Here is a 57,671-nt window from a genome sequence, read left to right as displayed (position 1 = left end):
ATAGTACAGATTGTAGTATTGAAAAAAGCGAAATAAATAGATTGAGTTAATCGAAAAAAACGATAATAACAAAACTCTTAACTCGATCACTGGAACGGCGGTAGATACAAATACAATTATGAATAAATGGCCCAGTTTGAAGCAGTTACACTATTTAGTCACACTGCATGAAACAAGACATTTTAGTGACGCTGCAGAGCGTTGTTTTGTCAGTCAGTCGACTTTAAGTAAGGGTATTCAAAACTTAGAGGAATTGATTGGTTGTCCCTTATATGAAAAGAAAGATAAAAAAAGTCCACTGGTTTTTACCCAAACAGGAGAAATGGTAGTAAAGCAGGGGCGAGAGCTGTTAGCAAAAGGGCAAGATTTGGTCGAGCTTGGACGTATGTGCCAAGGCGACGATATGCAAGGCCAGCTAAAAGTAGGATGTATACCAACAATTGCTCCGTTTTTACTGTGTGATTTGGTACAAGAGGTGAACTACCGTTTTCCACAACTGAATCTTTTATTAAGAGAAGACACGACGACAAACTTACTTCAAGCGCTCAGACATGGTGAGCTGGATGTGCTTATTTTAGCGTTACCAGTCGAAATTGATGGGATGGAAAGCCGAGTAGTGGGTAAGGATCCGTTTCGAATGGTTATAAGCGCTAATCAAGCCCAATCGGTCCCTGTGCCGATTCGTTACGCGGATTTACCTGACGAATCCGTCTTTCTACTAGAGAAAGAACATTGCTTAACGGAACATGCGGTATCAGCGTGTAAATTAACAGACAAAGAAAAAATCAATCCGTTTACGGCAACCAGCCTCCATACACTGGTGCAAATGGTTGCGAATGGTTTGGGAACAACGTTCATTCCTCAAATGGCTATCGACCATGGCTTGCTGCATAACCAGAATTTAGTCGTGATCGATCCTCCCGGTAAACAAGCTTATCGCGAAATAGGCTTAGTTTGGCGTCCGAGCTCGTCAAGAACGAAAACATTTAATCAACTTGCAGAAGTCGTTTCAGAGCTGCTTTAGCTATTAGTATTAGCCCTTACTTCTCCATTATTTATCTAAAAGCGCACTGGAAACAGTGCGCTTTCTAGTATTTTATTCTGTTGGTAAACTTTGACTTGTAAAATTTTACAGCTCTTCTTTGATGAAGCTTTCATAAAATAGTGAAATTTCACAATGTTAATTTTACACAAAGCCCTGCATACCTTGTTTGATCCCTGTTTAAATACATCTCTTCAGCCCTTGTGAATACAAGGTGTTTGTTTACCAGTCTATATTCATACGCTTGTTTGAAATGATAAAACGACTTTAAATTTAATGTAATTTTATTACGTAATAACTTACAAAATAAGGCGCTTGATAGATGGTTTTTACCTTGCGGAATAAAACTTTGAATTTTCTGTTTTGTTTATATTGGGGGTTTCACTAAACCCCTTGTTGATATAGCTTATTTAAAGGCCGATACGACTTATGTCTAGATTGAAAATACACGTAGCATTACGCAATCTATCGGCATGGCTAGACGAGTTGAACACAAAGTTAAAGGATGTAATTTGTTGTTCATAACTTACAAATGTAGCTTTACGCTGACTGCCCAAGATTGATAAAGCACGTTAAGGATGAATGATTATGCTTGCTCAGACAGAACAAAAAACACAACAACTAAAGCAAACCCAAGGCATGCTTGAGGTGAATGGAGTCGTTGCTCCAGAACATCAAGCAATTTTCCCTGTTGAAGCCCAAACCTTTTTATCTCTACTGTGTGAAAAATTTGCCGGACGTGTTGAACAGTTGCTGGAAGCAAGAGAAGAGAAGCAAGCACGTATTGATGCTGGTGAGCTACCAGGTTTTCTACCAGAGACACAAGACATCCGTGAAGGAAGTTGGAAGATCCTAGGAATCCCACAAGATCTGCAAGATCGCCGTGTGGAGATTACCGGACCAACTGACCGCAAGATGGTGATTAACGCACTGAATGCGAATGTAAAAGTGTTCATGGCAGACTTCGAAGATTCAATGTCTCCTGCATGGAGTAAAGTGCTGGATGGTCAAATTAACTTGCGCGATGCTGTTAATGGCACCATCAGTTACACCAATCCTGGCAATGGCAAACATTATCAGCTGGAAGATGACCCAGCGGTGTTGATCTGCCGTGTTCGCGGCCTTCATTTAAAAGAAAAACACGTTACGTGGCACGGTCAGATCATTCCAGGTGCGCTATTCGATTTCGCTCTGTATTTCTATAACAACTACAAAGCGCTACTTCAAAAAGGCAGCGGCCCTTATTTCTACCTTCCAAAACTGCAATCGCATCACGAAGCGAAGTGGTGGAGCGAAGTGTTCCATTTCACGGAAGACTATTTCGGTTTGGATACAGGCACCATCAAAGCGACTGTGCTGATTGAAACCTTACCAGCGGTATTCGAAATGGACGAGATTCTGTTCTCGCTTAAAGAACACATCGTTGGTTTGAACTGTGGTCGCTGGGATTACATCTTTAGCTATATCAAAACATTGAAAAAACACTCAGACCGAGTACTGCCAGATCGCCAAGTGGTAACGATGGACAAGCCATTCTTAAACGCTTACTCGCGATTATTGGTACGTACTTGCCATAAACGAGGTGCTTTCGCGATGGGAGGAATGGCCGCATTTATCCCAGCTAAAGACCCGAAAGAGAATCAAAAAGTATTAGACAAGATCCAGACTGACAAATCGTTAGAAGCTAACAACGGCCACGACGGTACTTGGGTGGCTCATCCAGGTTTGGCTGACACTGCTATGGAAGTCTTTAGTGCTGTGCTGGGTGAACGCACCAACCAGTTGGATGTGAGCCGTGCAGAGGATGCGCCTATTACTGCAGCCGAACTGCTTGAGCCTTGTGAAGGCGAGCGCACTGAAGGCGGAATGCGCCACAATATTCGCGTTGCGCTGCAATACATCGAAGCTTGGATTTCTGGCAATGGTTGTGTGCCGATTTACGGACTGATGGAAGACGCTGCAACGGCAGAAATCTCACGCGCCTCTATCTGGCAATGGATTCAACACGGCAAGTCGCTAGACAACGGATTAAAGGTCACTAAAGAGCTGTTCGAGCTCTATCTCAAAGAGGAGATTGAAGTCGTGAAGCAAGAAATTGGCGAGCAGCGCTACCATGCAGGTCGATTTGAAGAAGCAGCAGACTTAATGGCAAGGCTCACGACGAGCGATGAACTGACCAACTTTTTGACAGTTCCTGGTTATGACTACCTAGATTAATAAAGAATAACTGTAACACCAATAACGTGAAGGATTTTCAAGGCAGATAGGGAAGTACTGCCTGAGAACGGAAACTCAACGCACACGCATAAAGTGCAAATTATAAAGAGGGATAGACCAATGACTAACTTAACTCGCCGCCAACAAATTGAAGCTCTGGAAAAAGACTGGGCAACTAACCCACGCTGGAAAAATGTGAAGCGTACTTACACTGCCGAAGAAGTGGTGGAACTGCGTGGCTCTATGGTGCCTGCAAACACAATTGCACAACGTGGTGCAGACAAACTTTGGTCACTGGTCAACGGTAGTGCGAAAAAAGGTTACGTAAACTGTCTTGGTGCGCTAACGGGTGGTCAAGCGGTTCAACAAGCTAAAGCAGGTATTGAAGCGATTTATCTGTCAGGCTGGCAGGTAGCGGCGGATAACAACACCGCTTCGACGATGTATCCAGACCAATCTCTTTACCCAGTAGATTCTGTACCGTCAGTAGTAAAGCGTATCAACAACTCATTCCGTCGTGCAGACCAAATTCAGTGGGCTGCTGGTAAGACGCCTGAAGATGAAGGTGGTATTGATTACTTCCTACCTATCGTAGCGGATGCGGAAGCGGGCTTTGGTGGTGTGCTTAACGCTTACGAACTAATGAAATCGATGATCGAAGCCGGTGCCGCGGGCGTTCACTTTGAAGACCAGTTAGCATCGGTGAAAAAGTGTGGCCATATGGGTGGTAAGGTATTAGTTCCTACGCAAGAAGCGGTACAAAAGCTCGTTGCAGCTCGTTTGGCTGCTGACGTAGCGGGTACAACAACATTAGTTATTGCTCGTACTGATGCGAATGCGGCGGATCTCATTACTTCAGATTGCGACCCATATGATAAAGACTTCATCGAAGGTGAGCGTACTCAAGAAGGTTTCTACCGCGTTCGCGCGGGTATCGACCAAGCTATCTCTCGCGGCCTGGCTTACGCACCATATGCAGACTTGATTTGGTGTGAAACGGCTACGCCATGTTTGGAAGAAGCACGTAAGTTTGCAGAAGCAATTCACGCTGAATACCCAGATCAATTGTTGGCGTACAACTGCTCGCCTTCATTCAACTGGGAGAAAAACCTAGATGCAGAAACCATTGCTAAGTTCCAACAAGAGCTTGCAGACATGGGCTACAAGTACCAATTCATCACGCTAGCAGGCATTCACAACATGTGGTTCAACATGTTTGAACTGGCGCACGCTTACGCTCAAGGTGAAGGTATGCGTCATTATGTTGAGAAAGTTCAGCGTCCTGAATTCCAAGCAGCTGAAAAAGGCTATACGTTTGTTGCGCACCAACAAGAAGTAGGTACAGGTTACTTCGATAGAATGACCAATACTATCCAAGGTGGTAACTCTTCAGTGACAGCATTGACAGGTTCGACCGAAGAAGACCAATTCTAATTGGCAGAGAAACACTTCCTTAATCAGCGTCAGTAATGGCATTTTGAGCGGCAACCCTGCCGCTCTTTTTTCGTTTAACCGGTGTAAAAACGAAACTTACAACAAAGAGAATACGCTTGCGTACTACTCTTCCTGCTCGATTTCTTCAGGTTCCACTTCTTCTTGCAGTTCCAATAAGTTAATCGCAATGGTCACAAAGTCACTGTCAGTAATGATGCCGACCAATCGACCTTTGGTGACAACAGGTAGACAGCCAACTTTATGCTTTTGCATATAGATAGCGCTCTCTTTGAGCCCCGCGATAGGCTCTGCCGTCATGATATTGGTGTGCATCATTTCGTAGAGCGGTGTGTCTAAAGTAAAAGATTGTTCAGCCTCATCTGGGTGCAAGCTCGATTCTTGAGCAGCAAGAATGTCGCGTTGAGTCACCAAGCCTTGTAAGTGGTTATTGGCATCAACAACCGGAATGTGTCGAATATCAAGCGCATCCATCATGCTTTTTGCATCACGCAAGGTGTGCGTGCGCAGTAAGGTATGAGGATTACGAGTCATCATGTCTTCAACCTTGATCATAGAGACCTCCAGCGGCATTGTCCTTCTCTTAAATATAGAGAATATTTTTCTGTATATCTGGGAGCTAACTCGTTTTTCATCAATTAAATAGCACAATGCTGATGGTCTGCGTAATCTGTGTTTTATTGGTGTTTTTATTAATTTGAATAAGTCGGTTTGTGTGCGAGTCAGTTGGCATTTTTAGTTGATATTGAATGTGTTCTCAAGGTAATCCAATGAATTGAATCGCACATTTTTATTCGCTGGATTTTCCAAGATTCTTCTCTCGAAGAAGATACGTCCAGGCTTACCAAATTGAAGACAGCAACCTAGATGAAACGAACAACCTGTAACAAACTTATTGCGCTGGCAGTGGCGGCATTCAGTGTGCCATCAACACAGGCGATTGTGTTAGGAGATGAACAAACCGATCCTGTTGACCGTGTTACTTTGCGAGCAAGTAATATGGCAGAGTTTCCGCTGTGTGGTGGAACGATGCTGACAGAGCAATGGGTACTGACTGCGGCGCACTGTGTGGTGATGGGACAAGGAACCAATGAAGCAACCTACTATGTGACCCCGCCGGGTGAGCTGTCGGTGAATGCGAATGTGTATGAACTTAATTCTGCAGGGCTTGATAACTTCTATCCGGTGTCTCACGTTGTGGTTCATCCGGATTACACTCGGATTTCAAAAGCTGAGACCGACAGTAATGGCAACGTGAAACCTATCCAAACCGGTTTAGATTCAGACATCGCGTTGCTGTATCTCACGCGCCCAGTGGCAAACGCGAACTTTGCTGACCTAGCGAGTAAAGTTGACATGGAGAGTATCGAAGCACGTTTGGTGGCGGATTGGAACGATAATTACCTGACCAATCAACGTGTCGAAAATGTGCAAGTGTTTGGATGGGGGGCTACTCAGCCGGATGCTTCTGAACCTTCTAATACGCTCAAAACCACCATTAGCACATTTTTACCCATCGACAAATGTTATGAGCGTTTAGAAATTGGCAGCAGTTTTCCGGGGATCATTGATTCAAGAGACAACCAAACCAAAATTTGTACGCTACCAACACAAAACCATGTATTGGAGCCAGATAGCCATACTCAATATGGCAACTCTGCATGTAAAGGTGACAGTGGTGGCCCGTTGGTCGATGTGGCGACCGGCAAACAAATTGGTATTGTTAGTGGCGGCCCCCTTATTCTACCAACGTGTGGCTCTTTGACGATCCCAAGTTTCTACACCAAGGTGAGCCACTATTACGACTGGGTACAGTCTTACATCACTGCCGATGCGCCACCAAGTCGTTACATCATTGCGCCGAATTTTATCAAAAGTGCTAACAATGAAAGTGGTGACAATAAAGAGTGTCACGATGGCATTGCGACCAATAACTGTGATTTCAAAGGCTCAGATGATGAAGGTGGCAGTCTAGGGTTTTGGTTATTGGGTTTATTCGTGCCGTTATTCTTGTGGCGAAAGCGTGAGGTTTGATAGGGCGATTGGAATGCCAAACTAATAAGCAGCGGTATACGCTGCTTTGCTTTTTTCATGTTTTCTCTTTTGGGCTCAAATTAAAAATAGTGCCAAGTAATCGAGGCTTTTCACGTTTTATTACACTCTTCACCATGGCTTTTACTGCTATATTCTGGTGATTTGCTTGCTATTGCAGCATGTAAACATATACTAGTCTGCTGCGAAAAACTCGTCGCAATTTTATCGTCGCCTAGACGTGATTTGACCAATAGATAAGACAAGTAACATGCAAGTATCAGATTTCCATTTCGACCTTCCAGATGAACTCATCGCTCGCTACCCTCAACCAGAGCGTACCGCTAGCCGACTGCTGCAAATGGACGGCAATACCGGAGAGCTCATTGATGGCACATTTATTGATGTATTGGGCCAAGTTCAACCCGGTGACTTAGTGGTGTTTAATAATACTCGTGTTATTCCTGCTCGTCTTTTTGGCCGCAAGGAGTCGGGCGGTAAATTAGAAGTGCTAGTGGAGCGCATGTTGGATGAGAAAAGCATCCTCGCGCACGTTCGTTGCTCTAAATCACCAAAACCAGGTACAACCATTATTGTTGGCGAGAATGATGAATATTCAGCAGAAATGGTTGCACGCCATGATGCTTTATTTGAACTGAAATTTAGTTCTGATAAGACGGTACTAGAAATTCTGGAAGAAATCGGCCATATGCCGCTTCCTCCTTACATCGACCGTCCAGACGAAGATGCAGATAAAGAGCGTTACCAAACGGTATATAATCAAAAGCCAGGTGCGGTTGCGGCACCGACAGCGGGCCTTCACTTTGATGATGTTCTCTTGGAGAAAATCAAAGCGAAAGGTGCAGAGTTTGCTTACGTTACTTTGCACGTTGGGGCGGGTACATTCCAGCCAGTAAAAGTGGAAAATATCAACGATCACCACATGCATGCCGAGTACGTAGAAGTACCGCAAGAAGTCGTCGAAGCAATTAAAGCGACGAAAGCGCGTGGCGGACGAATTATTGCTGTTGGTACAACATCTGTGCGTTCACTTGAAAGTGCAGCGCAAGACGCATTGCAAAAAGGGACTGAGCTGGCCCCATTCTTTGGCGATACAGAAATCTTTATTTTCCCTGGTTACGAATATCAGTTGGTGGATTGCTTGATCACAAACTTCCACTTGCCTGAATCAACACTGATCATGTTGGTGAGTGCATTTGCTGGATACGAGAACACCATGAATGCTTACAAACATGCGGTGGAAAACAAATACCGTTTCTTCTCGTATGGCGATTCAATGTTCATCAAGAAGAAAACGGCGTAGTTAAAAATAGATTTACGAGTGCTAGCAGTAAGCTAGGAAATAAAGCATCCATTGCTTTGTCTCTCGCAAGGAAAAGCGACCGCTCCTTAAAGTAGGGTAGAGCCCTAAACACTCAGTCAGACTGTTTCTCTGACACCCGGAGGCATCGTGAAATTAAAATTCGATCTTAAGAAGAAAAACGGCAATGCACGTCGTGGTCAACTGACTTTCGAACGCGGCACTGTTCAAACTCCTGCGTTCATGCCAGTAGGTACTTACGGTACCGTTAAAGGTATGACACCAGAAGAAGTAAAAGGTACTGGTGCAGAAATTTTGCTAGGTAATACGTTCCACCTGTGGCTACGTCCTGGTCAAGAAGTGATGAAAATGCACGGTGACCTGCACGATTTTATGAACTGGCACGGTCCTATTCTTACTGATTCAGGCGGCTTCCAAGTATTCAGCCTTGGTAAGATGCGTACGATCACTGAAGAGGGTGTTCACTTTCGTAACCCAGTAAACGGTGACAAGATTTTCATGGACGCAGAAAAGTCGATGGAAATTCAAAAAGACCTGGGCTCTGACATCGTTATGATTTTTGACGAGTGTACGCCTTACCCAGCGACACACGATGAAGCGAAGAAATCGATGGAAATGTCATTACGCTGGGCACAGCGTTCACGTGACCACTTCGAGAAGCTAGAAAACCCGAACAACCTATTTGGTATTGTCCAAGGTGGTGTTTACGAAGATTTACGTGATGTGTCGGTAAAAGGTCTAACGGAAATCGGTTTTGACGGTTACGCGGTTGGTGGTTTGGCAGTAGGTGAGCCTAAAGAAGACATGCACCGTATTCTTGAGCATACTTGTCCTCAACTTCCTGAAGACAAACCTCGCTACTTGATGGGCGTAGGTAAGCCAGAAGACTTGGTTGAAGGTGTTCGTCGTGGTATCGACATGTTTGACTGTGTAATGCCAACGCGTAACGCACGTAATGGTCACTTATTTGTGACTGGTGGTGTGATCAAGATCCGTAATGCGAAACATAAAACGGATACAACACCATTGGATCCGCATTGTGACTGTTACACTTGTCAAAACTACAGCAAGTCGTACCTTCACCATTTAGAGCGTTGTAATGAAATCTTAGGCGCTCGCTTGAATACAATCCATAACCTGCGTTACTACCAGCGTCTGATGGAAAGCATTCGTAAAGCAATTGATGAAGATCGCTTCGATGAATTTGTTACTGAGTTCTATGAGCGTCGTGGCCGTGAAGTGCCACCACTAGCAAAAGAGCAGTAATTGAAAAACTAAAAGAATTAAAGCCTTTGGCATGTCGCCAGAGGCTTTTGCTAATAAAGTAGGCTAACGCACGTTATTTTTGAGAGAGCGATCTCTATTAGTTACTCTCAGACTTGAATCTAAAATGCGAAAGCCCAATTTGTTTGATTATCAATAAAATATAATGAGGATGTTTTAATGTTTATTTCTCAGGCTCACGCAGCAGCAGAAGGCGCGCCAGCAGGCGGTGGTTTTGAAATGCTAATCATGCTTGGCATGTTCGCAGTGATCTTTTACTTCATGATTTACCGCCCACAAGCGAAACGCGTAAAAGAACACAAAAACCTAATGGCTTCTATGGGCAAAGGCGACGAAGTTTTAACTAGCGGTGGCCTAGTGGGTAAAATCACTAAGATTGCTGAAGACAATGACTACATTTCAATTGAGCTTAACGCGAACAATGAAGTAGTAATCAAGAAAGACTTCATCACTGCAGTGCTACCAAAAGGTACGCTTAAGTCTCTATAAAACAGCTAAAGGATCCTCGCTGTGCTAAACCGTTATCCATTATGGAAGTACTTGATGGTGCTTTTTGCCATCATCACCGCTGCGTTATACGCACTTCCAAATATCTACGGTGAAGATCCGGCTATTCAAGTTACAGGGGCGCGTGGCGCCTCTGTAGATATGTCAACGCTGGATGCTGTCACTACTGCTCTTAACAAAGAGCAACTTTCTCATAAATCCATTGCTCTCGAAGATGGATCAATTCTTGTTCGTTTTAACGACACTGACACACAAATCAGTGCTCGTGATGTCATCAGCGAAGCGCTAGGCAAAGACACAATTGTTGCACTTAACCTTGCACCTTCTACACCCGATTGGCTAGAAGCGATTGGCGCGTCACCATTGAAGCTAGGTCTTGACCTTCGCGGTGGTGTTCACTTCTTAATGGAAGTGGATATGGATGCAGCGATGGAAAAGCTTGTTGGTCAACAAGAAGAAGCTTTCCGTAGCGAACTTCGTGACGCCAAGATTCGTTACCGTGCAATCCGCCCTTCTGGAAAAGAAGCGGTAGAAGTGTTGTTGCGTAACGAAGAGCAATTAGCAGAAGCGAAAGCAACGCTAGAAAAGAATCACCCGGACATGATTTTTGTCGATTCTGATTCAAATGGCCGTTACGCTCTTACTGCAACCTTTACTGAGCAACGTTTACAAGAGATCCGTAACTATGCTGTTGAGCAAAACATTACGATTTTACGTAATCGTGTCAACGAACTAGGTGTTGCGGAACCATTGGTTCAACGTCAAGGTGCTAGTCGCATTGTAGTTGAACTGCCTGGTGTTCAAGACACTGCTCGTGCAAAAGAAATTCTCGGAGCTACGGCAACGCTTGAATTCCGTGAAGTTGATGATAAAGCTGACCTATCGGCAGCGGCAAATGGTCGTGCGCCAGCAGGTAGTGAAATCAAGATGGACCGTGATGGTCGCCCAGTTGTGCTTAAGAAGCGCGTTATTCTTGGCGGTCAAAGCATCACAGATGCAAGCTCAAGTGTTGATGAATATGGTCGTCCACAAGTTAACATCTCGCTAGACAGCGAAGGTGGTAATAAGATGTCTGCGTTCTCTAAGAAGAACATTGGTAAGCTAATGGCTACCGTGTTTGCAGAATACAAAGACAGTGGCCGTCGTACGCCTGAAGGCAAAGTTATTCTGGATAAGCATGAAGAAGTCATCAACCAAGCAACGATTCAATCGGCTCTTGGTCGTAACTTCCGTATCACAGGTATCGACTCTGCTGCAGAAGCACACAACCTAGCACTTTTACTACGTGCTGGTGCACTGATTGCACCTATCTCTATCGTTGAAGAACGTACCATTGGTCCATCAATGGGCCAGCAAAACATCGATATGGGTATCCAAGCATGTATCTGGGGTATGGTTGCCGTAATGCTATTTACGCTGCTTTACTACCGCGGCTTTGGTTTGATTGCAAACATTGCTCTAATGGCAAACTTGGTGCTTATCATTGGTGTTATGTCGATGATTCCAGGCGCTACCATGACGCTTCCGGGGATAGCCGGTATCGTGTTAACAGTCGGTATGGCAGTTGATGCGAACGTACTGATCTTCGAGCGTATCCGTGAAGAAATTCGTGATGGACGTAGTCCACAACAAGCGATTCACCAAGGTTACGCGAATGCATTCAGCACGATTGCTGATGCGAACATCACAACACTAATTACTGCAATCATTCTATTTGCGGTCGGTACAGGTGCGGTGAAAGGTTTCGCAGTTACTCTATCTATCGGTATCTTAACTTCAATGTTCACCGCCATTATTGGTACACGTTGTATCGTGAACCTGATCTACGGTGGCAAACGCGTTGATAAATTGTCGATCTAAGGCTGGGAATTAATATGTTTCAAATTCTAAAAGCAGAGAAGACGATCGGCTTTATGCGTTGGTCGAAAGTAGCATTCGTTTTTTCAATTATAATGATTGCTGCTTCTATCTTCACTTTGTCAACCAAGTGGCTTAATTGGGGTCTAGATTTCACTGGCGGTACTCTTATCGAGGTCGGTTTTGAACAGCCAGCAAACCTTGAAGAGATTCGTGCAGCACTAGATTCAAAAGGCTTTGGCGATGCGACAGTACAAAACTTCGGTAGTGCTCGTGAAGTCATGGTTCGTCTTCGTCCACGTGATGACGTTTCTGGTGAAACGCTAGGTAACCAAATCATTGGTGCTATCAAAGATGGTACTGGCGAAAGCGTAGAAATGCGTCGTATTGAGTTCGTAGGTCCCAACGTTGGTGATGAGCTAACAGAAGCTGGTGGTCTAGCGATCTTGGTATCGCTGATCTGTATTCTGCTTTATGTATCGATGCGATTTGAATGGCGTCTAGCGGCTGGTGCGGTAATGGCATTGGCTCACGATATAATTATCACGCTAGGTGTCTTCTCGTTTCTACAAATTGAAGTTGACCTGACCATCGTAGCTGCGCTACTGACAGTTGTGGGCTACTCACTCAACGATACCATCGTTGTATTTGACCGGATTCGTGAAAACTTCCGTAAGATGCGTAAGGGTGAACCTTCAGACATTATGGACGCCTCAATCACTCAAACGTTGAGCCGTACATTGATTACATCTGGTACGACGTTGTTCGTGGTAATTGCACTGTTCATGCAGGGTGGTGCTATGATTCACGGCTTTGCAACCGCACTTTTACTCGGTATCACTGTAGGTACTTACTCTTCTATCTACGTAGCATCAGCACTAGCGCTGAAACTGGGCATCCAGAAAGAGCACTTGATGCCACCTCAAGTAGAAAAAGAAGGTGCAGAGTTCGACGAAATGCCATAAGGCAGATTGAGAACCGAAAACAAAAACCGCTGAACAATCAGCGGTTTTTTTGTATCTGAATAGAGTAGTGAGCTTGTAGAGCCTCTCTGTATGAAGAGCCTTCAGCTACAGCTAAGTCGATACGGAGCAGTAGATACAAAAAAGCCCGGCTCAATGAGCGGGGCTTTCTAAAGTCATCAGCGTGACGGGCTATATATGACTTTCAAATCTTACTTAAGGATCGCGCTGTTACCGTTTTCGCGAATGTGCTTAAGGATAGATTTTACGCCACGAGCGCTTGAAGCAACGATGTTACCAGACTTCATGTAGTCAGTGCCGCCAGCAAAGTCAGTTAGGATTGCGCCAGCTTCACGAGCAATAAGCTCACCTGCTGCCATATCCCAAGGTTTTAGGCCTAGCTCGAAGTAACCATCAACACGGCCAGCAGCCACGTAACAAAGGTCAAGAGCAGCAGAGCCGCTACGACGGAAATCAGCACATTCAGTGAATAGCGCACCAACGATCTTGATGTAAGACTCAGCGTGTTGTTTCTGCTTGAATGGGAAGCCTGTTGCTAGAACAGTACCTTGAAGGTCTTTTAGTTGAGCAACACGAATACGTGCACTGTTTAGTTGAGCGCCGGCACCGCGTTGTGCAGTGAATAGCTCGTTTTGCATTGGATCGTAAACACAAGCAACTTCAGTTTTGCCCTTAATACGAACAGCGATAGAAACCGCGAAAGTTGGGTAACCTTTTACAAAGTTAGTGGTGCCATCCAGTGGGTCGATGATCCATTGTACGTCTTTATCTTTACCTTCGATAAGACCTTGTTCTTCAGCAACGATACAGTGCTCAGGGTAAGACTGCTTGATAGTATCGATGATGATGTATTCTGCTTCTTTGTCTACGTTAGTGACAAAGTCATTAGTGCCTTTAAGAGTAGATTCTACTTTATCAGTGTTTTCTAATGATTTAGCAATATGATTGCCTGCCTTTCGCGCAGCGCGAATAGCAATGTTTAGCATTGGATGCATACGAATTTCCCAACGGATGTTAAAGAACAAATGAAAGCGGCGGCGAGTATACCAGAGATAATCAAAAAGGGAAGTGGTTATTTTTTGCTCTAATTGCGGCCGACTGAGTGTACAGAGCATACTGCGGACGAGAACAATAACCAAGAATGAGAAGAGAGGTCTGCTTGCCTCTAGGGTGTCTTAAAAAACTATGATAACATTCTGCGGTTTTAATTTAGGTAGCAAACACAGATGTTGGATCAAGTAAAAATTGTACTCGTAGGTACCTCTCATTCAGGCAATATTGGCTCAGCAGCTCGAGCAATGAAAGTGATGGGTTTAAACCAACTAGTATTAGTCGATCCACAATGTGAAGTGGATGAACAAACTCTTGCTTTAGCTGCGGGTGCTGGTGATATTGCTCAAAATGCAAAGATTGTCGGCACATTAGAAGAAGCGGTTGAAGATTGTGGCCTTGTTGTGGGTTCTAGCGCCCGCTCTCGTACATTAGAATGGCCAATGCTCGAGCCACGTGAATGCGGTGAGAAATTTGCAGTTGAAGGCCGAAAGCATCCGGTTGCGCTCGTGTTTGGCCGAGAAAGAACTGGTTTGACAAACGAAGAGCTACAAAAGTGCCACTACCATGTTTGTATTCCCGCTAATCCTGAGTACAGCTCGCTTAACCTAGCGATGGCTGTACAAACTCTCAGTTACGAAGTGCGAGTTGCACACTTGAACTTAGAGCAAAGCCAGTTTTCCCCAAATGAATCGGAAGAATACCCGCGTCATCGAGAACTCGAAATGTTCTTCGAGCATCTTGAAAAGGTGATGGTTGAGACCCAGTTTATTAACAAAGAGCAACCTGGACAGGTGATGAATAAGTTGCGCCGTTTGTTCTCTCGTGCTCGACCAGAAACCCAAGAACTTAATATTCTACGAGGCGTTTTGACTTCGATAGAAAAGAAGTTCTGAGTAAATAATAACCACTTTAGGTGTAAGGATGAATACCTGAGTAAAATGGTCAAATAAATACTTGACCAAATTACTCAGGTATGGAAAAATCTTAACCATTACAAACCATGTGGATACGGTGTGGTATGAAACTTACATCTAAAGGAAGATATGCGGTGACAGCCATGCTGGATGTGGCACTGCATTCGCAACAAAACCCTGTACCTCTGGCTGATATTTCAGAGCGTCAAGGGATCTCGCTCTCTTACTTAGAGCAGCTATTTTCAAAATTGCGTAAAGCAGGTCTCGTTGCCAGCGTTCGTGGTCCTGGTGGTGGTTACCGACTTGGTGCCGACGCTCACAGTATCGCTATTGGTACCGTGATTGCTGCCGTTGATGAGTCAGTAGATGCAACCAAATGCCAAGGTAAAGGAGATTGCCAAGGTGGAACACGTTGCCTTACTCACACGCTGTGGCGTGACCTAAGCTCTCGCATTAGTGACTTTTTGAATAACATCACTCTTGGTGAGTTGATGACAGACAATGAAGTACTCGAAATTTCTGATCGTCAGGACATTGATCTGGCGGTAACCCATGGGCTATCAAACAAAAATACAACCGCCGCGCCCATCGGTGTAAACGTCCGCTCTTAGCGGTCAGCTTTTTACATTGGAGTAGAGAATGAAACTGCCGATTTATCTTGATTATTCCGCTACATGTCCAGTTGATCCACGTGTTGCTGAAAAAATGGTTCAGTACATGACAATGGATGGCACATTTGGCAACCCAGCGTCACGTTCGCACCGTTACGGCTGGCAGGCAGAAGAAGCGGTCGATACTGCTCGTGAGCAAATTGCTGACCTTCTAAATGCAGATCCTCGCGAAATCGTATTTACATCTGGTGCGACAGAATCAGACAACCTTGCGATTAAAGGTGCAGCGCACTTTTACTCGAAGAAAGGCAAGCACGTAATCACTTGTAAAACAGAGCACAAAGCCGTTCTTGACCCATGTCGTCAACTTGAGCGTGAAGGCTTTGAAGTGACTTACCTTGAGCCAGAATCAAATGGCTTGATCGATCTAGAGAAGCTTAGAGCAGCCATGCGTGATGACACCGTGCTTGTGTCTATTATGCATGTAAACAACGAGATTGGTGTGGTTCAAGACATTACAGCGATCGGCGAACTGTGCCGTGAGCGTAAAATTGTTTTCCACGTGGACGCTGCGCAATCTGCAGGTAAATTACCAATCGACGTTCAAGAGATGAAAGTTGATCTAATTTCACTTTCTGCTCACAAAGTTTACGGTCCTAAAGGTATCGGTGCACTTTACGTACGTCGTAAGCCTCGTATTCGTCTTGAAGCGCAAATGCACGGTGGCGGTCATGAGCGTGGTTTCCGCTCTGGTACACTACCTACTCACCAAATCGTAGGCATGGGTGAAGCATTCCGCATTGCAAAAGAAGACATGCAAAAAGATTACGATCATGCTTTAGCGCTTCGTAACCGTCTTTTTGATGGCGTGAAAGACTTAGAAGCAGTGACGGTAAACGGTGACTTTGAGCAGCGTGTACCACACAACCTAAACATCAGTTTCGCATTCGTAGAAGGTGAATCACTACTAATGTCGCTTAAAGATCTAGCGGTATCTTCTGGTAGTGCTTGTACGTCTGCAAGCCTTGAGCCTTCTTACGTTCTTCGTGCCCTAGGCATGGATGACGAATTGGCTCACAGCTCGGTTCGTTTCTCGTTTGGTCGTTTCACGACTGAAGAAGAAATTGATTACGCAATTGAACAAATCCGCGTTGCAGTGACTAAGCTACGCGACATGTCTCCTCTATGGGATATGTACAAAGAAGGGATTGATTTGAGCACTGTTGAATGGGCTCACCATTAATCTCAGGGATTGAAATAGAGGATTCGAGGTAATTTATCATGGCATACAGCGAAAAAGTAATTGATCACTACGAGAACCCACGTAACGTTGGTTCATTCGATAAAGAAGATCCATCAGTAGGTAGCGGCATGGTTGGCGCTCCTGCGTGTGGTGACGTAATGAAGCTTCAAATCAAAGTGACACCTGAAGGTATCATCGAAGATGCGAAGTTCAAAACATACGGTTGTGGTAGTGCAATCGCATCAAGCTCACTAGTAACTGAGTGGGTAAAAGGTAAGTCAGTTGATGAAGCGGCAGCAATTAAAAACTCTGAGATTGCTGAAGAGCTAGAGCTTCCACCAGTGAAAGTTCACTGTTCTATTCTTGCTGAAGATGCAATCAAAGCAGCGGTTGCTGACTACAAGAAAAAACACCAAGAATAATTATTCCGTAATATAATGGGAGCTTTGACGCTCCCATTCCAATCGAAATTTAGACAGACTAAGGTGCAGTATGGCCATCACAATGACAGAATCAGCGGCAAGTCGCGTAAGAGCATTCCTAGATAACCGAGGCAAAGGTATCGGTTTACGTCTTGGAGTGAAGACGACTGGCTGTTCCGGCATGGCATACGTACTTGAGTTTGTTGATGAGCTCAATGAAGAAGACGAAGTATTTGAACTCTCTGGAGTGAAAATTATCATCGATCAAAAGAGCTTAGTGTACCTAGATGGTACTGAATTGGATTACGTGAAAGAAGGGTTGAATGAAGGTTTTGAATTCAACAACCCTAACGCGAAAAGTGAATGTGGTTGTGGTGAAAGCTTCAACGTCTAATTGATTGTCCTTCTGGGCAAACGAGTCCGGAAGGCTTTACTAGGACCCGAACTTAATGAATCACTTTGAATTATTTGGGCTACCAAGTCAGTTTAAGCTGGATGGTAGCCTTCTTTCTTCTCAGTTCCGAGAACTACAAAAACGCTTCCACCCGGATAACTTTGCAACGGGCTCAGAACGTGACCGTTTGATGGCGGTGCAAAAGGCGGCGCAAATCAACGATGCCTATCAAGTTCTGAAAAATCCTATTTCTCGCGCCGAGTATATCCTCGCAGAGCAAGGTGTTGAGATCCGAGGTGAACAGCAAACAATGCAAGATCCGATGTTCTTAATGGAGCAAATGGAACTGCGCGAAGAACTGGAAGAGATTGCTGACAAGTCCGATCCTGAATCGGCGCTTTTTGACTTCGACTCTAAGGTCAGCAAAATGTACAAACAGCATCTGGCAAGCGTCGAGCAAGAGCTTGATGATGGTCTATGGGCTGAAGCCGCAGACCGAGTTCGTAAGCTAAAATTCATTGCCAAACTAAAGAACGAAATTGAGCTAGTCGAAGACAAACTCCTCGGCTAGTAAGCGTGACAAGGACCTATCATGGCACTACTTCAAATCGCAGAACCGGGCCAAAGCTCGGCACCTCATGAGCATAAGTTAGCAGCGGGTATCGACTTAGGTACTACCAACTCTTTGGTTGCTTCTGTACGTAGCGGCGATGCAACTCCACTTGCGGACGAGCAGGGCCGTACTATTTTACCTTCAGTCGTTAATTACGCTGAGGAAACGTTAACGGTCGGCCACGAAGCCAAAGCCAAAGCAGAGTTTGAACCAGAGAACACGATTATCTCTGTAAAACGTTTGATCGGTCGTTCATTAAAGGACATTCAGTCCCGTTACTCTTCACTTCCTTATCGTTTTAAAGAGAGCGAAAACGGCCTGCCAATTCTGCAAACACCTCAAGGTGACAAAAACCCGATTGAAGTATCTGCGGACATCCTAAAAGTATTGGGTAAGCGAGCTGAAGATACGTTAGGTGGTGAGTTAGCTGGTGTCGTTATTACCGTTCCTGCTTACTTTGATGACGCGCAACGTGCAGGTACAAAAGATGCGGCGAAATTAGCTGGTCTTCATGTTCTCCGTCTACTTAACGAACCAACCGCTGCGGCAATTGCTTATGGCCTAGACTCTGGTCAAGAAGGTGTGATTGCGGTTTACGATCTAGGTGGCGGTACTTTTGATATCTCTATCCTACGTTTATCGAAAGGCGTATTTGAAGTATTAGCAACAGGTGGCGATTCTGCATTAGGCGGTGACGACTTCGACCATCTATTTGCCGATTATTTAATGGAGCAAGCGGGTCTAGAAGCGCCGCTTTCTGCAGAAAAGAACCGTACACTTTTGAACATTGCTACTGAAGCTAAGATTGCTTTCTCTGAGCAAGACAGTGTTGACGTTGACGTTTTTGGCTGGAAAGGCACCGTGACTCGCGAGCAGTTCGAAGATCTGATTCGTCCGCTAGTGAAGAAAACACTGATGTCTTGTCGTCGCGCATTAAAAGATGCGGATGTCGACGCAGATGAAGTACTCGAGGTCGTCATGGTTGGCGGCTCAACCCGTACATTGTTGGTTCGTGAAATGGTAGGCGAGTTTTTTGGTCGCACACCTCTGACAAGCATTAACCCAGATGAAGTTGTTGCAATCGGTGCGGGTATTCAAGCTGATATCCTAGCGGGTAACAAACCTGACTCTGAAATGTTGCTTCTTGATGTGATTCCACTGTCGCTCGGTATTGAAACCATGGGTGGTTTGGTCGAGAAGATCATCCCCCGCAACACTACGATTCCCGTTGCGCGTGCGCAAGAATTTACCACATTCAAAGATGGCCAAACGGCGATGAGTGTTCATGTGGTACAAGGTGAACGTGAAATGGTTGATGACTGTCGTTCACTTGCTCGCTTCTCGTTAAAAGGTATTCCTCCGATGGCAGCGGGTGCGGCACATATTCGCGTGACTTACCAAGTTGACGCAGATGGCCTTCTTTCTGTTACGGCAATGGAGAAGAGCACTGGTGTTCAATCAGAGATTCAAGTAAAACCTTCTTACGGCTTAAGTGACAATGAAGTGGCGGATATGTTGCGTGATTCAATGACGCACGCAAAAGAAGACATGCAAGCTCGTGCCTTAGCTGAGCAGCGTGTTGAAGCCGACCGAGTGATAGAAGGTTTGATTGCAGCGATGCAAGCTGATGGTGATGACTTACTATCAGAACAAGAGAAACAAAACTTGATTAAAGCCATCGAAGCCTTGATTGAGCTGCGTAATGGTGATGATGCAGATGCGATAGAGCAAGGCATTAAAGATACCGATAAAGCGAGCCAAGATTTCGCATCACGCCGTATGGATAAATCGATTCGAGCTGCGTTGTCAGGTCAATCAGTAGACGATATATAAGAGATAAGTAGTTATGCCTAAGATTATTGTATTACCACACGACGATTTGTGCCCAGAAGGTGCAGTGTTGGAAGCAAACTCTGGTGACACCGTTCTAGACGTAGCGCTAAAAAACGGTATCGGTATTGAACATGCGTGTGAGAAGTCATGTGCGTGTACTACCTGCCACGTAATCATCCGTGAAGGTTTTGATTCACTCGAAGAAAGTGAAGAACTAGAAGACGACATGCTAGATAAAGCGTGGGGTCTAGAGCCTGAGTCACGCCTAGGGTGTCAGGCGAGAATTGCTGATGAAGACTTGGTAGTAGAAATTCCTAAATACACACTCAACCACGCTTCAGAAGATCACTAAAACTATCTCCCCAATATAGGGAAGAAGCAAAAGGAAGATGAGCAATGAAATGGACAGATTCTCGCGATATCGCGATTGAACTTTGTGACAAGTTTCCAGATGTCGATCCAAAAACAGTGCGTTTTACCGATCTTCATCAATGGATCATGGAGTTAGATGAGTTTGACGATGAGCCAAACCGTTCTAATGAAAAGATTCTAGAAGCCGTTATCATGTGCTGGATGGACGAAGCGGACTAAGTCTGTAAAACACAGCCTAGTTAACAATTCTTACTAAAAAAAGCGGACCTTTAGGTCCGTTTTTTTATCCAATTGACATTTTTGCCCTACATAATGCTAACATCCGTGAGTTATTAAAAAGAAGCAGCGTAGGCAACGCTGCTATAAGACAAGGAGAAACCATGTCTACACAGATGTCTGTATTTTTAAGTCAAGAGTCGGCAGCACCACATTGGGGTGAAAAAGCACTGCTTTCATTCGCTGAAAACGGCGCAACTATTCACTTAGGTGAAGGTCATGATCTCGGCGCAATTCAACGTGCAGCTCGTCAGCTAGATGGCCAAGGAATTCGTTCTATTTTTCTTTCTGGTGATAACTGGGATCTAGAGAGCGTATGGGCTTTCCACCAAGGGTTCCGTAACCCTAAAAAACATGGCTCAGTTGAGTGGGCAGCATTGTCTGATGAAGATCAAGCAGAGCTTCAAGCTCGTATTACTTCGACTGATTTTACCCGCGATATTATCAACAAAACGGCAGAAGAAGTTGCTCCTCGTCAGCTAGCGACAATGGCTGCTGAATTCATCAAATCTGTTGCGCCGAAAGGCACGGTGACAGCTCGTATCGTCAAAGACAAAGACTTGTTGGCAGAAGGTTGGGAAGGTATTTACGCAGTAGGCCGTGGTTCTGAGCGTACTTCTGCGATGCTTCAGTTAGACTACAACCCAACAGGTGACGAAAACGCACCTGTATTCGCATGTCTTGTGGGTAAAGGCATCACCTTTGATTCCGGTGGTTACAGCTTGAAGCCTTCTACCTTCATGAGTGCAATGAAAGCTGATATGGGTGGCTCGGGTACTATCACTGGTGGCCTAGGATTAGCTATCTTGCGCGGTTTAAACAAGCGCGTAAAACTGATCTTGTGTTGTGCTGAGAACATGGTTTCTGGCCGTGCCCTTAAGCTTGGCGACATCATCACTTACAAAAACGGCAAAACCGTTGAGATTATGAATACCGACGCGGAAGGTCGCTTGGTGCTTGCAGACGGTCTTATCTACGCCAGTGAGCAAAAGCCTGAGTTAATCATTGACTGCGCGACGCTAACAGGCGCAGCGAAGAATGCGTTAGGTAACGATTACCATGCGCTAATGAGCTTTGATGATGAGCTATCGCATCAAGCGCTTACGGCGGCAAGCCAGGAAAAAGAAGGCTTGTGGCCGCTACCACTTGCTGATTTCCATCGAGAAATGCTGCCATCTAATTTTGCCGATTTATCGAATATCAGCTCTGGTGATTATTCTCCAGGTGCAAGTACTGCAGCTGCATTCTTGTCTTACTTCGTTGAGGACTACAAAAAAGGCTGGTTACATTTCGACTGTGCGGGTACGTATCGTAAAGCCGCTTCTGATAAATGGGCTGCGGGAGCAACGGGTATGGGTGTTCGTACACTTGCTCGTTTCCTCAATGAGCAAGCTGGAAAATAAGATTGATTGCAGCACTCTCTTGTTTGAGTGCTGCTCTTACCCAGTAAGTCACTTTAAAAGCACAACTATTATTACAAGTACAGAAAGGAAATTTTATGGCTCTAGAAAGAACATTTTCAATCATTAAGCCTGATGCTGTAGAGCGAAATCTAATTGGTGAAATCTACAATCGTATTGAAAAGGCTGGCCTACGTATCATCGCTGCCAAAATGGTTCACCTGACAGAAGATCAGGCAAGTGGCTTTTATGCAGAGCATGAAGGTAAAGAGTTTTTCCCTCCTCTAAAAGAGTTCATGACATCTGGTCCTATTATGGTTCAGGTATTGGAAGGCGAAAATGCGATTGCACGTTACCGCGAGCTAATGGGTAAAACCAACCCAGAGGACGCGGCATGTGGCACTTTGCGTGCTGATTACGCACTCAGCATGCGTCACAATTCAGTTCATGGTTCAGATAGCCCTGAGTCTGCCGCTCGTGAAATTGAGTTTTTCTTCCCTGAATCAGAAGTTTTCTCTCGCTAACTCGTTCATGCATCACTTTTGCGTGATGATCTAGTTCGTAATAACCTCGGAATTGTCCGAGGTTTTTTATTCCGCATTCTCCATTTCACCGGCGAGTTCATTCGTAATTATTCGCGAAGATGTTGGCTAATCTGAGCATCTTACAGGGGTGAAAGCTTAGTTACGTGTGTTTGTTCTCACTGTTTTCTCTGTACCACTTCTACGCTTTTGTTGTCGGTTGTCTAATCATTATTCTCACCGTAAAGCCTGATTAAAATTTAATCGTTTTTATTTTAATGCCTTAGCAAACTCAGGGTCTTACACCCCTTGTTGTAGCTGCATAAAGGCTGTACAATTCGCGCCCTTATTCTTGTTTCAGTCATTGAGAGGCAACATGACCACTGAAAAAATCAATCTACTCGACTTTGATCGCAAAGGCATGCGTCAGTTTTTCGCGGAAGAACTTGGCGAGAAAGCGTTTCGTGCCGATCAGGTTATGAAGTGGATCTACCATTTCGGTGTAGATGACTTCGAAAAAATGACAAACATCAACAAGAAGCTGCGCGAAAAGCTTTTACACAAGTGTGAAATTAAAGCACCAACTGTAGCAGAAGCTCAGCATTCTTCAGACGGCACGATCAAGTGGGCAATGAAGGTTGGTGATCAGGATGTAGAAACGGTTTACATTCCAGAAGATGATCGCGCAACGCTTTGTGTATCTTCTCAAGTAGGTTGTGCATTGGAATGTAAGTTCTGCTCAACAGCACAGCAGGGCTTTAACCGTAACTTGAAAGTTTCAGAGATCATCGGTCAGGTGTGGCGTGCTGCACGTGAAATTGGTCTTGAGAAAGAAACAGGCCGTCGCCCAATTACGAACGTCGTGATGATGGGTATGGGTGAGCCGCTTCTTAATATGAAGAATTTGATTCCAGCACTGGAGTTAATGTTGGATGACCTTGGCTTTGGTTTGTCGAAGCGTCGCGTAACCGTATCAACATCAGGTGTGGTTTCTGGTCTTGATCAGATGACGGGCAAAATCGACGTTGCGTTGGCGATCTCTCTTCATGCGCCAAACGATAAGCTGCGTAGTGAAATCATGCCAATTAACGATCGTTGGGATATTCAAGATTTCCTAGCATCCGTTCGTCGTTACATTGCTTCATCGAATGCAAACCGTGGCAAGGTAACAGTCGAGTACGTGTTGCTTGATCATGTGAACGATGACATGGACCATGCACGCGAGCTGGCTGAATTGATGAAAGACACACCATGTAAGATTAACTTGATTCCGTTTAACCCGTACCCAGGTTCACCTTACAAGAAACCAAGTAACTCACGTATTGATCGCTTCCAAAAAACATTGATGCAATACGAGCACACAGTTACGGTTCGTAAAACACGTGGTGATGACATTGATGCCGCATGTGGTCAGTTGGTCGGTGATGTAATTGACCGAACTAAACGTACGGCAATGCTGAAAGCGTCACGCGGTGCCGATACCATTGAAGTGAAAGCTGTATAAACGACCGGAATTCAAAAATAGCCAGAGCCATTCGCTCTGGCTATTTTGTTTATTGTTTAGGACATTTTCGCCAAGATTTGGGACTATCACTCTTCAACCTAAGGTTATTTGGGTATAATTTCGAATTCCTTTGTCAAAGTTTGGACAAAAGCTTGAGCTATCTGTTAGTTTGAGTGTAAAGAGTTTTTGTCTTCGTTGCGCATTCGCTTATCATGATATGTAACACTAACGATGACACCGATAATTCTCAGCACTTTCTCACATACGTTTTGCTGATTTTTGCAAAACGGGTATTCGCACTCAGATCGCTGAGAGTTTCTTAAAATTATTATTTTTGGTTAACGCGTTTAGGCTAGCTATCTTTAAAGAGGCTTAAGAACAATAACGAAAATACATGACCACGTTAGCCACTAAAACAGATTAAATACCGCCATTATGACAGAACACGAAAATACGAATGAAGTGCCACTCTCTATTGAAGCTGGCACATTACTGAAAAACAAACGTGAATCCTTGGGAATGAGCCAAAAGCAAGTTGCCGATCGCCTGAGGCTTCGCATTTCTGTGATTGAAGATATTGAAAATAACCGATTTGAATCTCAACAAGTCGCGACATTTACGCGTGGTTACTTACGCTCTTACGCTAAATTCGTAGGTCTTGATGAGAAGGTGGTTTTGACGGCGTTAGAGCAGACTGCCGATGCTCAGCCTCAAGAGCAAGAAATTGAAATGCAAAGCTTCTCTCGTAAAACAAAAGACGAGAAGCACAATAGCCGTATTATGCTCCTTACTTGGGTTATCGGGCTGGTCATTATTGGCATTTCAGCGGCATGGTGGTGGCAAAACCAACAAGAGAATAGCCTAACTAAGGAAGTAACGGATTCAAGTGTTGAAGCGCCGCAGCCCACTGCTCAAGAATTAGCTGATATCGATTTGATGACGGCTGAAGAGTTAATCGCAAGCACTCCTGAAGAAGTTGCTTCAACTAATGAAGGCGTTGCTGAATCGACTGAAGCATCCGTTGAGCAAGGGGCGGATCCTTTGCTGACTGAAACTGAAAATACAACAAGCGTAGATTCTGAAGAACCTGTTGCCGTGATTGAAGCGGCGGAAGAGGAACAGCCTGCGCCAGTAGTACCTGAAGGCATGACACTTCTTACTATGAAGTTTAAAGCGGACTGTTGGATTCAAGTAAAAGACACCAATGGTAAAACGCTGGTAAGTGGTACTCATAAGCCAGGACAAGATGTAGAACTTACCGGAAAAGCGCCATTTAAAGTGATATTAGGCGCACCGGAAGGGGTTACAATGACATTTGCAAGTGAACCTGTCGACCTTTCTGGGTATACTTCAGGCAAAGTAGCTAGATTCACTCTACCGTTATAAAAAATTATGCAACACGAATCTCCAATTATTCGTCGTAAATCGACGCGTATTTATGTGGGTGATGTGCCAATTGGTGATGGTGCGCCAATTGCAGTACAGTCAATGACTAACACTCGCACGACTGACGTAGAAGCGACAGTCGCTCAAATCCGAGCACTAGAAAAAGTCGGCGCAGATATCGTTCGAGTTTCTGTGCCTACGATGGACGCAGCAGAAGCTTTCAAACTGATTAAACAGCAAGTTTCTGTCCCCTTAGTGGCTGATATTCATTTCGACTATCGTATCGCGCTGAAAGTTGCGGAGTACGGAGTTGACTGTTTACGTATCAACCCAGGTAACATCGGCAATGAAGAGCGCATTCGCGCTGTTGTTGATTGCGCTCGCGATAAAAACATCCCGATCCGTATTGGTGTCAATGGTGGATCTTTGGAAAAAGACCTACAGATGAAATACGGTGAGCCAACGCCAGAAGCCTTGGTTGAATCGGCGATGCGTCACGTAGACCATCTCGATCGTCTTAACTTTGACCAATTTAAAGTTAGCGTGAAAGCTTCAGACGTTTTTCTTGCGGTGGATTCATATCGTCTGCTGGCGAAGAAAATCGATCAGCCTCTTCATTTAGGTATCACAGAGGCGGGTGGTGCTCGAGCTGGCGCTGTTAAGTCATCTGTTGGCTTAGGTATGCTGTTATCTGAAGGGATAGGCGATACGCTGCGTATCTCTTTGGCTGCCGATCCAGTTGAAGAAATCAAAGTCGGTTTCGACATCCTTAAATCTCTGCGCATTCGCTCTCGAGGCATCAACTTTATTGCGTGCCCAAGCTGCTCACGCCAAGAATTCGATGTGATTGGTACGGTGAATGCACTGGAGCAACGTTTAGAAGACATCATCACGCCAATGGATGTGTCTATCATCGGTTGTGTGGTAAACGGCCCTGGTGAAGCAGAAGTTTCTCACTTAGGTCTAGCAGGTAGTAACAAGAAGAGCGCATTCTACGAAGATGGTAAACGCCAGAAAGAGCGCTTTGATAACGATGACCTTGTGAATAAGCTAGAAGCTAAGATCCGTGCGAAAGCAGCTATGATGAATGGCGAAAACCGCATCGAAGTTAAAGTACAAGATTAATCTCAACGAGAATTACGGTAAGTATTGTGGCAAAAACAATTCAAGCAATTCGAGGCATGAACGATTGCCTCCCAACTCAGTCGCCACTGTGGCAAAAATTAGAAAACACAGTGAAAAATGTAATTAGCGCATACGGTTATAACGAAGTGCGCATGCCAATCGTTGAAGAAACAAACCTATTCAGCCGCGCTGTTGGTGAAGAAACAGACGTCGTTTCAAAAGAAATGTACACCTTTGATGACCGTAACGGCGACAGCCTAACACTTCGCCCTGAAGGTACGGCGGGTTGTGTACGTTCATGTATCCAAAACAGCCTGATCAACCGTGATGAACAGCGTCTGTGGTACATGGGACCTATGTTCCGCCATGAACGTCCGCAGAAAGGTCGTTACCGTCAATTCCACCAGTGTGGTGTTGAGGTGTTTGGTCTAAATGGTCCAGATGTTGATGCAGAGCTTATCATGATGACGGCGCGTTTATGGCGTGAGCTAGGTATCAATGAACATGTCCATCTTGAGCTGAACTCTATCGGTTCTCAAGAAGACCGCGCAGACTACCGTACTGCACTGGTTGCATTCCTTGAGCAACATATTGATGTGCTAGATGAAGATTGTAAGCGTCGCATGCACACGAACCCACTGCGTGTTCTGGATACGAAGAACCCAGACGTTCAAGCTATTTTAGGTGATGCGCCTCGCCTTTCAGATTACTTGGGTGAAGAATCTAAAGCACACTTCGCAGGTCTATGTGAACTTTTAGACGCTGCAGGTATCAAATACACAGTTAACGAACGTCTAGTTCGTGGTCTGGATTACTACAATCGCACGGTATTTGAGTGGATCACTGAGAGCCTAGGTGCTCAAGGCACTGTATGTGGCGGTGGTCGTTACGATGGCCTTGTAGAGCAATTAGGTGGTAAACCAACACCAGCGGTTGGCTTTGCAATGGGCCTAGAGCGTCTAGTACTGATGCTAGAAACGTTGGAACTGACAGACGTTCGTCGCAGTGTTGACGTGTACGTAGTCACTGCGGGTGAAGGCACCATGATGGCAGGAATGAAGCTAGCAGAACAGCTTCGCGAGTCTGTTCCAGGCGTTCGTGTGATGAATCACTTCGGTGGCGGTAACTTCAAGAAACAGTTTAAACGCGCAGACAAAGTTGGTGCTGTTGTAGCATTGGTTCTGGGCGAAAACGAAGTTGCGGATAACACGGTAGTACTGAAAGACTTAGCTGGTGGTGAGCAAGAGACTTACAACCAAGCAGAAGTTGCAGAAAAGATCGCAGCACTGATTTAAGTCTTTTAGTAATCTAACAAAATTACATCCTAGTTCGTAAGCTAAGGCTCCCAAATGTGGAGCCTTTAAACGAAATAGGAATAATGGCAGCTAAGCTGCCATTTACATGTTTTAAGAGGACAGGAAGTGGAACTTTACGATACTGAAGAACAACAAGTTGAAGCCATTAAAGACTGGTGGAAGGAAAACGGCAAAGCCGTCATCATCGGTGCGGTTGTTGGTTTAGGTGGTCTATTTGGCTGGCGTTACTACCAGGATTCTGTGATTCAGGCGAGTGAAGCAGCTTCTCAAAGCTACACGACAGCAATGAATGCTTTGCAAGACAAAGGCACTGATGCTCAAGCTGACGTGAAAGCTTTCATTGAGTCAAATGAAGTAAAAGAATATTCAGTATTGGCTGCACTACAACTTGCTAAAGCACAAGTTGAAGCTCAAGACCTTTCTGCTGCATTGGAGCAACTGAAGTGGGCGCAAAGCAACACTCAAGATGCTGCGTTGTTACCATTGATTAGTTACCGCATTGCGCGTATTGAGACGGAAATGGGTAACTTCGACGCTGCAACGGCAGAGCTAAGTAACGTCACTGATACAGCATGGACAGGTCGTATTGCTGAACTTCGTGGCGATATTGCGATTCGCCAAGGTGACAAAGATGCTGCGTACGCTGCGTATACTGAAGCTCAGCAAGCGGCAGATGCAAGCCCGACACTACAAATGAAATTGGACGATCTGGCGAAATAAGGACCGCATTGGATGAAAAGAGTCTTTAAGAAAGCCTTGCTAGGGGCGTTAACAATGGGAGTACTTGCCGGTTGTGCAGGTGAGAAAGACACCATTGTAATGGCGCCACTACCTCAGGTAGACAGTCAGTTTACAACCAGTAGTGAGTGGAGCACATCGGTTGGCGATGGTGTTGGTCATTACTTTTCAAAACTATCCCCTGTATTTGCGAATGATACATTGTTCGTGGCAAGTCGTGATGGCTTAGTAAAAGCGCTGGATCCTGAGAATGGTAAACAACGTTGGCAAACGGACCTAGAAGAAGATGTCATTGCTCGTCTCTCTGGTGGTATCACAGCGGCATACGGAAACCTTTACATTGGCTCTGAGAATGGTGAAGTCATCTCTCTTGACCAAGAAACAGGTGAAATTGTTTGGCGTGTAAAAGTTGGTGGTGAGGTACTGGCGAAGCCAGTTGCAGATTCAGGCCTTATTATCATCAATACTAGCCGAGGCATGCTGATTGCCCTTAATGAGAGTACAGGTGAGCAACGCTGGGCATTGAGCACAGAAGTGCCGAACTTAACTTTACGTGGCGACAGTACTCCGACTGCAATTGGCGGCGGTGTATTTTGGGGAACGGCAAATGGCCGACTCGCAGCTGCTATCGTTGAGCGTGGTCAGTTGATTTGGCAACAGCCTGTTGGTACGCCAAAAGGCGCGACAGAAATTGATCGTTTGGTTGACGTTGATTCATCGCCAATTGTGCTAGGCGGTACTCTTTTCACCATTGGATACAATGGTCAACTTATCGCCATTGATTTGCGTTCAGCGAACCCGATTTGGAAGCGTAATTACTCATCTGCAACAGACATTTCTACAGATGGTAGCCGCATCTTTGTGATAACGGAAAAAGATCATGTTGTTGCCGTTGATTCACGAAGCGGAACTGAGTTGTGGGAAAACAGCTTGCTTGAGCACCGACAACTTACAGCGCCAGTTATTGTTGGCAATTATCTCGTTGTCGGTGACACGCTTGGTTACCTTCACTGGATGGATCGTTCAACGGGCGAATTTGTTGCGCAGCAGTTTGTCGATGATAGTGGCTTGGCAGTTGGCCCGACGTTATTGTCGGATGGTTATGTGATTACAACTCGCAACGGCGATGTAAAGAAACTAACCATTAACGAATAATATCGTGATATAATTCACATTCGGCTCCTGGCTGGTGACAGCTAGGAGCCGTTTTGTTGTTTGAATTTATTAACCCTGACGTGGTTATAGGTAAAAAGCTGGTTTGATTTGGCATCGAGCAAGTCGTTACCTATAACTACAGAAGAAAGATTATTGTAGAGGTTGTTATGGTACCTGTTGTAGCTCTAGTAGGGCGTCCGAACGTAGGTAAATCTACACTATTTAACCGATTGACTCGCACTCGTGACGCGTTGGTTGCGGACTTTCCAGGCCTAACGCGAGACCGTAAATATGGCCAGGCGAGACTTGGTGAAGAGCACGAATTCATTGTGATTGATACTGGTGGTATCGATGGCACAGAAGAAGGCGTGGAAACAAAGATGGCAGAACAGTCATTAGCCGCGATTGATGAGGCTGATGTTGTATTGTTCCTTGTTGACGGTCGTGCTGGTCTGACACCTTCAGATGAAGCAATTGCTGCGCATCTGCGTAAAATTGAAAAGCCAGCGATGCTGGTAGTAAACAAAATCGATGGTATTGATGCCGATGCGGCGTGTGCTGACTTTTGGCAGCTCGGCGTGGATGATATGTACCAGATTGCGGCCGCTCATGGCCGTGGTGTGACCGCTTTGCTTGAGCGTGCTTTATCTCCATTCTTTGATGATCTACTAACAAGTGAGTCTGAAGACGGTGAGATTGAAGACCTGACTGGATTCGAAGACGAAGAGCCTCTTGTTGAAGATTACACTGAAGAAGACGCAGAAGCAGAGTTCAAACGCCTTCAAGAGCAGCCGATTAAGTTGGCGATCATCGGTCGTCCTAACGTAGGTAAATCGACACTGACTAACCGTATTCTGGGTGAAGAACGTGTGGTTGTATACGATATGCCTGGTACAACGCGCGATTCTATCTACATCCCGATGGAGCGTGATGGACGCGAGTACGTACTAATTGATACCGCAGGTGTTCGTCGTCGTGGTCGTATCAATGAAACGGTTGAAAAGTTCTCTGTTGTTAAGACGCTGAAAGCGGTAGAAGATGCAAACGTCGTTCTACTGGTGATTGATGCTCGTGAAAATATTTCAGACCAAGACCTAAGCTTGCTTGGTTTTGCACTGAATGCTGGCCGCTCAATTGTCATCGCCGTTAACAAGTGGGATGGTCTAGACAGTGACGTGAAAGAAAGCGTGAAGAAAGAACTGGACCGCCGTCTAGGATTCGTCGACTTCGCGCGTATCCACTTTATCTCTGCGCTGCACGGTACTGGCGTTGGTCACTTGTTTGAATCTATCCAAGAAGCATATAACTCGGCGACAACGCGTGTGGGTACGTCAGTACTGACGCGTATCATGAAGATGGCTGTGGATGATCACCAACCGCCAATGGTTCGTGGTCGTCGTATCAAACTCAAATACGCACACGCAGGTGGTTACAACCCACCGATCGTTGTTATCCACGGTAACATGGTTCGTGAATTGCCAGATTCGTATAAACGTTATCTGATGAACTACTTCCGTAAGTCTCTGGAAATTATGGGAACACCGATTCGCATTAACTTCCACAACAGTGATAACCCATACGAGAACCGTACGAATAAGCTTACGCTATCACAAGAGCGTAAACGTAAGCGTATGATGTCGATGGTGAAAAACCGCAATAAATAATGAAATTCGAATACCCAAGTTTCTACTTGGGTATTTTTTTATCAAAAGTAATCGTAAAAATGACTATCACAGCAACAAAGACTCGTTTTTGTCATCAAACATGGCAATTAGAAGCACAAATACAGCTCGTTCAATATACGGAAGAAGTGACTTACGTTATTACAGATGTCACGCCGTTCCATCCCGTTAGTCACATATGGCCGGATCACCCTGCAGACAAAGGAACGTTGAAGGTGAATGGGGCTGAGCATGACGTAGTAGATTGCCAAGTTGGGGCAGTGGAGCAGGAAAGTGGTGCTCTGTATGTGGGTAGTGACATCCCTGTAAAGCGTGATGCTGAAGGTTGGGTGTTTGTCGTCGTGCATGTTTTATCACGTACGGAATCACTTGTTACTGATGATTTGGTGACATTGGCGGTAGATAAGGATTACCAACGCGCTTTGAGTCGAGGCCACACTGCAGGACACTTAGCGTATTTGGCGTTGAATAAAGTACTAGCGGAAGACTATTGGCGAAAAGACGCAGACCGCAAAGACCCACATGGTTATTATGACTTTAATAGCTATGCACAAGTTACGAGTTATGTTACTCCAGACAAGTGCCTCGATACGTACCGTTTAGGCAAAACACTCCGTAAAAGAGGATTAAACAGTGCAGATATGCTGAATGACCTCCAGGCGATTGCAAAAAAAGTGAATAGCCAACTTGTGGAATGGCTTCGACGAGATGCGATGATCACCATGGAATGCCACGGTGACAGATTAACGGATTCTCGCTATTGGAAGTGCGATTTAGGGGAAGGTCAATTAGCGGTAATCCCTTGTGGTGGAACGCATGCGAGCCATTTAAATGAGTTTGCTTTTATCCAAGTTAAACTCGTTGAGCTCGACGCTCAAACTATCGAAATGCACACCAATGTAAACACTGCTTTCTGAATAAGATCTTTTTATTAAATTCTAATTTTACGTTTAATTAAATTGCCATAAGGTTTTTTATTCTGCCTTAAATTGGAATGCAGAATATGTAACTTATGCTTTCGGTGTGTGGTTATATAAATATTCTTTTAAGGGGTGATCGCTGATCAAGGAGTAAATATCAGACGATCAGTATAAGATCCTACGTATCAAGTATGGTTATCGCCTCGTGAAACTTGTTAGGGCGGTGATGAAGATCAACATACTTGTTCGTTATTTTGAGTAGCATGCGTTACTCGAAATTGCTTAGTTTAGAGAGAGGAACGGGATATGCAGCAGAACATTTGCCCGACTTGCAATGTCGAACTGGAATGGACAGGACAATACCATTGTGAACAGTGTGAATCGGATTTTAAAAAAGTAGGTTTTTGCCCTGATTGTGAGGCGGAGCTGGAGAAGCTGCAAGCATGCGGTGCTGCGAGTTACTTTTGTAATGTGTGTAATGAACTCAAATCAAAATCACGTGTCCGATTTGAGTTCCAGAAAGTCAGTTAACCAGAGTTTGTATTCAGTTAACGGTAGAACGAACGTCACCTTCGGCTAACCGGGTAATCAATACATCTCCCGACTTTACATCTGAAGATTGCGTAATTACTTTACCTTGCTCAGTTTGAGTAATTGAGTAACCTCGTTTCAATGTCGCTAGTGGGCTGACGGTGTCCAACTTTTCTGCGGCAATCGCGAGTTGATGGCGCATAGTCAGTAATTTGCGATCCATTGCATCCATGAGCTTTTGCTCAACACGTTCTAGCTTCGACTTCTGCTCGCTAAGGCGTGTTACAGGAGAATTTAATTGCAGCCGATAATGTTGACGCTCGATTCGCTGTTGACGCAAGGCAATAAAACGACTCATCACTCGCTGTAAGCGCATGTCCAACTCATCTAACTGTTGCGTCTGACGTTGCAAGCGATAGCTTGGGTGCTGTCTCTCTAGACGGTGCACTAATTGAGCAGATTGCTGCTTTTGTTGTGCTAGGTAGTAACGCATCGCGCTTGCTAACTTATGCTGGCGGGTAACTAAAGCTTGATCTTTGTGGCTGTTATCACGGCTTACTAGCTCAGCGGCTGCTGATGGAGTAGGCGCGCGTACGTCGGCGACAAAATCAGCTATTGTCACGTCAACTTCATGTCCAACGGCGCTAATAATAGGAATTTGGCTTGCTGCAATCGTGCGAGCTAATATCTCGTTGTTAAAGCACCATAAGTCTTCTAATGAACCACCACCTCGGCCCACAATTAGCACATCACATTCATCACGGCTGTTAGCGCGACCAATGGCTTGTGCAATTTGAATGGCTGCGTCCTCACCTTGTACCACTGTCGGATAAATCACAACAGGTAGGGAAGGATCACGACGTTTCAATACGTCTAAGATATCGTAAAGCGCGGCACCAGTTTTCGATGTGATGACGCCAACACGTTTAGGGTGCTCAGGCAAAGATTGCTTATTGATTTGCGCGAACAACCCTTCTGCTGCAAGCTTCATTTTCAGCTCTTCAAACTCTTGCTGAAGACGGCCGTCACCTTCCGGTTGCATGCTTTCGATGATCAATTGGTAGTCACCGCGAGGCTCATAAAGAGAAAGACGAGCTTTTACTAGGACTTGATTACCGTTAGCGGGCTTGAAAGTAACGCGGCGATTGTTACCACGAAACATGGCACATTTAACTTGAGCGCGAGAGTCTTTAAGAGTGAGGTACCAGTGACCAGAGACAGGAGCTGAAAAGTTGGATATCTCTCCGACGAGCCAAACGATCCCCATTTCGTTTTCAAGGAGTAAGCGAACTTCTGCGTTGAGACGAGAAACAGTAAAGATGTTTTGATTGGTCTTGGAGAGCACAGCTAATCTCTTAGACGTGAGTATGGAAATTAGCGGCAATATAATACATAGCAAGGGGGTAATTGCAAGAAAAAAATTAAAAAATTTGTGGTCAAGCGATTGCGTTAACCGTATAATCCCTCCGCAATATCTAATCCAAATGTAGCTAGTTGCTAACGCAGGTTACCCTCATTATGCGAAACGATGAGATTGGATTGTTCTTTTTACTCCTCTAATTGTGAGATATTGCAAATGCTAAGAATTGCCAAAGAAGCGCTGACATTCGATGACGTACTACTTGTGCCAGCACACTCCACCGTTCTCCCAAACACAGCTGATCTTCGCACTCAGCTAACTAAGAACATCACCCTAAACATCCCAATGATTTCAGCGTCTATGGACACTGTTACTGAAGCTCGTCTAGCAATTGCGCTAGCGCAAGAGGGTGGCATTGGCTTTATCCACAAGAACATGTCTATTGAGCAGCAGGCAGCCGAAGTTCGTAAAGTTAAGAAGTTCGAAGCTGGTATGGTGACTGACGCGGTTACTGTAAACCCTGACGCGACCATCGCTGATGTTGTTGCACTCACTGAAAAACATGGTTTTGCAGGTTTCCCTGTTGTCACTGAGAGCAATGAGCTTGTTGGTATTATCACTGGTCGTGACGTTCGTTTTGTGACGGACCTTTCTAAGAAAGTATCTTCAGTAATGACGCCAAAAGAGAAGTTGGCAGCAGTTAAAGAAGGTGCAACACGAGAAGAAGTGCAAGAGAAAATGCACGAAGCTCGTGTAGAGAAAGTATTGGTTGTGAATGATGAGTTCCAACTAACCGGTATGATTACTGCGAAAGACTTCCACAAAGCAGAACGTAAACCAAACGCATGTAAAGATGAGCGTGGTCGCCTACGTGTTGGCGCAGCCGTTGGTGCTGGCGCTGGTAACGAAGAGCGTGTTGCTGCTCTAGTTGAAGCAGGCGTTGATGTTCTACTTATCGACTCTTCACACGGACATTCTGAAGGTGTTCTAAACCGCATTCGCGAAACACGTGCAGCTTACCCAGATCTAGACATCATCGGTGGTAACGTAGCAACAGGTGCTGGTGCTAAAGCACTAATCGAAGCTGGCGTAAGCGCAGTGAAAGTTGGTATCGGCCCTGGTTCTATCTGTACAACTCGTATTGTAACGGGTGTAGGAGTTCCACAAATCACTGCAATCGCAGATGCGGCAGAAGTGGCTAATGATTATGGTATTCCGGTTATTGCTGACGGTGGTATCCGTTTCTCAGGTGATATCTGTAAAGCAATCGTAGCTGGCGCATCATGTGTGATGGTTGGTTCTATGTTTGCTGGTACTGAAGAAGCGCCGGGTGAAGTGATTCTATACAATGGCCGTTCTTACAAGTCTTACCGCGGCATGGGTTCTCTTGGTGCTATGTCTCAAGGTTCTTCTGACCGTTACTTCCAGTCTGACAACGCAGCGGACAAGCTAGTACCAGAAGGTATTGAAGGTCGTATCGCATACAAAGGCCGTCTAAAAGAGATCGTACACCAACAAATGGGTGGTCTACGTTCAAGCATGGGTCTAACTGGTTCTGCAACTATCGAAGATATGCGTACGAAAGCTGAATTTGTACGTATCTCTGGTGCAGGTATGCAAGAGTCTCATGTACACGATGTTCAAATTACTAAGGAAGCGCCGAACTACCGTCTAGGGAACTAATTACCTAACGGAAACGTTTGCTTTTTCCTTGAAGCATTAAGAAGAGGCGAGTACACTCGCCTCGGTTTTAATCACTTAGCCTTAAAAAGACTGCTCAAAATGACTAAAAATATCCATGACCAACGTATTCTGATCTTGGACTTCGGTTCTCAGTACACTCAATTAGTAGCACGCCGCGTACGTGAAATCGGCGTTTACTGTGAACTATGGAGCTGGGATGTAGAAGAAGCGGATATTCGCGAATTCAACCCAGATGGCATTATCCTATCTGGCGGTCCAGAAAGCGTAACGGAAGAGAACTCTCCACGCGCGCCTCAATATGTGTTTGATTCTGGTGTTCCTTTGCTTGGCGTATGTTACGGCATGCAAACCATGGCGGAACAGTTAGGAGGCAAAGTAGCGGGCTCTAACGAACGTGAGTTTGGCTACGCTCAGGTTAAAGTTTCTGGTGAATGTGCTCTATTTAAAGACCTTGAAGCAACTCAAGACGTTTGGATGAGCCATGGCGACAAAGTAGTAGAGATCCCAGCCGATTTCGTAAAAGTTGGTGAGACAGACACTTGTCCTTACGCTGCGATGGCGAACGAAGAGAAGAAATACTACGGTGTTCAGTTCCACCCAGAAGTGACACACACAAAAGGTGGCCTACAAATGCTTGAGAACTTTGTTCTTGGCGTATGTGGCTGTGAGCGTCTATGGACTTCGGAATCTATCATCGAAGACGCGGTTGCTCGCATTAAAGAGCAAGTGGGTGACGACGAAGTTATCCTAGGTCTATCTGGTGGTGTTGATTCATCGGTAGTTGCGATGCTGGTTCACCGCGCAATCGGCGACAAGCTAACGTGTGTATTTGTTGATAACGGTCTACTTCGTCTAAACGAAGGTCAACAAGTAATGGATATGTTCGGCGACCAATTTGGTTTGAACATCATCAAGGTTGACGCTGAAGAACGCTTCCTAAAAGCACTTGAAGGCAAGTCTGACCCAGAAGAGAAGCGTAAGACTATCGGTCACGTATTCGTAGATGTATTCGATGAAGAGTCTAAGAAGCTGAAAAACGCGAAATGGCTAGCTCAAGGTACGATTTATCCTGATGTAATCGAGTCAGCTGCATCTAAGACTGGTAAAGCGCACGTGATCAAATCGCACCACAACGTGGGCGGTCTTCCAGATGACATGGAAATGGGTCTTGTTGAGCCACTACGTGAGTTGTTCAAAGATGAAGTTCGTAAGATTGGTCTAGAATTAGGCCTGCCTTACAACATGCTTTACCGCCACCCATTCCCGGGTCCTGGTCTAGGTGTTCGTGTTCTTGGTGAAATCAAGAAAGAGTACTGTGACTTGCTACGCCGTGCTGATGCTATCTTTATTGAAGAGCTTCACGCAGCTGATCTATACAACAAAGTATCTCAAGCGTTCACGGTATTCCTACCAGTACGTTCTGTTGGTGTAATGGGCGATGGCCGTAAGTACGATTGGGTTGTGTCTCTACGTGCGGTAGAAACTATCGACTTCATGACTGCTCATTGGGCACACCTACCATACGACTTTCTAGGTAAGGTATCTAACCGTATTATCAACGAAGTTGATGGCATTTCTCGTGTTGTTTACGACATTTCAGGTAAGCCACCAGCGACTATCGAGTGGGAATAATGCTCCTTTAAGAAAGGTCTAGCATTAACAAGCACTAAATCATACTTAAGTCCGCGTAATTGCGGACTTTTTTTGTTTTTGGCTTAGTCATTTTTGGCAATGTCTGGCAACGCCAAGCACGGTTTGACCGTGGTATTTTGATGGGTATGATTCATCGGTAATGCCATGGATTACGCCCGATACCATGCTGAGTGTTTTTGATGGGGCATGGTATTAATATTTATATCTATCTGTTTTATAAAGATTAATTTCTAGTTTTTTAGAGGTTTTTCAGCATGGTATCAAACAAGAATAATAGGTCGAAACATGCTGACTGATACCAAGCTACGCAATCTCAAACCCAAAGATAAACTTTACAAAGTCAATGATCGTGATGGCCTCTATGTTGCTGTCACTACCGCAGGTTCTATCTCTTTTCGCTACAATTACTCGATCAATGGCAGACAAGAAACCATTACCTTTGGTCGCTATGGAGTAGGAGGCATCACGTTAGCAGAAGCGCGTGAGCGTCTCAATGAAGCGAAGAGAATGGTTACTGATGGAAAGTCACCGGCCAAAGAGAAAGCCCGTGCTAAGGCGAGAGCCAAAGATGCTGAAACTTTTGGTGCCTGGGCTCAGAAATGGCTGCGTGGCTATCAGATGGCTGACTCTACCCGGGATATGCGTCGCTCAGTCTATGCCCGAGAGTTAGAGGGTAAATTTGGCAATCAGAAGCTGACAGAAATCACTCATGAAGATCTGCGAGCATTGACTGACGCGATAGTAGAGCGTGGAGCACCGGCAACAGCTGTGCATACGCGTGACATTGTACTCCAGGTGTATCGTTGGGCGATTGAGAGAGGGCAGAAAGTTGAGAACCCGGCAGACTTGGTGAGGCCCGCCAGTATTGCTCGATTTGAACCAAGAGACCGAACATTAACGCCGGCTGAGATCGGTTTGATGTACCGCTATATGGAAAAGGTAGGTACAACCCCTTCGATTCGTGCTTCGGTAAAGTTGCTGTTGTTGACTATGGTGCGCAAAAGCGAGTTAACCAATGCAACCTGGAATGAAATTAACTTTAGTGAAGCGTTGTGGACGATCCCCAAGGAGAGAATGAAACGACGTAACCCGCACCTGGTATTTTTGTCACGCCAGGCTATGGACATTCTCATCGCCTTAAAGACATTTGCCGGTGGTTCTGATTACATTCTTCCTTCCCGTTATGACTCTGATGCTCCAATGAGTAGTGCGACGATGAACCGAGTCATGGATTTGACATACAAGGCCGCGCAAAAGGAGGGCCAGTCATTGAATAAATTTGGACCTCATGATTTACGTCGAACAGCAAGCACATTGCTGCATGAAGCAGGGTACAATACCGACTGGATAGAAAAATGCCTGGCGCACGAGCAGAAAGGGGTGAGGGCAGTTTACAATAAAGCTGAATATCGAGAGCAACGTGCATCAATGCTACAGGACTGGGCTGATATGATTGATGAGTGGGTTGTTTAACTCGTAATTAAATTAAGAAAACGACTCTTTTCTTCACTCTATCACAACTTGGTAATTTGTTTTGACTTAGAGATTGAGAATTGAGCAAAGTAAGGTTTGGGATAAAATTACAGGGCCAATCTGGTGTGACCGACCCAGCGAACAAGGATTTTATATTGAAGGGTATGGGATTAATCCTCTAGAGCTTTTCTAGCAATCCGATTTTCTCTAACCAATATATCTCTGGTTGTTTGAAAGTAAAGAGGTCCATCTACCCCGGCCCACTTACGCAGCATAAACTTGAATTTGTTTATATCATTTGTTTTTCTGAAGGATGCTATTAATCTTTCTAAACTAAATTGGACTTCTCGTCTTGCAAGATTTAGTCGATCACAATTCAAATTAAGCTTTTCGATAGTAGACTCGAGAAGTTCTGAACTTGTTCCAAAATTGTTGTGTTCAAATGTTTTTAAGTTTGCAGTATCTAAATTAACTTCAAGCTTTCCATCGGCTAGAGAATAGTTAAACATATCACTACTCAAATTATCTTCTAAGGGAGATACAATTTTTCCTAGCCACTTTTTACTTTCTCCATGGTTAGTTTCGAGGTGTTCTTTATATGAATCACATGATTTATTGTCTGGCATAACAAACTGTTCAGTGTTATTTCTATCGGTACCACCAATACACACACCAATAACATTATTCCAGTCCAAGTGCCAATTTGGTTGAGCATCACCTACCACCCAACCAGATTTTGAGTTAAAGTGTTCAACTCTTCTATGATGCTCAAAAACATTATCTTCACATAATTCAATTTCACAGTACGCACAAATATAGTTTTGTTCTGAGAAAATTCTATTTTTTATTTTTTTTGCATCTTTACTTTTATTACGTCGGAAGCTATCCCAAGTATCATCAGGGTTAGATATAGCATAAATAGTAAGCTCATTAGGAGCTTGAGACTTATTGATCTTCCTCATACTCTTTCTCCCACTTACGGTTATCTATATATAAATCTAACTGAACTAAGTCCTCATATGCAGAGCCGAAATGTCGAGAGAGTTGTTTTTTCAATTCTAAAGCATCTACAGTGTCATACTTGTCATCATAAACAAGCTCTCGATAGCGTTTCAGATTTTGTGTTATTTCATCATCCGGTGGACGAACGTCAACCTCAAATAGGTTCTTTAATACCCAAGAGGATACAGCACCTCTTGTTCCCTTAGGGGCTCTATACTTTTTCCCATCCTTTAGCAACCAGATAGATGAACTATCGACAGTATGGCATACTTGAGGACTATGAGTTGTTACTACAAACTGAATGTGTGGGAAAGTAGACTCAAGCCTTTGAATAATTTTCTGTTGCCAAGAGGGATGTAAATGGAGATCTATTTCGTCTATAAGAACGATTCCTGACCCCTCTAAAGGTGATAACGATTTGGGGTTTAGTAAAGTTAGTCTTCTTGCTATATCTGCAACTAAAGCCAATATGGTTTTTTCCCCTTGAGAAAGTTGCAATACACTTAGTTGAGTGCCATTTTTATTAAGTGTTAAATCTAGGGGCTTTCTCTGAAGTTTTAAATCACTAAAACCTGGTAGAAACTTATATATAGCATCCTTGACAATATCTAACGATTTCTCATCTATGGTGTATATTGAATTTAATTGCTCTTTGTAGTCTGCCAACTCTTTTTTGTGAGAGTCTAAAAGGTGTTCCAACTCAGGATGCTTATTGATTAGCTCTTTTAATAGTGGGCTATTTATCTCTTTCTCTTTAGCTTGAATCTTTACTCTTAGCTCATCTGCGTTACTTGAAAGTTCGTTGTCACTTTCAATTAGCTCCTTAAACCATCTAAAGAATAATTTAAAATCTGCTTTTCCAGATAAACTTTTACTGTATGCCTTAGCTTTATTCCATACATGTTCATCTTTTATTTCGTCAGATTCCTCGATATCTTTGGTTGTAACATCATTTGCTCGTTCCACTGTATATGAACAGAATAGAGGTAGTGATAGTTGGGGGTCAGATTCGTTTGCTTGTCTTAAAATTTGGCAAATATCATTGATCTGCGTGTAACTACCTCGAACTCTTTTTGAACTTAAAGCAGTCTTCTGCATCAACTCCATATTGATGACTTGCTGTTCTATTTCGAATTCAGCACCAATACTTGAAAAGTCTTCACCATTCTTTATTTCAATTTCTTCTATCAAATCACCATTATTTGATTTGGTAGCTAATCTAGAATTAAGGTGAGTTAAACACTTTTTTATAGCTTCTAGTACAGTTGACTTACCGCAACCATTATTTCCTACTAGCACTGTAGTAGAGCTTTCTTTAGAAAGCTTCAAATCTAAGAACTCAAATCCCTTATAATTATTCAGTTTTATTGACTTTATTCTAAATTTGTTTTCTTTAAGTTGACTCGCACAAACTGATAAATAATGTTGTGCCTTTTCTTTATCTCTTTCTACACTAAAACCTTCATCATACGATTGTGCTAGTTGGAAAGATGCTGAAAAATCTCCTTTATTAGATCTGGAAATCAACCGTCGAATTGTTTTACTAAATTTTTCTTCCATCTAATCTCCACCATTATATCTGAATAAGTCAATAAAAACCTTTTCACCATATCTATTTTTCATTTTATCTAAAAATATTGGCTCTACAGTTTTAGCAAAGCCAATAAGCCCCTTTAAGTGCTCTATATCATCTTTGTCGTCAAGGGTTCGTATAGAAAATTTATGTAGCAAGGCCCGTATATATCTTTTTCTATCTCGACCAAGAGATAATTTATTATTGTTAGATATTGTTATTCCAGTAACGTGACGATTGTGTGCCTTGGAAGAAAAAAATGTCTTAGATCGATTTAGTTTTATTCTATCATCAAATAGAACACGTAATGTATTTTCAATATACTTAGGAATAACAAACAATAAATTTTTCTCTGAAGTAGAAAACGTCAAATCATCAGCGTATCTAGAATAGTTAATATTTAATTTGGTACAGTAGTTTGTGACAATTTTATCAAACTCGTACATGATGAAATTTGATAGGAAAGGGGAAGAAGGCGCACCCACGCTAAGTACGAGGTTTGGACTTTTCTTTTTAGTTCTGTTCCAAAATAGTAATTCTATCAATGGCTCTATATCATTATTAACCAGCACAATATCCTGGTAGTTCAGAGCTTTTAGTAACATAGACGGTGTTAGGCTATTAAAGAAATTTTCCAAATCCAGTTTCAGTAAATAGCTGGACTTAACATGCACACTTGCATTTTCTTTTATGTTGATTCCGTTTACATAAGCTTTAGCTGAACTATGAATCTGAACGCAAGGTTTCATCTGCTCAACTATAGCGCGCTGTATGCGTTTCAGCTCAGGAGTAGGCTGTGCAATAACTCTAAAACCAAAGGTTCGTTTGGGAATCTTATAAACTTTATAGTGTCCTGAAGGCTTCTTAGCCAAGTAATGGCTAAATTCAACAGGAAAAACTTCTGGAGAAATGTGGCTTAAGACTGAAAGCTTCATTGATATCGTTGCTTACATTGAAAGAGTAAGAGTGATACAGGTTTCCCTGTATCACGAGAGCTCTTTACTTAAAGACGCGGAGCGGCATTTCCGATCTGCAATCGTTGCGAAGAATGAGTAACTATTGCAGTTCGGAAATGCCGTTCCGCAGCTGCAAAACCACTCAATAAATTAGAGTTCGGCGCAACGCCAAACTAGATTAAATCATAAACTTAATCCAAATTACGCTAAAGAGCCTTTTCAAGTTAGCTCATTTTGGCATTTGAATCAATCTTAAACGAAATCATTGAGACTGAAATACTCTAACGTTCTAGAAAACTTTCTAAATCAACCACATTTGTATTACTTCCATAAATTTATTTGATGTTTCATCCAGGTTGTTGCCCACAGTGTTTCAACAAGTAGAGCCTACCCTAGAGAACTGGATTGATCGTATGAGGTGAGCTTTAGCATGTTCCCGAAGTTGTTAACGGTTTGGCTCCGATTAAGAGAGAGAGCGTCAATCTGATGTTGGAAAATGTAAGTCAAGAGACTCAACTCTGAGGTAACAACTCAGTTGACTGAAGGTTATTATGCGGTAGGCCAGAGAATGCTGAGAGTTATCTGATACATGGCTATACAAAAGGAGTATCTCTGTAAAATTTAGCCGCTAAAATTTTTCCAGTTCTTCTAGCGTAGTAAGAGAAACTCATCACGAACTGTCCCCAAAGCTTTAGACACAGCTTGGGGAGTTATTTTTTTACCACTAAGTTCAGTTAGTTTTTGAGCAATCGCTTTCTGACTAAGGCCTTGGTCTTTCTTTTTCAGAGCGAGCATTCTTTTCTTATTGTCAGTAAGTCTTGAATCGACCATTCTTCGGGCTATATTACGTAAAGCTCCTTCATCACCGGCTCCAAGAGTTGTACCAGATCCAGTAAAGCTCACTGCTGCTTCATTAATGAGTTTTTCTGTTTCGCCCTTTAGCTCTACCGGGTACTCGAAATTATTCCTAATGTAATGGAAAAATGCGTCAGCTTGCTTTTGCGTTACGCATTTATCTTGGAGGAAGTGGTAGAAATACTGGTCAACTAGTTCATCTCCTGATACAGCTTTAAGCTGTTCGACTTTGAAAATGTGAAGCTGCAATCGTCGTAATTCCTTCTCAAATTGGCCCTTTGATTTCAGAGCACTTTTGTATGTCGAATTCCAAGTGCGGCCATCAATGTTTTTCGGTTTATGGCGAGAGCAATACCGGTGGCTGAGCTGCAGTTTTTTCTTGTTGTCAGGATTTTTTTCGTTGTGATCATCTATCTGATATTCATCATCTGGCATATTGTTATCTAGCTTATAGAAATATTCTGCGAGTTCATTTCTTTGGCCACATAGCTCACAGTAGGTTTGCTTTCGTCGTGCATTAAGTTTGGTGTCGGCACTATGTTGTTTAAATCGCGTAGGTGTCAGGTGAAGCAGCCATAATAGTTCGAGCAGATTATCTACGGTTGCTTGAAACCTAAAATCTATAGGCCGATATTGATGCTCAGTATTCTCAAAATGTCGTAGTTGCTGTTTGATCACATCATGAGCGTTTTTAAATCCCATCATCATGACTAGATTGGTTAATGGAGTATCTTCTTTAAATTTGGAGCCATATTTAAGAGACATCTCACGTGTGACTCGTTCTGTCATGGTCAATTTAGCTTTTGAACGTGGCAAGGGTGAGCGTTCAATATTCAGATAGGGATTTGGAAAGAAATGAAAATGACTCTCAGGAAGAGAGCTAAGGAACGCCGACACCTTGGGATCGAGAACTTCTAAGATGAGATCTCCAATAGGGAGTTTATCTGTTTCTAGCTTGTTGTGGGCCAGAACACCTTTCAAATGGTTTCTAGGGTCTTTTCTTCTTGAATGTACGGTGTAGTTTGCCCAACGATCTCGAAACTCCCGTATGCCATCGGCGACAAAGGCGTCGCAATCTTCCCATACAGATATAAAGTATGTATCTAAGCGATCACTCGCTTCCTTTTCGATTTCAGCATATTCCATCTGCCACTCCCGTCCCCCCGTACTGCAGTGCCATGTTACTAATGATTACGTGATGAATATACTAGCAACTAGTTGCATTCATTGGTAGCTGGTCCTTTATCAATATGAAAATAAATGAAGGCTCAACTTAATCTGCCAAAACGTCCAATCCGGAGTTTAAAAAATATTGGCATAGTCAGGTCTCAGCAACTAAGAGGAGGCAAAGACATGCAGGATCTGGCACATAAAACCCTGATTAATCGCAAGACACTACTCAAGATGATTCCTTTGTCTGATCGGACTATTTACAACATGGAACAACGGGGAGAGTTTCCTCGACGAATAGTACTTACTAGCCGCAGTGTGGCTTGGGATCTTTCAGAGGTTGAGAACTGGATAGAAGAAAAACGCAGGTCTGCATTCAAAGCAGCTAGACCGGGCTTTTTTTGGTAGTCAGTAATCAATATGTCGTTTGAAGATTTTATGGATACAGAGTTCCCTGTATCAAACAAGAAAAAAAATGTTCCAGTAGTGCACCGTAAAACAAAAGTTGAGGTGAGATCGAGCTACGTAGACTCCATCATAGAGATTCAAGAATGCAGTGCTCAGGAGGCCAATGAACTCGGATTTATTGCTCGACTTCTGATTCAAGCAACCATGCCGCACAGCAATCCAAAATCGAATGAGTGGAGCCGGAAGAATGGTAATTTCACCATCCACATGATGGCACCATCATCTGTAGGTTTGCCTTTCGGTTGTTATGCACGCTATCTCTTGGTCTGGGTAAGTACACAAGCAGTGAGAAATAAGTCAAAACTGGACAATGGTTATATCACTGAACAGGAGGCACGAAAGCTTGAACTGGGAGATTCTCAAAGAGGTTTTATGAAAAAACTAGGGGTGCGTTCAAGTGGGGGAGAAAATGGGTCAATAGACCCCTTTAGGGACCAAATGCGGCGGTTGTTCAAAACTACGATCAGTGTGAGTTATACAGAACTAAATGATGAAAGTGGATATATTTGTGAAGATGAAACTGGAGCCAGGGTTGCTGATATTTCCCATATTTGGTGGAGTACAAAGCAATCCGATCAAGATTCATTAGGGGAATCTTGGGTGGAACTATCGCCTAAGTTTTTTCAACTTATTACAGATAAACCTGTCCCTTTGGATATGAGAGTTCTGCGGTTGATTAAGCGTTCTCCGATGGCCATAGATATATATTGCTGGGCGACTTATCGGGTGAGTTATTTAAAGCGAGCCACAATTATCCCTTGGTTAGGTTTGATGGGACAATTGGGAGCGAATTACGCCAATGTCAAAGACTTTAAACGACGGTTCAATGGTGGACTTAAAAAGGTACAACAGGCATGGCCAGAACTAGATGCTACTCCAACCGAAAAAGGATTACTTTTGAAGCCAAGTGCTCCTCAAGTACCTCGACGGACAAAACGACAGATTGAACGGGATATTGAAGCGTAATGGAACTGTATACACCATCGTTTTAGGTGTTAGTAAGTCTGGGAAATTAGAAAGTTATCCACGCATGTTTTGTCCCGCTTTAAAGGGGGAGTTTTGCGCATGTTTTGTCCCGGAGTGCGCATGTTCTGTCCCGAGAAAGGCCGAAAAGTTTTTTAATAACAGATGGTTGTGGAACCTCCTATAGTACTTTCCTGTAGGTTTACCTATATAAAAAATTAACCTGTAGTTAAGCGAAAAACACAGTGGATAATTTGGTAAAGACTGAGAGGTTTGAATCTCGAAATTGGAACAATGTAGTTTATGAAACACTGACTTGTGCAGCTGATTTATACATGTCTGAAACTGTCAATAGAACGGATTTGAACGGCATGGGAGTTTTTTAAGTTATTGAAAATTAATTTCTTTAATATTTAATTTTCTTGGCGTTTCAACATTTATTGACATTTGAGGGGCGGGAGATATTTGGGATCGAAATAATATTACAAGCCTTTCCCATGTGATTTCAGACATATACATACAAATACAGACAAGATTCATCGTCTTTGCAGAAATGTACAGATAGCAAAACATGGATAAACAGTGCTGAGGTGCGGGCAAGATAGGTGAAGTAGGCCCACCAACAAGTTGATGGTTCCTATTTCACTCACTACTTATTCGCACCTTCGGGCTCAACGACATCTTGCTCTACGAGGTATCTAATCCTCGATTTTAGCCCTTGGACTCCTAACCAGTTTTAAGGGGAATGACACCTATGTTTCAAAGCTCTGAGGCCGCGCGTTTTTAAGGTGTCGCGCAGGTCGGACGCCAGGATAGAAAGTGACAACCTATCTTTGTAGAGGTCCACATTCACCGCTGATTTTCAGTAGGGGTAGAGGCTCATATCTATAGATTTTAGGCCGATACAGGTTGGTGGGTGCAACTTAGTCACGACAATACTAAGGGCACTCAATCATGAACAATATACGTATTTTAGCGGCTAAAATACCTACGGTTGCTATTTCATTAGCGCTTATCTCTCCCATACCGGTAGTCGCTGGGATTCCGGTTGTTGATGGAACGAACCTGACACAAAATATTATGTCAGCAATGGAGTCTGTCACTCAAACAGCCAAGCAGATCCAACAGTACCAAACTCAGTTGCAGCAGTATGAAAACCAGCTGCAAAACACGATGGCCCCAGCGGCTTATATTTGGGACCAGGCACAATCGACGATTGATGATTTAACTCATGCCACCAATACGCTTGCTTATTATCAAAACCAGCTTGGTAGCCTTGATGCTTACCTAAGCAAATTCCAGGATGTGGCCTACTACCGCAGTTCACCTTGCTTCAATGGATCTGGAGGTTGTACGCCTGCAGAGCAAGCGAGGATGGAAGAAAACCGTCGCTTGGCGTCCGAATCCCAGAAAACAGCCAACGATGCTCTCTTTGAAGGCTTGAAGCTACAGCATAAAAACTTGCAGGCTGACGCTCGTCAGCTGCACCGATTACAGTCAGCAGCCCAGGGAGCTGATGGTCAGTTAGCTGCTATTGGCTATGCCAACCAGCTTGCTAGTAACCAGGCCAACCAACTCCTTCAAATCCGTAGCTTGTTGATTGCTCAGCAGAATGCTGTTGGTTCTCGAATGCAGGCTGAAGCCGACCGAGAAGCTCAATATCAAGCGTCCCGTGAAAGGTTATTTGATATGGGAGATCCAACCGACCGTTCAAAAAACAGGGGGTTCTAATCATGAAGAATATCATTCGAGTTTTTATCGTCAGCGTGTTGGCCTCTTTCGTTCTGGTAGGGTGTGGTGAAGATGGAGGGCCAAAGTCTACAACGATCAACTGTAATAACCCGAGCCTGACGAAAGAGCAGAGGGAAGAAGGGAACTGTCTTTGGAATATGGGCGAGCACACGGATCGCTCCAAGAATAAGGGGTTCTAATTATGAGCAAGATATGCATTCGACTTGTGATGCTACTAGCTGTTTTACTTACCTCGCAAACTGCGTCGGCGGCCATTGAGCCTAATGGTGTCTTGGATGAGGTGGCTATGCGCTTCATGATCGCCAGTACCACTTGGAGTACGGTAATTACAAACCATGCCGTGTGGCTGTTTTGGACGCTGGGAACTATATCTCTTGTTTGGACTGGCGGGACTTTAATCCTTAAACAAGCTGATATGAGGGAGTTCTTTGCCGAGTTTATGCGCTTTATCCTGACGTTTGGTTTCTTCCTCTGGTTACTCAGAAACGGCCCGGACTTTGCGACGTCAATCATCGACTCGTTGAGAACGATCGGTGCTCAAGCCGGTGGCCTTCCGAGAGACCTAACCCCCTCAGAGCCTATTAGCATTGCTTTCGACATTATTGTTAAAGCTGGTGAGTCCTACAGCTTCACAAACCCTATAGATAACTTGTCTATCTTCTTCATCACGCTAGCAATTTTGGCATGTATGGCGGTTGTGGCAGCTAATGTGTTGTTGGCCTTGGTAACAGCTTGGATATTGATATATGCCGGTGTTTTCGTGCTGGGGTTTGGTGGTTCGCGTTGGACTTCAGATATAGCAATCAACTACTTCAAAAGCGTATTGGGCGTTGCTTTGAAGCTGATGACAATGACTTTGCTCATTGGCATTGCCATGTCGATTATGGACGGTTTTTATGCTGATCTATCCAATGACGCCCCTATGCGTGAACTGCTGGTGATCTTTGTCGTTTCACTGGTTCTCGTAATGCTTATTCACTCTGTTCCCAATGTGGTTGCTAGCCTAGTTCCTGGAGGCGGCGCGGCGGCGGGGGCTGGCAGCATAAGTACTGGTGCGATGGCCGGAGCGGCTGTTGCCACTGGTGGTATGGCTGCCGGTGCAGCAATGGCTACCGCTGGCGGTGCGTCTGCTATTCAAGCTGCGTTTGCAAAAGCAGGTGAGAACGTAGCGAACAATGCTGACGTGATGTCGAGCCTTAGCAGTGCATTTAGCGGTAGCGGTGATACTGACGAGGCTGGCTCCTTCTCCCAAGTTTCCGGCCAATCTTCTAGCGGTGGCGAATCCTCTGGCGGTTTTAAAGGCAGCGCTGTAAAAGCGGGTCGTATTGCTGCGGATACCGGTGCGAATTTGATCAAGGGAATGGGTGATATGGCCGGGGATAGAATCAGCGGCACTGCTGGAGGCCGTTTAGCCAGCTCGATCAGAAACAGTACGAAAGATGAAGGGGATAGTGATGACCAGGAGGGCGACTGACGACGCTTCACCTGCATTTGACAACGATAGCTTAGGCGGTGTGGGTACTAGCTGGATGAATCAAACCGGCGGCTTTGATGGCCTATCCAGCGAGGACCAGGAAGAAGCCCGCCAAGCACATGCTGAATGGCAAGAGCGCAACCCGGAAAAGCACACCTTTGACGTTGAGGACTACGTTGCGTATGCCCAGGAACGCAACGAAGAGGTTGCTAGCTTTGTCAATAAAGGCCGTTCGGCCGAACTAGATAAGGATTACTGATTATGGAGTTTAACTTTCCACCTCAAAACCTTGCGGAGGTATTTGGTTTCTTCGCAGTGATGTTCATTGTGATGCTGGCCTTCTATTTTTTAGGACAGTGGCTATACAACACTGGACACGGCCCTAAGATGACAACCATTGCCGATAAAATGGAGGCATTCCAAAACAAGCTGGCCGGGCGTGCCTACAAGGACGTGACGAGAACGGTCGATCAAATCGACAACATGAGACGCTGGCCGTTTGACCGACGCAAGTAGTTAGAAAGCACACGGGCCGGTGATGGTGCACCGGCCCGTATTTTCACATACATCAAACCGATTATAGTGAAGCTGTAACTCGTTTTTGGACAGAAATCAGCTAGAGCATCTACTTAAATTAGCAATTCATAAATTACTTTTTGTATGGCAAAGTGAGTTTGGGAGAGCTAGCGCTTCGGTTAAGATAGCGCTAGCTAAAAGGATTGCCTCAAGATTAGGCTTTGGCTTGATGCGCACAACGAGCGTTACGTTAAATATTCGCTATTAACGATACTCCCATGCATGCATAATATCTCCAAATCAACTATAAGGACTTAAAGTGAAAAAACTGATTTTACTAGCACTCTTAAGTGCAAGTGCAAGTGCAAACGAGGTAGACCATTTTTATGTCGGCGGCAATTTACTTGTAGGTCACAATACTGAGTTAGATGCTGGTATTGCAACTATTGATGAAAGCAACGACTTAGGTGGAGGGGTGTATGCTGGTTATAATTTTGCAGTTCACCCTAATGTAGATTTAGGTGTGGAGTTAGAATACCAACATTTTGGTGAAGCTGAATTTAATGAAGATGCCAGTGTTAAAGGTGATGCCTTTTATATTAACGCACGCCCTAAGTTTATAGATAAAGGTAATAAATTATATAGCGCACTCATTCTTGGCGTTGGTTCATTAAAGGGCGAAACCAACGTCTTCGGTATATCTGAATCAGAATCCAAGTTCTCTTATCAAGCAGGATTGGAAGTAGGTTACATGCTTGACAATGTAGACCTTGCTATCGGCTACAGATACAGGTCTGCTGAATTTGATGGTGTAGATATCAACATTCAAGGTGTGACAGTTGGTATGAGATATAACTTCTAGTAGCTTGCGACGAATGAGTTATCACAACCAAAAAGCTTCCCATTCGGGAGGCTTTTTTAAGTGCTGTTTATATGTGTTACGTTAAATTAATCATTACTTTCTTTTAAACCAAAGCGGTCCCACTCTATCAGCAATCGACTAAAATTATTTTTTGAAAGATATTTGGCATCTACACACTTACCATCATCATCGTACAGCACAAGGCAAAAAGAACTCGATTATAGTGTACGACCTAACGAAAGCCATTGAGCAATAATTGTCTCGTAATGCTCTTGATATGATGCGATTTCAAAGCCTTTGTTATCCAATGTTTTAAAATAAATTTTTAGTTTCACGCTTTATCCCATTTATCTCATACACATCATATTTAAGACTAGGTTTGTGTGAGCAATTGAACGTTCTTAATAGACTGAGGCAAAAAAAAACCACTATATACGCAATTGAGCACTATTATAAGGTTACATATATTACCACCTTGTGAGTATTTTGTTATGGCTTTGTGTGGAATAAAAAAATACGACACTTTAGTAGATGCTCATACGATTAAACTTCTCGAAAATTTAACAATGGAAATTGGAAATGAAGAAGTTGCTCTACAAATCACTATTTTGTCATTTGAAAAACTTTGGCATCAAATGGAAATGCATGGAGAGCCCGAAAACACATTTGAATGGCTTCAAATCGAAGCAAAGAAGATCATAATTTAAAGCAACATAACGTTGTGGTGGTGATTATTCCTATTACGTTAAATAGCCGACTTAGCATCTCAAAACGCCAACCTGACGCTCTCAAAACGCTCCAGGAGCGTTTTTAAGCACTTATCCTTACCTACTTAGCCAGAAATCGGGCTGTAAGTTTGTGACGCTTTCAGAGCGATTTACAGGGCAAAAAGTTCGCTGTTCGATTGAAACAAAAAACGCCCTCTAAGGGCGTTTTTTCTATGTTTTCATCTTATCGATGGCATCTTTGGTGATCAGCTCGTTAGCTATCTCTAAGTTCTCTTTGTACTTCTTCTCTTTGTACTTCTCATATTCAAATCGAGATAACGAACTTCTCGGATCGTACTCGTAACGCTGACAGAATTGCTCAAAAGTAACAGCTGCACTCATAGACACCTCTTAATCTTTAAACTGAAAACTTCGCATAAAGCTCTGGCTCTTTAGAGAGTAGAGTCAGGACTTTGCTTGCTAAACCTGTCGGATTTCTCCGTCCTTGCTCCCAACTTTTCACGGTATCAATACTCACATCCATCGCTTGTGCCAACTCTTTTTGGCTGACATCCAGTTGTGCTCGGATCGCTTTAACATCGGCAATCTCATAACGAGTGATATTCGCAGGAGTCTGCTCTCCTTTTGCAATCGCTTCGGCTTGCTTCATCGATGTATAAAGTTCATCAAAAATACTATTGCTCATTGTCATACTCTCTCTTAATCGACCTCGACACTTCTTTAAGGAGATTCTTCTCTTTCTGAGTTAAAGAGTCCTTTCTCCCTTTCTTGTACAGCAACACCAAATAGACAACATCAGGTTGGATCAGTAAGTAAATCGTTCGATAACCACCACTCTTACCTGTCGATTCTCCAGCAAGGCGAACTTTTCTTAGCCCTCCCGTTCCGACAATCAACGATCCCATTTCTGGGTTTTTGATGATGTCTGACTGCAACGCTCGAAACTCTTCATCCGTGAGCATCTCTTTTCGCTGAGATTCAAACAATGGCGTTTCAATAAACTCTAATGCGTAGCTAATAACCCGATCCTCTCCCAAAAGAATAGGAGTACATTGTACTCCTGGCAAGCGTGTTTTCAAATGTATTAACGATTAAATCCGAAACCTCGACCTCTGCGATTTTGTCGTGCTAACGACTGCTCTTGCTGTATTGCTTTTCCAACGACTGGAGCTGCTGCGTCAAGTTGTTTACTTGCATGGTCAAGCTGCTCACACTGCTCTGTAAGCGTTGGTTCTCCTCGCTGCTCTGCTCGAATCTTTTCTCTAAATCCTTGTAGAGCTTCACGAACTCGCTGTGCTGCTCCTTGTGCTGCCTCTCTAAAACCTCGAAGGCGTGCAAAAGTTGTTTCTCTAGCTCGGTCATTTATTTCCTCTCCAACTTGATCAGCTCGTTCTTGCCATCGTTCATTGTCCACCCCTCCAGAATCGAGTAACCCTCTGGTATCACAATAAAACGTTCCCCTTTCTGGCTCTCGTACAGAGAAAGCCCCCAAGTCTTGTTCTGGAACTGCTCTAGGATCGCTTTTTGGCGGGCTATCTTTTTCTGATTGTCTAATATCGTCTGCCCTTGATACCAAGCGATCCCGTAACTGACGATCACCAAAAATAACAGGGTCACTGGCAACCAAATCCATGTTTTCATCACCAAGAGATTCAAACGTGATTGCTGCTCTTGGATGTCGTTTATGATTTTCTGCTCGCTTGATTTCAACGCATCTTGAATACGTTGTTCGTGCCTCTCGAAGTCTTTCTTTAGCGTTTGCTCGATAGCGTTGGCTTGCTTCTTCGATTGCGAATTGAAGTCCCTCGCCATATTCAAAATCTTGCTCATACAACAAACCTTTTAATCTTATGTTTCGTTTCCCACTTTCGGGATTCTTAATACTGATGCTTTTAGCTGTCACTCTGGCAATCTCAAATCCTTTGCTTTCAAGCGCACCAATTACCCCTTTTCGACTACGGATTGCGCCTGATTGAGCAAGATTAAGTAGACCATCGGTAAGAAGTTGCTGAATCTCTTTTGCATCGGATGGAGTGTCTTTAGCACTCACCAAGCCTTGCTGATTAGCAGGGTCATCTGGGTCATGAAGCCCTAGTTCAAGATTCTGAATGGTGCGCCACGCATCGATACGAGGATTGTCTGCAAAGTGGTAGTAAGGTTGAAGTCGCTTGCCAGAATGAAGCTCAATATTTGGAATAACAAAGTTCAGCTCTAACCGCCCTTTATCAAGATGCTCTACCCAAAGAATGGAGTATTGGTCTTTGTCTAAGCCTGGTAACAAAGCCTTTTCAAAATCAGCCATGAGGCGATCTTTAATCTCTTGTGATAAGTCCGTTTCAGCAAAACAGAGAAAGCCCGATGTGTACTTTTTGGCGTAAGGACTCGAATCAATGAGTGATTGAACTAAATCAGGATCGCCTTGATTGAGTTTCGCCCTCTCCCGATTTCTATCTTTCCCTAAGAGATAATCAACAGGGCCACTCCCAATACCCTTACCTCTACGAGCGAACTGAACAATCATACTTTGCCATTATTTGCCCAAGCTGACGCTCGATTGCTGAAAGTTGGGCCAATACTTGAACCACATTCACGACATCATAATTCTGGGTATTCACTACTCTAGTAATCTGATTCAAGTTATTTCCAAGCCCAGATAACTGGCGCAATAATGCGGGGTCTACTTTAGGAACATTGGCTCTTTTAAGAGTCCGTTCCCCAAGACAAGTCTCTCTCATCCAAGGAGCTAATTCCGCACCATCACACCGATCTTTCAGAGCTTGAAGTTCAGCCTCAGTGACTCTGATCTTGATGGACTTTTCTCGTATTACTTTCTTCTTTTCAGTCATGGCAATTCTTTAGTTTGAGTGCTTTTAACTAGGGTTAAGGGAGCGTAGCGTCCCTTACAAGGCACAATGACAACGTAACGAAGTGGAGGGGTCTTTGTGTAGCCTTGCTTAATGCTTTCTTTTCTTCATGATTACCATCAATAATTGCTTTATGAAGAAGTCCTGCCAACATTGATTTTCTAGTGACTTCTGGTATCACACAAGGGCTTAATACCCCCCTAGATTTAGGGTAATCCCCCAATGAACACCAAGCGATTTGAAGCCACCATCGTGTTCATGCTTATGGTCATACCATCCAATGATCAACGTCAAACCATCATCATGGTAAATTTCTTCCGTTTTCTTCCAATAAGAAATCATTCGAACACGCCATCAATTAATTTGCACGAGCTTGTTTGACGATGCATAAGCACTGATCATATGAATGGTGCTCGCCCTGTCTTCACGATTGTATGAGCCTCGAAGTGTTTTGCCATCAATCGCAATCACTTGACCTTCGGTAAGGGTGTGTATTGATGACATCCAGTTAATGAAGCATTCATGAAATGCTCGGGGTCAATCGTTGAGATTATTCGAGCAATCGTGTCATCAACAGGAACACTATGTAAAAACAGGCCATTGCGCTTAAACCAATTATGATGACCGAGAATGTATTCACGGATATCAAACCAACCTTTCGCACCAGCAATAACCGCACATAGCGAGCCAAAAGGACTTCGAAGAGGCAGTAAGTGACCTTAGGGATTTGGCGTAGATCAGTAATCGTTTGAAAATGTTCTTTGAAGTGATCGATGTGCATGATGCTTTCCCTAAAAAGGGAGTATAAGATCACAGCTAATAAATGGGATCGTCAAATTAGTCGTCATTTTGCTTAAAAAACGTTCACGACCTCACCCTGCAGACAATTAAGCCTTAAGCTGCTACTTACATCACAGACAACGCCGTCGTAAATAATATTTAATGCGGAGTTTTCACCTTTTCACATCGGGACCTCTAAATGGACGTTAAGCCTTGGCTACTCTTAACAGCTGCAATTCTCGCAGGCTGCTCTGATGACGATCATCAGACCCACAACAACAGCGTCAAATTCGATGTCATAGACAATCAAGAATTTACCCTTAATCCGATTCAAAACGACAGCAATCCCGATTTAGAAAGTTTCAGCTGGACTCAAACATGTGGTTCGATATCCATTATTCCTTCTGACACAAGCCAAACCGTCAATCTGACACTTACCGCTCCAAAACTGGACAACGATGAAGAGTATTGCTTCCAGTTTAAAGGAACCAGTAAGAATGGTGATCAGTACTCAACCGATGCAAAAGTGTCCGTGGTGTCTCCATCACTGGAAGTTTATGTTGATCACGCATCTCTCCCCTCTTTACATCAGGTATTGGACATCATCGCCTCTGCAGAGGCTCACCCGACAGCTGAGCGCTATGTGTCCTGGGGCCGTATCAATCCGACGCAAGAGCATCTGGCGCAACTGAATATCAGTCGCTTCCCACTTGAGTCAAACCATACATCGGCAGAAATGCTTGAAGCTATTTCTGCCTTTGCAGAAGATCATCACAGACTCAAGGTTTCAATCAGTACCAACACGCTGAAGTCATATGACAACCTAAAACTTATGCTACAGCGGCTGCATAAGCAGCCACATGTCGACATTGACAACATCAGGCTCTATGACGATGGCTCTGCTGAATACGTGAACCTGTACAACTGGCGCAATACCCAGGATAAGACCTACCTGTTACAGCAAGCCGGTGACAACCTTAAAAATATCATTTTAGGTTCAGGTGGTTCTTCCGCGCCCTGGTTGACTACTCAGTTTAACTGGCATTCACTCTACCCTACTGAGTACTCAATGCTGAGATCTGACTTTTTGACGCTTGATCCAAAACTACACGAGTTAAAAGAGTATCTGGGTGATAGCCTCAAACAAATGCAGTGGGATAAATATGCAAAACTGTCCTCAGAGCAGCAAGCATTGTTCCTTGAAATCGTAGGTTTTGATCAAAATTGGCTGCAAGTAGAATATGACAAGAGTCCACTGGCTAACTTTGTATTCACGGGGACGACTACCTGGGCCGGTGGTGAAGAGAAAGAGTTCTACGCCAAGCAACAGGTTAATATCATCAATAATGCTATCAACGAAACCAGCCCTTACTATATTGGTAAGGAGCATGACCTGTTCTTCAAAGGGCATCCTCGCGGTGGTGTTATCAATGACATCATTATTAGCAGTTTTGATAATATGGTGAACATTCCGTCAGCCATCTCTTTCGAAGTCCTGATGATGACAGATATGCTGCCTGATACTATCGCCGGTGTGGCCAGCTCTTTGTATTTCACTATTCCAGCGGAAAACATCAAATTCATCGTTTTCACTTCATCCGAAGAGATCACCGATCGTGAACAAGCATTAAAGAGCCCACTGGTTCAGGTCATGATGACTCTGGGCATTGTGAAAGAAGAAAACGTTCTCTTCTGGGCCGATATGCCTGATTGCAGCAGTGGAACCTGTATCTAATCCAGTTTTAAAAGGCCCTTCGGGGCCTTTTTTCATGCTTCAATCTCAATTGCAGCGTGTGACCAGATTCAAACTCCCTGAAAAAGAGATTACTGATACTTGATTCAAATCAGGGTTTCCAACTGCTGGAGCTGCTCCGCTAAATCGTTGTATAGATTCACAAATTCCTTTTGTTGTATTTCGTGCTGCGTCTGCAATTGCTCGAATTCGTTCAATAATAGGGTTTCTAACTCGGTCATGTTCTACTTCTCCACCAGTTTGATAAGTTCGTTCTGGCCATCGTTGAGAGTCAATCCCCCTTTCACAGAGTATCCCTCTGGGATCACGATGTAACGCCCCTCTTTGTCCTGAAAGAAACGATAAGGATGCTAGGAAAGCTAGCGCACGCCGCCCTTTCGGCTGCGCCGACCCCTACCCATTTCGACTCAAATTTATGAGTGATTTGGGTATCTTTTTGGTCGCTTTCAGATTGGGTAAGTCTCTTCCCTTTCGGGCTGCCCTGCGCTGTGAGTAAGGCTTTACGCCCCCATTCCAGTCTCACAACACTAATCAATTATTCCTTTTCCGCAGTTCTCCCTCTAGCAGCTACAAGAGAGCGGTTTTATCGTGCTTTCGCAAGTTTTGATTAGTGCCTTTACCTGTCACCTTTGGAACTTCCCTTGGTCGGTGACTGATACGCATCGCCTGTTCCAAAACATCTTGAATCCAAAACAGGTGCAGGAATACTTGAAGTGCTTAGATGATATGGCTATCATGAAAGGACTTACACAGGTTGCAAACTAGTAAGTATTCCGAAATAAACCGCCCTGCAAGGCGGTTTTTTCATATCTGGGGATTGAGATTACAACCAAAGAGCATGGATCTCAACGATCCTTTTCTAAGGTAATGAACGTCCTCAAGAAAAACGCCTCCCAATGGGAGGCGTTTTTCGTATCTGCCAGTTGTAAAAAGGTCGCCTACACTAGCGACCTTGGGGATTCGTACAACGAGCGTTACGTTAAATATTCGCTATTAACGATACTCCCATGCATGCATAATATCTCCAAATCAACTATAAGG

At 44.0% G+C, this 57,671-nt stretch carries 57 protein-coding genes and 1 pseudogene; 42 read left to right on the top strand and 16 right to left on the bottom strand.

The window, feature by feature from the left end:
• The first annotated feature begins 118 nt into the window (after positions 1–118).
• The 3 genes from R7Z49_RS19115 to aceA all read left to right on the top strand — a co-directional run bounded on the left by R7Z49_RS19115 (position 119) and on the right by aceA (position 4,693).
• Positions 119–1,024 carry a hydrogen peroxide-inducible genes activator gene (locus R7Z49_RS19115; RefSeq protein WP_005383681.1) on the top strand — a complete coding sequence of 302 codons (906 nt, stop codon included), beginning with the start codon at positions 119–121 and terminating at the stop codon, positions 1,022–1,024.
• A 606-nt stretch (positions 1,025–1,630) separates the two neighbouring features.
• Positions 1,631–3,259, top strand: coding sequence for a malate synthase A (gene aceB / locus R7Z49_RS19110; RefSeq protein ID WP_318111929.1), 1,629 nt, complete (start codon positions 1,631–1,633; stop codon positions 3,257–3,259).
• Between the two features lie 120 nt (positions 3,260–3,379).
• Entirely contained in the window at positions 3,380–4,693 is a 1,314-nt protein-coding gene (aceA, locus tag R7Z49_RS19105; RefSeq protein ID WP_005381733.1) for an isocitrate lyase, read from the top strand.
• A gap of 123 nt (positions 4,694–4,816) precedes the next feature.
• Here aceA and R7Z49_RS19100 read toward each other — a convergent pair whose 3' ends face one another.
• Positions 4,817–5,266 (bottom strand): CBS domain-containing protein, encoded by a 450-nt coding sequence (locus R7Z49_RS19100; protein ID WP_017820562.1) that lies wholly within the window; start codon positions 5,264–5,266, stop codon positions 4,817–4,819.
• A gap of 312 nt (positions 5,267–5,578) precedes the next feature.
• On the opposite strand from R7Z49_RS19100, the gene R7Z49_RS19095 reads away from it, so the two are divergent.
• The 6 genes from R7Z49_RS19095 (at position 5,579) to secF (ending at position 12,697) form a co-directional block, all read left to right on the top strand.
• Positions 5,579–6,745, top strand: a complete 1,167-nt coding sequence (locus R7Z49_RS19095; protein ID WP_053306540.1) for a trypsin-like serine protease — start codon at positions 5,579–5,581, stop codon at positions 6,743–6,745.
• Between the two features lie 268 nt (positions 6,746–7,013).
• A complete protein-coding gene (queA, locus tag R7Z49_RS19090) occupies positions 7,014–8,066 on the top strand; it encodes a tRNA preQ1(34) S-adenosylmethionine ribosyltransferase-isomerase QueA (RefSeq protein WP_132937061.1) in 1,053 nt (350 codons plus the stop codon).
• A gap of 147 nt (positions 8,067–8,213) precedes the next feature.
• Positions 8,214–9,350: a tRNA guanosine(34) transglycosylase Tgt gene (gene tgt, locus R7Z49_RS19085; RefSeq protein WP_005381727.1), complete on the top strand. Its 1,137-nt coding sequence runs from the start codon at positions 8,214–8,216 to the stop codon at positions 9,348–9,350.
• 177 nt (positions 9,351–9,527) lie between these two features.
• Positions 9,528–9,857, top strand: coding sequence for a preprotein translocase subunit YajC (yajC, locus tag R7Z49_RS19080; protein ID WP_005381725.1), 330 nt, complete (start codon positions 9,528–9,530; stop codon positions 9,855–9,857).
• Positions 9,858–9,878: 21 nt separating this feature from the next.
• Positions 9,879–11,735, top strand: coding sequence for a protein translocase subunit SecD (gene secD / locus R7Z49_RS19075; RefSeq protein WP_005381724.1), 1,857 nt, complete (start codon positions 9,879–9,881; stop codon positions 11,733–11,735).
• Between the two features lie 14 nt (positions 11,736–11,749).
• Complete coding sequence (gene secF / locus R7Z49_RS19070; RefSeq protein ID WP_005383689.1) at positions 11,750–12,697, top strand: protein translocase subunit SecF; 948 nt, start codon at positions 11,750–11,752, stop codon at positions 12,695–12,697.
• 209 nt (positions 12,698–12,906) lie between these two features.
• On the opposite strand, the gene suhB is transcribed toward secF, so the two are convergent.
• Entirely contained in the window at positions 12,907–13,710 is an 804-nt protein-coding gene (gene suhB, locus R7Z49_RS19065) for an inositol-1-monophosphatase (protein WP_005381722.1), read from the bottom strand.
• A gap of 231 nt (positions 13,711–13,941) precedes the next feature.
• On the opposite strand from suhB, the gene trmJ reads away from it, so the two are divergent.
• The 20 genes from trmJ to R7Z49_RS18965 all read left to right on the top strand — a co-directional run bounded on the left by trmJ (position 13,942) and on the right by R7Z49_RS18965 (position 32,724).
• The gene (gene trmJ / locus R7Z49_RS19060) at positions 13,942–14,661 is read left to right on the top strand and encodes a tRNA (cytosine(32)/uridine(32)-2'-O)-methyltransferase TrmJ (RefSeq protein ID WP_005383693.1); all 720 of its coding nucleotides are present in this window, start codon (positions 13,942–13,944) and stop codon (positions 14,659–14,661) included.
• Positions 14,662–14,786: 125 nt separating this feature from the next.
• The gene (gene iscR / locus R7Z49_RS19055; RefSeq protein ID WP_005381720.1) at positions 14,787–15,293 is read left to right on the top strand and encodes a Fe-S cluster assembly transcriptional regulator IscR; all 507 of its coding nucleotides are present in this window, start codon (positions 14,787–14,789) and stop codon (positions 15,291–15,293) included.
• Between the two features lie 28 nt (positions 15,294–15,321).
• Entirely contained in the window at positions 15,322–16,536 is a 1,215-nt protein-coding gene (locus R7Z49_RS19050) for an IscS subfamily cysteine desulfurase (RefSeq protein WP_005381719.1), read from the top strand.
• A 38-nt stretch (positions 16,537–16,574) separates the two neighbouring features.
• Complete coding sequence (gene iscU, locus R7Z49_RS19045; protein WP_005381718.1) at positions 16,575–16,958, top strand: Fe-S cluster assembly scaffold IscU; 384 nt, start codon at positions 16,575–16,577, stop codon at positions 16,956–16,958.
• Between the two features lie 70 nt (positions 16,959–17,028).
• Complete coding sequence (gene iscA / locus R7Z49_RS19040; RefSeq protein WP_005381717.1) at positions 17,029–17,352, top strand: iron-sulfur cluster assembly protein IscA; 324 nt, start codon at positions 17,029–17,031, stop codon at positions 17,350–17,352.
• 55 nt (positions 17,353–17,407) lie between these two features.
• Complete coding sequence (gene hscB, locus R7Z49_RS19035) at positions 17,408–17,923, top strand: co-chaperone HscB (protein WP_033905803.1); 516 nt, start codon at positions 17,408–17,410, stop codon at positions 17,921–17,923.
• Between the two features lie 21 nt (positions 17,924–17,944).
• Positions 17,945–19,798: a Fe-S protein assembly chaperone HscA gene (gene hscA, locus R7Z49_RS19030; RefSeq protein ID WP_017820567.1), complete on the top strand. Its 1,854-nt coding sequence runs from the start codon at positions 17,945–17,947 to the stop codon at positions 19,796–19,798.
• Between the two features lie 13 nt (positions 19,799–19,811).
• The gene (fdx, locus tag R7Z49_RS19025) at positions 19,812–20,150 is read left to right on the top strand and encodes an ISC system 2Fe-2S type ferredoxin (protein WP_005381713.1); all 339 of its coding nucleotides are present in this window, start codon (positions 19,812–19,814) and stop codon (positions 20,148–20,150) included.
• A gap of 44 nt (positions 20,151–20,194) precedes the next feature.
• A complete protein-coding gene (gene iscX / locus R7Z49_RS19020) occupies positions 20,195–20,389 on the top strand; it encodes a Fe-S cluster assembly protein IscX (RefSeq protein WP_005381711.1) in 195 nt (64 codons plus the stop codon).
• Between the two features lie 161 nt (positions 20,390–20,550).
• A complete protein-coding gene (gene pepB / locus R7Z49_RS19015) occupies positions 20,551–21,849 on the top strand; it encodes an aminopeptidase PepB (RefSeq protein WP_151514537.1) in 1,299 nt (432 codons plus the stop codon).
• Between the two features lie 95 nt (positions 21,850–21,944).
• The gene (gene ndk / locus R7Z49_RS19010; RefSeq protein WP_005381702.1) at positions 21,945–22,370 is read left to right on the top strand and encodes a nucleoside-diphosphate kinase; all 426 of its coding nucleotides are present in this window, start codon (positions 21,945–21,947) and stop codon (positions 22,368–22,370) included.
• A 373-nt stretch (positions 22,371–22,743) separates the two neighbouring features.
• Positions 22,744–23,871 (top strand): bifunctional tRNA (adenosine(37)-C2)-methyltransferase TrmG/ribosomal RNA large subunit methyltransferase RlmN, encoded by a 1,128-nt coding sequence (locus R7Z49_RS19005; protein ID WP_017633913.1) that lies wholly within the window; start codon positions 22,744–22,746, stop codon positions 23,869–23,871.
• Positions 23,872–24,306: 435 nt separating this feature from the next.
• The gene (rodZ, locus tag R7Z49_RS19000) at positions 24,307–25,257 is read left to right on the top strand and encodes a cytoskeleton protein RodZ (RefSeq protein WP_005381700.1); all 951 of its coding nucleotides are present in this window, start codon (positions 24,307–24,309) and stop codon (positions 25,255–25,257) included.
• A 6-nt stretch (positions 25,258–25,263) separates the two neighbouring features.
• Positions 25,264–26,382, top strand: coding sequence for a flavodoxin-dependent (E)-4-hydroxy-3-methylbut-2-enyl-diphosphate synthase (ispG, locus tag R7Z49_RS18995; RefSeq protein ID WP_005381699.1), 1,119 nt, complete (start codon positions 25,264–25,266; stop codon positions 26,380–26,382).
• 26 nt (positions 26,383–26,408) lie between these two features.
• A complete protein-coding gene (hisS, locus tag R7Z49_RS18990; RefSeq protein ID WP_318111928.1) occupies positions 26,409–27,677 on the top strand; it encodes a histidine--tRNA ligase in 1,269 nt (422 codons plus the stop codon).
• A 126-nt stretch (positions 27,678–27,803) separates the two neighbouring features.
• Entirely contained in the window at positions 27,804–28,418 is a 615-nt protein-coding gene (locus tag R7Z49_RS18985) for a YfgM family protein (RefSeq protein ID WP_005381697.1), read from the top strand.
• A 12-nt stretch (positions 28,419–28,430) separates the two neighbouring features.
• A complete protein-coding gene (gene bamB / locus R7Z49_RS18980; RefSeq protein ID WP_005381696.1) occupies positions 28,431–29,591 on the top strand; it encodes an outer membrane protein assembly factor BamB in 1,161 nt (386 codons plus the stop codon).
• Between the two features lie 167 nt (positions 29,592–29,758).
• Complete coding sequence (gene der, locus R7Z49_RS18975) at positions 29,759–31,255, top strand: ribosome biogenesis GTPase Der (RefSeq protein WP_005381694.1); 1,497 nt, start codon at positions 29,759–29,761, stop codon at positions 31,253–31,255.
• Positions 31,256–31,314: 59 nt separating this feature from the next.
• Positions 31,315–32,190, top strand: a complete 876-nt coding sequence (locus R7Z49_RS18970) for a metal-dependent hydrolase (protein WP_047102174.1) — start codon at positions 31,315–31,317, stop codon at positions 32,188–32,190.
• A gap of 309 nt (positions 32,191–32,499) precedes the next feature.
• Positions 32,500–32,724 (top strand): zinc ribbon domain-containing protein, encoded by a 225-nt coding sequence (locus tag R7Z49_RS18965; RefSeq protein WP_031780843.1) that lies wholly within the window; start codon positions 32,500–32,502, stop codon positions 32,722–32,724.
• Positions 32,725–32,737: 13 nt separating this feature from the next.
• Here R7Z49_RS18965 and xseA read toward each other — a convergent pair whose 3' ends face one another.
• Positions 32,738–34,069 (bottom strand): exodeoxyribonuclease VII large subunit, encoded by a 1,332-nt coding sequence (xseA, locus tag R7Z49_RS18960; protein WP_031780844.1) that lies wholly within the window; start codon positions 34,067–34,069, stop codon positions 32,738–32,740.
• A 231-nt stretch (positions 34,070–34,300) separates the two neighbouring features.
• Between xseA and guaB the strand changes: the two genes are divergently transcribed.
• The 3 genes from guaB (at position 34,301) to R7Z49_RS18945 (ending at position 38,914) form a co-directional block, all read left to right on the top strand.
• Positions 34,301–35,767 (top strand): IMP dehydrogenase, encoded by a 1,467-nt coding sequence (gene guaB / locus R7Z49_RS18955; RefSeq protein WP_042521181.1) that lies wholly within the window; start codon positions 34,301–34,303, stop codon positions 35,765–35,767.
• Between the two features lie 99 nt (positions 35,768–35,866).
• On the top strand, positions 35,867–37,420 hold the full coding sequence (gene guaA / locus R7Z49_RS18950) for a glutamine-hydrolyzing GMP synthase (protein WP_005381685.1): 1,554 nt from the start codon (positions 35,867–35,869) through the stop codon (positions 37,418–37,420).
• A gap of 306 nt (positions 37,421–37,726) precedes the next feature.
• Positions 37,727–38,914 carry a tyrosine-type recombinase/integrase gene (locus R7Z49_RS18945; protein WP_025576694.1) on the top strand — a complete coding sequence of 396 codons (1,188 nt, stop codon included), beginning with the start codon at positions 37,727–37,729 and terminating at the stop codon, positions 38,912–38,914.
• Between the two features lie 170 nt (positions 38,915–39,084).
• On the opposite strand, the gene ptuB is transcribed toward R7Z49_RS18945, so the two are convergent.
• From ptuB to R7Z49_RS18925, 4 genes are all read right to left on the bottom strand, one after another.
• Complete coding sequence (ptuB, locus tag R7Z49_RS18940) at positions 39,085–39,876, bottom strand: retron Ec78 anti-phage system effector HNH endonuclease PtuB (RefSeq protein WP_064377457.1); 792 nt, start codon at positions 39,874–39,876, stop codon at positions 39,085–39,087.
• Positions 39,860–41,476: a retron Ec78 anti-phage system effector ATPase PtuA gene (gene ptuA, locus R7Z49_RS18935; RefSeq protein WP_064377455.1), complete on the bottom strand. Its 1,617-nt coding sequence runs from the start codon at positions 41,474–41,476 to the stop codon at positions 39,860–39,862. The genes ptuB and ptuA overlap by 17 nt, the downstream gene beginning before the upstream one ends.
• Positions 41,477–42,424 (bottom strand): retron St85 family RNA-directed DNA polymerase, encoded by a 948-nt coding sequence (locus tag R7Z49_RS18930; protein ID WP_064377452.1) that lies wholly within the window; start codon positions 42,422–42,424, stop codon positions 41,477–41,479.
• 669 nt (positions 42,425–43,093) lie between these two features.
• Positions 43,094–44,446: a hypothetical protein gene (locus tag R7Z49_RS18925; protein ID WP_064377450.1), complete on the bottom strand. Its 1,353-nt coding sequence runs from the start codon at positions 44,444–44,446 to the stop codon at positions 43,094–43,096.
• A 207-nt stretch (positions 44,447–44,653) separates the two neighbouring features.
• Here R7Z49_RS18925 and R7Z49_RS18920 point away from each other — a divergent pair, with 207 nt between their 5' ends.
• The 9 genes from R7Z49_RS18920 to R7Z49_RS18880 all read left to right on the top strand — a co-directional run bounded on the left by R7Z49_RS18920 (position 44,654) and on the right by R7Z49_RS18880 (position 51,212).
• Positions 44,654–44,878, top strand: a complete 225-nt coding sequence (locus R7Z49_RS18920; protein ID WP_025622075.1) for a helix-turn-helix transcriptional regulator — start codon at positions 44,654–44,656, stop codon at positions 44,876–44,878.
• A gap of 12 nt (positions 44,879–44,890) precedes the next feature.
• On the top strand, positions 44,891–45,904 hold the full coding sequence (locus R7Z49_RS18915; protein ID WP_064377448.1) for a replication protein RepA: 1,014 nt from the start codon (positions 44,891–44,893) through the stop codon (positions 45,902–45,904).
• Positions 45,905–46,855: 951 nt separating this feature from the next.
• On the top strand, positions 46,856–47,632 hold the full coding sequence (trbJ, locus tag R7Z49_RS18910; protein ID WP_025518621.1) for a P-type conjugative transfer protein TrbJ: 777 nt from the start codon (positions 46,856–46,858) through the stop codon (positions 47,630–47,632).
• Positions 47,633–47,634: 2 nt separating this feature from the next.
• On the top strand, positions 47,635–47,832 hold the full coding sequence (locus R7Z49_RS18905) for a hypothetical protein (RefSeq protein WP_031420168.1): 198 nt from the start codon (positions 47,635–47,637) through the stop codon (positions 47,830–47,832).
• Positions 47,833–47,834: 2 nt separating this feature from the next.
• Entirely contained in the window at positions 47,835–49,127 is a 1,293-nt protein-coding gene (gene trbL / locus R7Z49_RS18900; protein ID WP_031848031.1) for a P-type conjugative transfer protein TrbL, read from the top strand.
• Entirely contained in the window at positions 49,108–49,386 is a 279-nt protein-coding gene (locus R7Z49_RS18895; RefSeq protein WP_081107531.1) for a conjugal transfer protein TrbL, read from the top strand. Before trbL ends, R7Z49_RS18895 begins: the two co-directional genes overlap by 20 nt.
• A 2-nt stretch (positions 49,387–49,388) precedes the next feature.
• Complete coding sequence (locus tag R7Z49_RS18890; protein ID WP_031848029.1) at positions 49,389–49,643, top strand: hypothetical protein; 255 nt, start codon at positions 49,389–49,391, stop codon at positions 49,641–49,643.
• A 319-nt stretch (positions 49,644–49,962) separates the two neighbouring features.
• A complete protein-coding gene (locus tag R7Z49_RS18885; protein WP_225462611.1) occupies positions 49,963–50,505 on the top strand; it encodes an outer membrane protein in 543 nt (180 codons plus the stop codon).
• A gap of 491 nt (positions 50,506–50,996) precedes the next feature.
• Entirely contained in the window at positions 50,997–51,212 is a 216-nt protein-coding gene (locus R7Z49_RS18880; protein ID WP_169629209.1) for a hypothetical protein, read from the top strand.
• Between the two features lie 231 nt (positions 51,213–51,443).
• On the opposite strand, the gene R7Z49_RS18875 is transcribed toward R7Z49_RS18880, so the two are convergent.
• From R7Z49_RS18875 to R7Z49_RS18845, 8 genes and pseudogenes are all read right to left on the bottom strand, one after another.
• Positions 51,444–51,614 carry a hypothetical protein gene (locus R7Z49_RS18875; protein WP_005398424.1) on the bottom strand — a complete coding sequence of 57 codons (171 nt, stop codon included), beginning with the start codon at positions 51,612–51,614 and terminating at the stop codon, positions 51,444–51,446.
• 16 nt (positions 51,615–51,630) lie between these two features.
• Positions 51,631–51,918, bottom strand: a complete 288-nt coding sequence (nadS, locus tag R7Z49_RS18870; protein WP_031780719.1) for a NadS family protein — start codon at positions 51,916–51,918, stop codon at positions 51,631–51,633.
• On the bottom strand, positions 51,908–52,300 hold the full coding sequence (locus R7Z49_RS18865; RefSeq protein ID WP_224723981.1) for a type II toxin-antitoxin system RelE/ParE family toxin: 393 nt from the start codon (positions 52,298–52,300) through the stop codon (positions 51,908–51,910). Before R7Z49_RS18865 ends, nadS begins: the two co-directional genes overlap by 11 nt.
• Before the next feature lie 61 nt (positions 52,301–52,361).
• Complete coding sequence (locus R7Z49_RS28135) at positions 52,362–52,595, bottom strand: MbeD/MobD family mobilization/exclusion protein (protein WP_169567099.1); 234 nt, start codon at positions 52,593–52,595, stop codon at positions 52,362–52,364.
• Positions 52,596–53,045 (bottom strand): MbeB family mobilization protein, encoded by a 450-nt coding sequence (locus tag R7Z49_RS28130; protein ID WP_353616425.1) that lies wholly within the window; start codon positions 53,043–53,045, stop codon positions 52,596–52,598.
• 686 nt (positions 53,046–53,731) lie between these two features.
• On the bottom strand, positions 53,732–54,079 hold the full coding sequence (locus R7Z49_RS18855) for a MobC family plasmid mobilization relaxosome protein (protein WP_169629215.1): 348 nt from the start codon (positions 54,077–54,079) through the stop codon (positions 53,732–53,734).
• Positions 54,080–54,286: 207 nt separating this feature from the next.
• Positions 54,287–54,439, bottom strand: coding sequence for a hypothetical protein (locus R7Z49_RS18850; RefSeq protein WP_212577753.1), 153 nt, complete (start codon positions 54,437–54,439; stop codon positions 54,287–54,289).
• Between the two features lie 24 nt (positions 54,440–54,463).
• A pseudogene (locus R7Z49_RS18845) lies at positions 54,464–54,878 on the bottom strand (ISAs1 family transposase); the annotation flags it as partial.
• A 198-nt stretch (positions 54,879–55,076) separates the two neighbouring features.
• Here R7Z49_RS18845 and R7Z49_RS18840 point away from each other — a divergent pair.
• Positions 55,077–56,612, top strand: coding sequence for a PKD domain-containing protein (locus R7Z49_RS18840; protein ID WP_169629213.1), 1,536 nt, complete (start codon positions 55,077–55,079; stop codon positions 56,610–56,612).
• Positions 56,613–56,716: 104 nt separating this feature from the next.
• Here the strand turns inward: R7Z49_RS18840 and R7Z49_RS18835 are convergent, their stop codons facing one another.
• Positions 56,717–56,851, bottom strand: a complete 135-nt coding sequence (locus R7Z49_RS18835) for an MbeD/MobD family mobilization/exclusion protein (protein ID WP_169629211.1) — start codon at positions 56,849–56,851, stop codon at positions 56,717–56,719.
• Positions 56,852–57,671: the final 820 nt, after the last annotated feature.

This window comes from Vibrio sp. 1562, from assembly GCF_033340155.1.
GTDB classification, from domain to species: domain Bacteria; phylum Pseudomonadota; class Gammaproteobacteria; order Enterobacterales; family Vibrionaceae; genus Vibrio; species Vibrio alginolyticus.
Note: the sequence above shows the minus strand (reverse complement) of the source record. Positions and strands in the feature narration are given on the sequence as shown.

Bases quoted from the DNA above. Each gene is read 5' to 3' on its own strand.
- R7Z49_RS19115 (WP_005383681.1), top strand. From the start codon at position 119: ATGAATAAATGGCCCAGTTTGAAGCAGTTACACTATTTAGTCACACTG.
- aceB (WP_318111929.1), top strand. From the start codon at position 1,631: ATGCTTGCTCAGACAGAACAAAAAACACAACAACTAAAGCAAACCCAA.
- aceA (WP_005381733.1), top strand. From the start codon at position 3,380: ATGACTAACTTAACTCGCCGCCAACAAATTGAAGCTCTGGAAAAAGAC.
- R7Z49_RS19100 (WP_017820562.1), bottom strand. From the start codon at position 5,266: ATGATCAAGGTTGAAGACATGATGACTCGTAATCCTCATACCTTACTG.
- R7Z49_RS19095 (WP_053306540.1), top strand. From the start codon at position 5,579: ATGAAACGAACAACCTGTAACAAACTTATTGCGCTGGCAGTGGCGGCA.
- queA (WP_132937061.1), top strand. From the start codon at position 7,014: ATGCAAGTATCAGATTTCCATTTCGACCTTCCAGATGAACTCATCGCT.
- yajC (WP_005381725.1), top strand. From the start codon at position 9,528: ATGTTTATTTCTCAGGCTCACGCAGCAGCAGAAGGCGCGCCAGCAGGC.
- secF (WP_005383689.1), top strand. From the start codon at position 11,750: ATGTTTCAAATTCTAAAAGCAGAGAAGACGATCGGCTTTATGCGTTGG.
- suhB (WP_005381722.1), bottom strand. From the start codon at position 13,710: ATGCATCCAATGCTAAACATTGCTATTCGCGCTGCGCGAAAGGCAGGC.
- trmJ (WP_005383693.1), top strand. From the start codon at position 13,942: ATGTTGGATCAAGTAAAAATTGTACTCGTAGGTACCTCTCATTCAGGC.
- iscR (WP_005381720.1), top strand. From the start codon at position 14,787: ATGAAACTTACATCTAAAGGAAGATATGCGGTGACAGCCATGCTGGAT.
- R7Z49_RS19050 (WP_005381719.1), top strand. From the start codon at position 15,322: ATGAAACTGCCGATTTATCTTGATTATTCCGCTACATGTCCAGTTGAT.
- iscU (WP_005381718.1), top strand. From the start codon at position 16,575: ATGGCATACAGCGAAAAAGTAATTGATCACTACGAGAACCCACGTAAC.
- iscA (WP_005381717.1), top strand. From the start codon at position 17,029: ATGGCCATCACAATGACAGAATCAGCGGCAAGTCGCGTAAGAGCATTC.
- hscB (WP_033905803.1), top strand. From the start codon at position 17,408: ATGAATCACTTTGAATTATTTGGGCTACCAAGTCAGTTTAAGCTGGAT.
- hscA (WP_017820567.1), top strand. From the start codon at position 17,945: ATGGCACTACTTCAAATCGCAGAACCGGGCCAAAGCTCGGCACCTCAT.
- fdx (WP_005381713.1), top strand. From the start codon at position 19,812: ATGCCTAAGATTATTGTATTACCACACGACGATTTGTGCCCAGAAGGT.
- iscX (WP_005381711.1), top strand. From the start codon at position 20,195: ATGAAATGGACAGATTCTCGCGATATCGCGATTGAACTTTGTGACAAG.
- pepB (WP_151514537.1), top strand. From the start codon at position 20,551: ATGTCTACACAGATGTCTGTATTTTTAAGTCAAGAGTCGGCAGCACCA.
- ndk (WP_005381702.1), top strand. From the start codon at position 21,945: ATGGCTCTAGAAAGAACATTTTCAATCATTAAGCCTGATGCTGTAGAG.
- R7Z49_RS19005 (WP_017633913.1), top strand. From the start codon at position 22,744: ATGACCACTGAAAAAATCAATCTACTCGACTTTGATCGCAAAGGCATG.
- rodZ (WP_005381700.1), top strand. From the start codon at position 24,307: ATGACAGAACACGAAAATACGAATGAAGTGCCACTCTCTATTGAAGCT.
- ispG (WP_005381699.1), top strand. From the start codon at position 25,264: ATGCAACACGAATCTCCAATTATTCGTCGTAAATCGACGCGTATTTAT.
- bamB (WP_005381696.1), top strand. From the start codon at position 28,431: ATGAAAAGAGTCTTTAAGAAAGCCTTGCTAGGGGCGTTAACAATGGGA.
- der (WP_005381694.1), top strand. From the start codon at position 29,759: ATGGTACCTGTTGTAGCTCTAGTAGGGCGTCCGAACGTAGGTAAATCT.
- R7Z49_RS18970 (WP_047102174.1), top strand. From the start codon at position 31,315: ATGACTATCACAGCAACAAAGACTCGTTTTTGTCATCAAACATGGCAA.
- R7Z49_RS18965 (WP_031780843.1), top strand. From the start codon at position 32,500: ATGCAGCAGAACATTTGCCCGACTTGCAATGTCGAACTGGAATGGACA.
- guaB (WP_042521181.1), top strand. From the start codon at position 34,301: ATGCTAAGAATTGCCAAAGAAGCGCTGACATTCGATGACGTACTACTT.
- guaA (WP_005381685.1), top strand. From the start codon at position 35,867: ATGACTAAAAATATCCATGACCAACGTATTCTGATCTTGGACTTCGGT.
- R7Z49_RS18945 (WP_025576694.1), top strand. From the start codon at position 37,727: ATGCTGACTGATACCAAGCTACGCAATCTCAAACCCAAAGATAAACTT.
- ptuB (WP_064377457.1), bottom strand. From the start codon at position 39,876: ATGAGGAAGATCAATAAGTCTCAAGCTCCTAATGAGCTTACTATTTAT.
- ptuA (WP_064377455.1), bottom strand. From the start codon at position 41,476: ATGGAAGAAAAATTTAGTAAAACAATTCGACGGTTGATTTCCAGATCT.
- R7Z49_RS18930 (WP_064377452.1), bottom strand. From the start codon at position 42,424: ATGAAGCTTTCAGTCTTAAGCCACATTTCTCCAGAAGTTTTTCCTGTT.
- R7Z49_RS18925 (WP_064377450.1), bottom strand. From the start codon at position 44,446: ATGGAATATGCTGAAATCGAAAAGGAAGCGAGTGATCGCTTAGATACA.
- R7Z49_RS18920 (WP_025622075.1), top strand. From the start codon at position 44,654: ATGCAGGATCTGGCACATAAAACCCTGATTAATCGCAAGACACTACTC.
- R7Z49_RS18915 (WP_064377448.1), top strand. From the start codon at position 44,891: ATGTCGTTTGAAGATTTTATGGATACAGAGTTCCCTGTATCAAACAAG.
- trbJ (WP_025518621.1), top strand. From the start codon at position 46,856: ATGAACAATATACGTATTTTAGCGGCTAAAATACCTACGGTTGCTATT.
- R7Z49_RS18905 (WP_031420168.1), top strand. From the start codon at position 47,635: ATGAAGAATATCATTCGAGTTTTTATCGTCAGCGTGTTGGCCTCTTTC.
- trbL (WP_031848031.1), top strand. From the start codon at position 47,835: ATGAGCAAGATATGCATTCGACTTGTGATGCTACTAGCTGTTTTACTT.
- R7Z49_RS18895 (WP_081107531.1), top strand. From the start codon at position 49,108: ATGACCAGGAGGGCGACTGACGACGCTTCACCTGCATTTGACAACGAT.
- R7Z49_RS18890 (WP_031848029.1), top strand. From the start codon at position 49,389: ATGGAGTTTAACTTTCCACCTCAAAACCTTGCGGAGGTATTTGGTTTC.
- R7Z49_RS18880 (WP_169629209.1), top strand. From the start codon at position 50,997: ATGGCTTTGTGTGGAATAAAAAAATACGACACTTTAGTAGATGCTCAT.
- R7Z49_RS18875 (WP_005398424.1), bottom strand. From the start codon at position 51,614: ATGAGTGCAGCTGTTACTTTTGAGCAATTCTGTCAGCGTTACGAGTAC.
- nadS (WP_031780719.1), bottom strand. From the start codon at position 51,918: ATGAGCAATAGTATTTTTGATGAACTTTATACATCGATGAAGCAAGCC.
- R7Z49_RS28135 (WP_169567099.1), bottom strand. From the start codon at position 52,595: ATGACCGAGCTAGAGAAACAACTTTTGCACGCCTTCGAGGTTTTAGAG.
- R7Z49_RS28130 (WP_353616425.1), bottom strand. From the start codon at position 53,045: ATGGCGAGGGACTTCAATTCGCAATCGAAGAAGCAAGCCAACGCTATC.
- R7Z49_RS18855 (WP_169629215.1), bottom strand. From the start codon at position 54,079: ATGACTGAAAAGAAGAAAGTAATACGAGAAAAGTCCATCAAGATCAGA.
- R7Z49_RS18850 (WP_212577753.1), bottom strand. From the start codon at position 54,439: ATGATTTCTTATTGGAAGAAAACGGAAGAAATTTACCATGATGATGGT.
- R7Z49_RS18840 (WP_169629213.1), top strand. From the start codon at position 55,077: ATGGACGTTAAGCCTTGGCTACTCTTAACAGCTGCAATTCTCGCAGGC.
- R7Z49_RS18835 (WP_169629211.1), bottom strand. From the start codon at position 56,851: ATGACCGAGTTAGAAACCCTATTATTGAACGAATTCGAGCAATTGCAG.